The organism is Rhodanobacter sp. LX-99 (assembly GCF_018599185.1).
Lineage (GTDB): Bacteria > Pseudomonadota > Gammaproteobacteria > Xanthomonadales > Rhodanobacteraceae > Rhodanobacter.
Genome location: NZ_JAHFVL010000003.1, coordinates 109730 through 167400 on the forward strand (window position 1 = coordinate 109730; position 57671 = coordinate 167400).

At 63.1% G+C, this 57671-nt stretch carries 43 protein-coding genes (2 of these 43 running past the window's edge); 13 read left to right on the forward strand and 30 right to left on the reverse strand.

Annotation, left to right across the window (positions count from 1 at the left end):
- The 4 genes from KK131_RS14835 to KK131_RS14850 form a co-directional block, all read right to left on the reverse strand.
- Positions 1–70: the start of a hypothetical protein gene (locus KK131_RS14835; protein ID WP_214557506.1), read on the reverse strand. The gene continues 548 nt to the left of window position 1, outside the view; only the first 70 of its 618 coding nucleotides appear in the window; the start codon lies at positions 68–70; its stop codon lies off the left edge, out of view.
- Positions 67–1401: an integrase family protein gene (locus KK131_RS14840; RefSeq protein ID WP_214557507.1), complete on the reverse strand. Its 1335-nt coding sequence runs from the start codon at positions 1399–1401 to the stop codon at positions 67–69. The genes KK131_RS14835 and KK131_RS14840 overlap by 4 nt, the downstream gene beginning before the upstream one ends.
- Before the next feature lie 409 nt (positions 1402–1810).
- Positions 1811–2509, reverse strand: a complete 699-nt coding sequence (locus tag KK131_RS14845) for a PEP-CTERM sorting domain-containing protein (protein ID WP_214557508.1) — start codon at positions 2507–2509, stop codon at positions 1811–1813.
- Between the two features lie 689 nt (positions 2510–3198).
- Positions 3199–4020, reverse strand: coding sequence for a hypothetical protein (locus tag KK131_RS14850; protein ID WP_250887316.1), 822 nt, complete (start codon positions 4018–4020; stop codon positions 3199–3201).
- Between the two features lie 488 nt (positions 4021–4508).
- On the opposite strand from KK131_RS14850, the gene KK131_RS14855 reads away from it, so the two are divergent.
- From KK131_RS14855 to prsT, 7 genes are all read left to right on the forward strand, one after another.
- Entirely contained in the window at positions 4509–5573 is a 1065-nt protein-coding gene (locus KK131_RS14855) for a hypothetical protein (RefSeq protein ID WP_214557509.1), read from the forward strand.
- A 636-nt stretch (positions 5574–6209) separates the two neighbouring features.
- The gene (locus KK131_RS14860; RefSeq protein WP_214557510.1) at positions 6210–7019 is read left to right on the forward strand and encodes a PEP-CTERM sorting domain-containing protein; all 810 of its coding nucleotides are present in this window, start codon (positions 6210–6212) and stop codon (positions 7017–7019) included.
- Positions 7020–7332: 313 nt separating this feature from the next.
- A complete protein-coding gene (locus KK131_RS14865) occupies positions 7333–8217 on the forward strand; it encodes a ThiF family adenylyltransferase (RefSeq protein ID WP_214557511.1) in 885 nt (294 codons plus the stop codon).
- Positions 8218–8444: 227 nt separating this feature from the next.
- Positions 8445–9614: a UDP-N-acetylglucosamine 2-epimerase (non-hydrolyzing) gene (wecB, locus tag KK131_RS14870; protein WP_214557512.1), complete on the forward strand. Its 1170-nt coding sequence runs from the start codon at positions 8445–8447 to the stop codon at positions 9612–9614.
- 67 nt (positions 9615–9681) lie between these two features.
- Positions 9682–11763 carry an XrtA/PEP-CTERM system histidine kinase PrsK gene (gene prsK / locus KK131_RS14875; RefSeq protein ID WP_214557513.1) on the forward strand — a complete coding sequence of 694 codons (2082 nt, stop codon included), beginning with the start codon at positions 9682–9684 and terminating at the stop codon, positions 11761–11763.
- Entirely contained in the window at positions 11760–13121 is a 1362-nt protein-coding gene (prsR, locus tag KK131_RS14880; RefSeq protein ID WP_214557514.1) for a PEP-CTERM-box response regulator transcription factor, read from the forward strand. Before prsK ends, prsR begins: the two co-directional genes overlap by 4 nt.
- Positions 13122–13158: 37 nt before the next feature.
- Positions 13159–15966: an XrtA/PEP-CTERM system TPR-repeat protein PrsT gene (gene prsT / locus KK131_RS14885; protein ID WP_214557515.1), complete on the forward strand. Its 2808-nt coding sequence runs from the start codon at positions 13159–13161 to the stop codon at positions 15964–15966.
- Between the two features lie 227 nt (positions 15967–16193).
- On the opposite strand, the gene KK131_RS14890 is transcribed toward prsT, so the two are convergent.
- Positions 16194–16883 carry a phosphatidylserine decarboxylase gene (locus tag KK131_RS14890; protein ID WP_214557516.1) on the reverse strand — a complete coding sequence of 230 codons (690 nt, stop codon included), beginning with the start codon at positions 16881–16883 and terminating at the stop codon, positions 16194–16196.
- A gap of 293 nt (positions 16884–17176) precedes the next feature.
- On the opposite strand from KK131_RS14890, the gene KK131_RS14895 reads away from it, so the two are divergent.
- The 3 genes from KK131_RS14895 (at position 17177) to KK131_RS14905 (ending at position 22917) form a co-directional block, all read left to right on the forward strand.
- Complete coding sequence (locus KK131_RS14895) at positions 17177–17380, forward strand: hypothetical protein (protein ID WP_214557517.1); 204 nt, start codon at positions 17177–17179, stop codon at positions 17378–17380.
- A 195-nt stretch (positions 17381–17575) separates the two neighbouring features.
- Positions 17576–20443, forward strand: a complete 2868-nt coding sequence (locus KK131_RS14900; RefSeq protein WP_250887317.1) for a hypothetical protein — start codon at positions 17576–17578, stop codon at positions 20441–20443.
- 185 nt (positions 20444–20628) lie between these two features.
- Entirely contained in the window at positions 20629–22917 is a 2289-nt protein-coding gene (locus KK131_RS14905) for a hypothetical protein (protein ID WP_250887318.1), read from the forward strand.
- A gap of 111 nt (positions 22918–23028) precedes the next feature.
- Here the strand turns inward: KK131_RS14905 and KK131_RS14910 are convergent, their stop codons facing one another.
- A complete protein-coding gene (locus KK131_RS14910; RefSeq protein ID WP_214557518.1) occupies positions 23029–23727 on the reverse strand; it encodes an FkbM family methyltransferase in 699 nt (232 codons plus the stop codon).
- Between the two features lie 312 nt (positions 23728–24039).
- Between KK131_RS14910 and KK131_RS14915 the strand changes: the two genes are divergently transcribed.
- Positions 24040–26088, forward strand: coding sequence for an acyltransferase family protein (locus tag KK131_RS14915; protein WP_214557519.1), 2049 nt, complete (start codon positions 24040–24042; stop codon positions 26086–26088).
- Between the two features lie 141 nt (positions 26089–26229).
- Here the strand turns inward: KK131_RS14915 and KK131_RS14920 are convergent, their stop codons facing one another.
- From KK131_RS14920 to KK131_RS15030, 23 genes are all read right to left on the reverse strand, one after another.
- Entirely contained in the window at positions 26230–27957 is a 1728-nt protein-coding gene (locus KK131_RS14920; protein ID WP_214557520.1) for an asparagine synthase, read from the reverse strand.
- A gap of 355 nt (positions 27958–28312) precedes the next feature.
- Complete coding sequence (locus KK131_RS14925) at positions 28313–28882, reverse strand: hypothetical protein (protein WP_250887319.1); 570 nt, start codon at positions 28880–28882, stop codon at positions 28313–28315.
- On the reverse strand, positions 28875–29567 hold the full coding sequence (locus KK131_RS14930) for a class I SAM-dependent methyltransferase (protein ID WP_214557521.1): 693 nt from the start codon (positions 29565–29567) through the stop codon (positions 28875–28877). Before KK131_RS14930 ends, KK131_RS14925 begins: the two co-directional genes overlap by 8 nt.
- A gap of 303 nt (positions 29568–29870) precedes the next feature.
- Positions 29871–30839 carry a phosphotransferase gene (locus tag KK131_RS14935; RefSeq protein ID WP_345777263.1) on the reverse strand — a complete coding sequence of 323 codons (969 nt, stop codon included), beginning with the start codon at positions 30837–30839 and terminating at the stop codon, positions 29871–29873.
- A 3-nt stretch (positions 30840–30842) separates the two neighbouring features.
- Positions 30843–32477, reverse strand: a complete 1635-nt coding sequence (locus KK131_RS14940; RefSeq protein WP_345777264.1) for a lipopolysaccharide biosynthesis protein — start codon at positions 32475–32477, stop codon at positions 30843–30845.
- A complete protein-coding gene (locus tag KK131_RS14945; protein ID WP_214557522.1) occupies positions 32438–33679 on the reverse strand; it encodes a glycosyltransferase in 1242 nt (413 codons plus the stop codon). The genes KK131_RS14940 and KK131_RS14945 overlap by 40 nt, the downstream gene beginning before the upstream one ends.
- 4 nt (positions 33680–33683) lie before the next feature.
- Complete coding sequence (locus KK131_RS14950; RefSeq protein ID WP_214557523.1) at positions 33684–35000, reverse strand: putative O-glycosylation ligase, exosortase A system-associated; 1317 nt, start codon at positions 34998–35000, stop codon at positions 33684–33686.
- A 4-nt stretch (positions 35001–35004) separates the two neighbouring features.
- Positions 35005–36120 (reverse strand): pectate lyase, encoded by a 1116-nt coding sequence (locus tag KK131_RS14955; protein WP_214557524.1) that lies wholly within the window; start codon positions 36118–36120, stop codon positions 35005–35007.
- Positions 36117–37322: an FAD-dependent oxidoreductase gene (locus tag KK131_RS14960; protein ID WP_214557525.1), complete on the reverse strand. Its 1206-nt coding sequence runs from the start codon at positions 37320–37322 to the stop codon at positions 36117–36119. The genes KK131_RS14955 and KK131_RS14960 overlap by 4 nt, the downstream gene beginning before the upstream one ends.
- Complete coding sequence (locus KK131_RS14965; RefSeq protein WP_214557526.1) at positions 37312–38613, reverse strand: TIGR04063 family PEP-CTERM/XrtA system glycosyltransferase; 1302 nt, start codon at positions 38611–38613, stop codon at positions 37312–37314. Before KK131_RS14965 ends, KK131_RS14960 begins: the two co-directional genes overlap by 11 nt.
- Positions 38610–39929, reverse strand: coding sequence for a glycosyltransferase (locus KK131_RS14970; RefSeq protein WP_214557527.1), 1320 nt, complete (start codon positions 39927–39929; stop codon positions 38610–38612). The genes KK131_RS14965 and KK131_RS14970 overlap by 4 nt, the downstream gene beginning before the upstream one ends.
- Positions 39926–41875, reverse strand: a complete 1950-nt coding sequence (locus KK131_RS14975; RefSeq protein WP_214557528.1) for an XrtA/PEP-CTERM system amidotransferase — start codon at positions 41873–41875, stop codon at positions 39926–39928. Before KK131_RS14975 ends, KK131_RS14970 begins: the two co-directional genes overlap by 4 nt.
- 1 nt (position 41876) lies before the next feature.
- Positions 41877–43073, reverse strand: a complete 1197-nt coding sequence (locus KK131_RS14980) for a TIGR03088 family PEP-CTERM/XrtA system glycosyltransferase (protein ID WP_214557529.1) — start codon at positions 43071–43073, stop codon at positions 41877–41879.
- Positions 43070–44638: an exosortase A gene (gene xrtA / locus KK131_RS14985; RefSeq protein ID WP_214557848.1), complete on the reverse strand. Its 1569-nt coding sequence runs from the start codon at positions 44636–44638 to the stop codon at positions 43070–43072. Before xrtA ends, KK131_RS14980 begins: the two co-directional genes overlap by 4 nt.
- Positions 44635–45888, reverse strand: a complete 1254-nt coding sequence (locus KK131_RS14990) for a TIGR03087 family PEP-CTERM/XrtA system glycosyltransferase (RefSeq protein WP_214557530.1) — start codon at positions 45886–45888, stop codon at positions 44635–44637. The genes xrtA and KK131_RS14990 overlap by 4 nt, the downstream gene beginning before the upstream one ends.
- Positions 45889–45891: 3 nt before the next feature.
- Positions 45892–46953 carry a FemAB family XrtA/PEP-CTERM system-associated protein gene (locus KK131_RS14995; RefSeq protein ID WP_214557531.1) on the reverse strand — a complete coding sequence of 354 codons (1062 nt, stop codon included), beginning with the start codon at positions 46951–46953 and terminating at the stop codon, positions 45892–45894.
- A 12-nt stretch (positions 46954–46965) separates the two neighbouring features.
- Positions 46966–47877, reverse strand: coding sequence for an XrtA system polysaccharide deacetylase (locus KK131_RS15000; RefSeq protein ID WP_214557532.1), 912 nt, complete (start codon positions 47875–47877; stop codon positions 46966–46968).
- Positions 47874–48938 (reverse strand): XrtA/PEP-CTERM system-associated ATPase, encoded by a 1065-nt coding sequence (locus tag KK131_RS15005; RefSeq protein WP_214557533.1) that lies wholly within the window; start codon positions 48936–48938, stop codon positions 47874–47876. Before KK131_RS15005 ends, KK131_RS15000 begins: the two co-directional genes overlap by 4 nt.
- A gap of 7 nt (positions 48939–48945) precedes the next feature.
- Complete coding sequence (locus tag KK131_RS15010; RefSeq protein WP_214557534.1) at positions 48946–50487, reverse strand: TIGR03016 family PEP-CTERM system-associated outer membrane protein; 1542 nt, start codon at positions 50485–50487, stop codon at positions 48946–48948.
- A complete protein-coding gene (locus KK131_RS15015; RefSeq protein WP_214557535.1) occupies positions 50488–51399 on the reverse strand; it encodes an AAA family ATPase in 912 nt (303 codons plus the stop codon).
- Positions 51396–52985: an XrtA system polysaccharide chain length determinant gene (locus tag KK131_RS15020; RefSeq protein WP_214557536.1), complete on the reverse strand. Its 1590-nt coding sequence runs from the start codon at positions 52983–52985 to the stop codon at positions 51396–51398. Before KK131_RS15020 ends, KK131_RS15015 begins: the two co-directional genes overlap by 4 nt.
- A 52-nt stretch (positions 52986–53037) precedes the next feature.
- Positions 53038–53619, reverse strand: a complete 582-nt coding sequence (locus tag KK131_RS15025) for an XrtA/PEP-CTERM system exopolysaccharide export protein (RefSeq protein ID WP_345777271.1) — start codon at positions 53617–53619, stop codon at positions 53038–53040.
- 60 nt (positions 53620–53679) lie between these two features.
- Complete coding sequence (locus KK131_RS15030) at positions 53680–55080, reverse strand: TIGR03013 family XrtA/PEP-CTERM system glycosyltransferase (protein ID WP_214557538.1); 1401 nt, start codon at positions 55078–55080, stop codon at positions 53680–53682.
- A 591-nt stretch (positions 55081–55671) separates the two neighbouring features.
- Here KK131_RS15030 and KK131_RS15035 point away from each other — a divergent pair.
- Together KK131_RS15035 and KK131_RS15040 are read left to right on the forward strand one after the other, a co-directional pair.
- Positions 55672–55950 carry a 2-hydroxyacyl-CoA dehydratase gene (locus tag KK131_RS15035; protein ID WP_214557849.1) on the forward strand — a complete coding sequence of 93 codons (279 nt, stop codon included), beginning with the start codon at positions 55672–55674 and terminating at the stop codon, positions 55948–55950.
- A gap of 113 nt (positions 55951–56063) precedes the next feature.
- Positions 56064–56984, forward strand: coding sequence for a LysM peptidoglycan-binding domain-containing protein (locus tag KK131_RS15040; RefSeq protein ID WP_214557539.1), 921 nt, complete (start codon positions 56064–56066; stop codon positions 56982–56984).
- Between the two features lies 1 nt (position 56985).
- On the opposite strand, the gene KK131_RS15045 is transcribed toward KK131_RS15040, so the two are convergent.
- Positions 56986–57671, reverse strand: the end of a protein-coding gene (locus KK131_RS15045; protein ID WP_214557540.1) for a protein kinase. Its footprint extends 1021 nt past the window's final position; the window shows 686 of its 1707 coding nt (coding positions 1022–1707); the start codon falls outside the window, past its right edge; its stop codon occupies positions 56986–56988.

Consider the following 57671-nt stretch of genomic DNA (forward strand, 5'->3'; position numbering starts at 1 on the left):
GGCCGACCCACTCCCTGTTACCGGGAGTGGCTTGAGACAATACCGCCGGGTTCATCGCTAGATGAGTCATGCCCGCTTCCTCCGCATCAGCACCACCTTCCCGGCGGGCTCCAGCAACTGGCGCAACGTCGCCAACGCCTCGCGCTTTTCGTCCATATACGAGTGTTTGTCGTAGTGCTTCCCCTGCACGCCGCCCAGTCCATGCGACTGCAGCTGCGCGCGAGTTTCACGGGATACGCCGGCAGCAGCCAGCCGCGTCTCGACGGTAATTCGCAGCTCGCCCGGTGTGAACGTCGCGGCCACTTCCCCGGCCTCGACCATATCGGCAGCGACCTGCCCCACGATCGTGCGCACAGTGTGATAACCCGCGCCGTGCTTGCCGGCGTCCAGCGTGAACAGGTACGCGCCCGCGTCGCCCGTCATCGCGTCCAGTGCTGTCACGGCATCGGGCAGCAGCGGCACGATGTGCTCGCGCATCTGCAGGCGCCTGCCCTTGCCGTCCAGTAGCGTCACGGTGCCAGCATCCCGGTCGAAGCGCCCCGCGGTGAGCCGGGCCAGCTGTTCGCATCGCTGCGCACCGGTCAGCAGGTGGAAGCGCAGCAGCGCGCCATGCGGGCCGGTCATGGCCTTGATGCGTTTCCAGTAGGCGACCAGCTCGGCCACCGACAGCGCGCGTTTTGCCATATCTGCAGGGGCGTCGTCGTCGTGCTTGGGCCGGGTGATCGTTCCAAGGTCGCGCCCGATGTTGGCGACGTGGGCAAACGATGCATATAGGTCAGCGGTCGCGGCGTTCCCGCGCGATGCGCTGGCGGCCGTGTAGGCGGCGCGGATATAACTGCGGGTCTTTTCCGCCTGCCGCCACTTCCCCGCCCGCGTCAGTTTGTTGAGCACGCGCACAAGGTCATCCAGCGTCACGCTATCGGCTGGCGCTTTCCACAGCGCGGCGAAGGGGTCGCGCACTGTGCGGTGAATCTCCCCCTCGACCTTATCGGCGCTCGGTTTCTTGGCGCGGCGTAGCTGGTCGACGTAGGCACCCAGCAACCCGCCCAACGTAGCCGCAGCCCGCGCGCGCCCCACGTCAGCTTTCGCGCGCGCTTGCTTGCTGGCCGCGAACGGATCCCCACCGCTGTCCACCTGCAGGCGCAATTTGCGGGCAGCGTCGCGCGCGGTGGTCACGGTATGCGGGCCGAAGTCGCCGATCTTCTGCCGGCGCTCGCGGCCGTCGGCGGTCACGTACACCAGCAGGAACGTCCGCGTACCGGCGGCGGTGGTTCGCACCGCGAAGCCGCGCACAAAGTCGCGGTCTCGCTCACCCTTCGGCACGTCGTAGTCAATGCGGTTTCCCTTCGCTGGCACGCCCAGGTTGCGCACCGTCTTGTCGTCGATCTTGAGCTTGGCCATTTTGTCCCCGTATCCGTTGTGTCCGGCATGTGTCCGGCGGATTGCGCATTATCTGCGATGGACGATGATGGCCTTTAATCCCCTGTGATTGCAAGCAATACCGCGCCACTACAGGGCTTTGATGGCCGGACACAGGGTAAACGACGGGATGCGATGGCAGGGCTGCAGAGGATTGAAAATCCCCGTGTCGGCGGTTCGATTCCGTCCCCGGCCACCATGTGCAGCAACGAAAAAGCCCACTTTTTCAAGTGGGCTTTTTCGTGGGCCGCACCCAATCCGCACGTATTTCATTCGGCGCAGCAAGAACAAGTACGGCTACGGGCCATCTTCGACAGATCTGGTTGTCCAGGGCGACCCCCAAAAACAATCCCGCAAGGAGATTGTTTTTACCGAAAGCCTCCAAGAGCCCTCAGTGGTAACGCCGGCGCAAACCCAGGAACAGTCCGGCAAACAACAGACCGAGGCCGAACATGCCCAGCATGCCAGGCTCCGGCACCGTCGTGCGGGTGCAGGGCCCGCTGCCCTCGGCACCGGTTCCATCCCCCGACACGATCCAGCCGCTGCAGTCACCGGCAATGCCCTGAACGTGTGCCACCGATGACCAGCTGCTGCCGTTCTCCACAAACGGATTACCCGTCAGCAGGCTCAAGAACGTCAGATCATAGGTTGCTGAATCGCCGCCCATGAACCGGCCACTGGGCGACCAGCCGAAGGCAAGGTTGAACGTACCCGGCACCGGGCCCGTATTGAAACCGCTCGCGTTGTATAACGCGCCGTTGCCCGCGCAAGTACCTGCGGTGCATATGATCCCAGAGGGAGAGAGCGCCTGATTGAGATAAAAGGCCCAGCCGACGGTGGATTTTTCATTGCTCAATCCCTGTTCAAAATCCGGCCCGGTCATAAGGGAAGACAGCACCAGCGTTCCCGTATTCGAACCCACGGAGGAAGTGAACTGAGCTCTGAGCCAGGGCGCACTGCCATCCGGCGTATTGCCGGCAAAAACGATGTTGAGATCGATGGTGGTCGAGATGGGGGTCGCGGCGACCTGCGAGGGCAGCACGGTCAGTGCGGCCAGAGCAATACCCGTCAGAATCAGGATTCTTTTCACGGTGTTTGACCTCCATTGAGACTTGTTCGCCATCCGTCGCCAGGCAGTCCGGGACCTTTCGAACTCACTGGTATTCATCGTTATCAGCAAGCACACTCCGCTAGCAGTTTCCAAGCACATTTCGAGCCAGACTTACAAGCTATTGATTTAATTATAATTAAAATTATTTCCAATCAACGAATAGCTCAATTTTGTAAAATCTTCCGACAGCTCTATCGCCGAGCGATGCAGTCCCCGGGCGGCTAAACAGGAGGCACAGCAGGGGCACACCACCAGGGTTCGAGCCTGACCAAGACGTGGGTTGTTTTCACGTTGCCCCAGGGCTGACGGGCGGACCGTTCCAAGGGTTGATCCGCGCCGTCGCCAAAGATCGCGTCCGGTTGGACGGGCCAGGGGCGCGCGGCCGCTGCACGGCAGCAAGGTGTCGATATCACGAGGGGTCGTCGGCAGGCAGGGCGCACCCCGACGATCGCAGGCCCGACCTGCTGCGCACGCGCCGTGTGCCAACGGCGAGGATGCACTTCATGGGTCGAATCCGCCGCGTACTCTGCGGTTGGTTGAGCTCTTCGAGCAAGCCCATTCCAACCCGGTACGCTGCCCTCCTCAACTCACCCCGTAACCAGAGATCAGGCGATAGCTCGCCGGCACGCCGGAAGGACGTTTGACCTGATAGAGCCTGTCGGAAAAGCCTAGGCTGAGCAGGCGAGGCCGCGACCGGCCACGCCGGTGCCGGCTATCCGGCACGGATCGACACCATAGCGGGCTTTCAACAGGCCCGCGATCAGGGAGCCGCGCAGTTGCTCGGGCTCAAACGCGAAGCGATGCGAGAACTTACTGCTGGGTAGCGGGTTGTCGCGCGCATCGGCGAGCCCTCGTGGCAACTCGTCTTTCGCCAGTCCATCGAGCAGGCGAAGGCGCAAGGGTACCACCGGATTGTTTCGCACCATGGGGTAGCTTGTCGGCGGCGCGAATTGTTCGAAGCCGTAACAACGTATGTAGAACTGGGCATGCCGCGGATGCACACCGATGACGATATCGGTCAAACCGGTGTGCAATCCATAGTGTATGGCCCAGCGCATCATGCCGAACAGGGCCCTGATGCCACGTGACGCGCACTGGCGACGATCCGCCAGCATCCCCACCTCAAGCAGGCGGCGCCCCTTTCGTCGCAGTTCGTCCAGATAGCCCGCATATACGCTATCCAGCGCAAGCCCCATGGGATTGTCGCGGAACAGCGTCATCGTATAGCCGACTTCCGGTCCCTCCGGCCCCCATATCACGCATGCATGCTGCCCCACGGCTGAGGGAACGGCATGCATGCCAAACGGGTTTTCGTCAATCAGCCCCATTTGTGAGTAGCGCTCATACACCAGCCGCCAAGCCGATTCCACCTGTTCGAGGCTGGTCGCGCAGAAACAAGGCGGTTCGCTGTCACGTACCGCCGAACGATTGAGACGCGCCGTAATGTCGACAACTGTCTCAGGCACTTCTACCGATTTGATTAAATTCATGCTTCAACCGCCGATCAGGGACAAATTGCTTCAAGGCATGCTGTCCTCCTGACCACATGGGGTTGGTCCCGTCTTTGCCACGTCAGCCAAAACGGGGTTTGTCGGTGCTGCAATGCGATGTTTCGTCACCACGCGACGCGCAACACAACAACTAACACGCGCGTTCCGGCGCGAGTCTACAACGCTGCACGCGGTGATTGTGTGAGCGGCGTCGCCATACGCATGAAGCGTTCAGAAACCACGTGATCGTGCCCCGTCCCGGGTCGCACGCCGGCAAGCGGACATGAGTCCGCTTGCCGGCACCCATCATGGTCATCGTGGACAGCAGACAACCGCCACCAGCAGGCCTCGCACCCTGACTTCCGGTTCTTGAAAAGACGTGTTTCGGTGCAGGCCTTCATCCCCGCGTATAGTGCTTGCGTGGGCGAGTCGATTCCGGGCACACAGGTAAGCGTAACCGGCTGGAATCAGCTCCAATCCAGAGGCGGATGCGGACCGTGGACTGGGATACGAAAGCAGGCATTCTGTGCGCAGGCATCGCCGCACCCTCGGCGGATAATTCGCAGCCGTGGCGGTTTGCCTGGAGCGGCGACGACCTGGACCTTCGAATCGATGCGGACCGTAGCGGCCGCGTATCCGATACCCGGTATGTCCTCAGCGACCTGGCCGCCGGCGCGTGCCTGGAAAACATGATCATCCACGCCCGGTCGCTCGGTTACGTAGCGGACCTGCAACCCTTCCCGCGGCACGACGACGAGCTGTGGGTCGCCCGCATCCATTGGCGCCACGATCCCGAGCTCGCTCCCCCCGAGCCGCTGGCTGCCGCCATCGAGCAGCGTCACACCGATCGCCGCTTCCCCTGGGGGGGCTCGATCAGCACCGATGCGCAGGCACGCCTGAATGCCCAGGCCCGGTTGATTCCCGGGCAGCGGCTTCATTGGCCACGGACACCGCGTGAGAGAAAAGCCGCACTAAGCGTCATCAGGCAGGCCGAGACGCTGCGTTTCAGGAGCCCGACGCTGCACGCGGAACTGTTTTCGAGTATCCGCTTTGCCGCTGGCTGGCACGCCGCCTGCGAGGAAGGCCTGGCCCCGGTGACGCTCGCCGTGGAGCCACCGTTGCGCCCGGTCTTTCAGGCGCTGCGCCGTCCTGAGTTGATGACCATGCTCAATCGGCTTGGCGCGGCGTCGGTGCTGGGGTGGCGCTCGGCCTGGCTGCCCATTCGGCTGTCGCCGGGACTCTGTCTGCTCGTCATTCCGTCCACGGCACGATCCGATGTACTCGCCGGTGGCCGCGCTTTGCAGCGCGTGTGGCTTCAGGCCACCCTCGACGGGCTGTCGGTCCAGCCGTATGCGGCGGCGGGAGTTCTCAGCCTGGGGTTCGTACCTGTCGAGCCGGCCTTTCAGCAGCCGCTCTCGCGTCTGGGCTCGGCCCTGCATGATCTGTGCGCGCCGGGGTATGGGCTCGTATTTTTGCGGCTTGGCTATGCGCGGTCCGCATCGCGCAGCCGCAGTGGGCGACGAGCGCCCGCAAGTTTCGGCGCTTCCCCATAGGGGTCACGCGCGACATACGCATGCGCACGATGGCCTTCAGGCACTGCGCAACCTTGTTCTTGACCCATTCGCTGCGGCCTGCCACGGGCACCGGCGATGGGACGTCGAAACAGAAACACGTCGGCCGCGGCTACCGTTGCCCGCGGTTTCACGCCGCGAGACAGCGGACACGTGATTTCCACCCTGTGTCGGAATCCTTTACGAACGCGGATTGCGGTCGATTTCGCTGGATAAACTACATACAAAACAAATTGTTACATGCATCCTAGGCCGTGCGGACACTTGGCGGAATAACCGGGAAGCTGGCTCGGCTGTAGGCGGCCAAGGGGCGGATCGCCACTTAAACGTGTTTTCATTCAACAAGTTAAAGCCATGCTGGTGAGGCGGATGCCGGCGACGCGATAGCGGAGGCATCTGGTTGAAGCACAGGCCTTGCGCACGGCCGGCGCGGCTTAGCGCCGGAATGTCTTACAAATATCGAGTAAATCCGGCAGCTTTGAATAAAAAACTCAATGCGAAACAGCATGTTATATCTGTGGCATGCCTGTTGCTTCCTAGAAACCCGCAGGGCTAATGTCAATCGGGCGCCACTGTCGTTGCGATTGTCTGGGTTGGTTCTCGATGGAGGAAAAAATCATGTTGAAGAAGAAAAGCATCGGAGTCGCACTCGCATGCGCGCTGGCGCTGGGTGCGTGGAGCGGGACGACGCTGGCGACACCCATCAACGTGAACGGCGTCCACTGGGATACCAGCAGTCCGTTCGACCTGACCATTCAGTCGCTCAACCTTCGCGAAACCTCGGTTGCGGCCGTCGGCGACATACTTACGGGTTACGGCCAGATCGGTTCGATCAACGGCAGCAACAGCTTTTGCACGGGTTGCGATCTCACGTTCACCTTCACCTACACGGTGCACAGCATCATCGGCAACCAGGTCGCGTTCGACATGGGAAGTTTCCAGTTCTACACGCAAGCTGCCGGGAGCTTCGACTTCGGCAACCCTACCTCGGTCGGCGGTACGCCGTGGCTCACCTTGACGGGCCATACCGCTCCGCGTGCGGGCTTTGCGGATCCCTTCGGGCAACTTTACGCCACAGTCAACGGGACCATCAGCAATCCCACGCTTGGCTCAGCCGGATTCGGCTTGGTGGATGCCACGGGAGGCCCGGCGAACTTCTTTGTCAACACCAACACCATTTTTGACGGCATTGGCGGATTCGCGGATTTTTCGCTCGCTTCGTCGTTCCAAACCTTCCCGGCTAGCACCTGTACGTCAATTTCTCCCGACCCAACCAATATCTGCCACTATCCGATCGAGGGTAACGGTAATTTGATCGGCAGGTCGACAGTACCCGAGCCGAGTGAGATGGGCCTGCTGGGCCTTGGCTTGGCCTTCCTGGGCTTGCTTGTCGGGCGGCGCCGCAAAGAGACCGAGGGGCGCGCATAGAGCACGCACCTCATGCATGCGGTTTGACGATTGATGGCGCCGCTTCTCGCGAAGCGGTGCCATTGTCCGTACGCTTGCGTTGAACCGGTTGGCTGGCCGCATGGCGGTCTGTCCTTCAAGCGGCGATTGCCAGGGAACCGCAAACCAACGCCATGGCGTGGTCCGGGACCAACTGACTGACACCACTTCCCGGCTCGGCCATCTCCTCCAACCAACGCCGCGCCCCAGCGCCCGGGAATGCTTCCAAGCAAACCGGTGTTACCGCAACGGCTTGGTAACGGCTTTACGCAATCACGCCGAGGGCAGATGTCTCATGATGTCTGATGCACCGGACACGACTGAGCCGTTCGACTACGCAACGGCATTCAGCCGGACGATCGGCTGGATAACCGCGACCGAGCAGGCGAGGCTTCGTTCCAGGCGCGTGGCGATCGCCGGACTCGGCGGTGTCGGCGGCAGCCATCTGTTGACCCTGACCCGACTCGGTATCCAGTCGTTCAATCTGGCGGATCTCGATCGTTTCGGCACGGAAAATCTGAACCGGCAGGCCGGGGCGTTCCAGTCGACCATCGGCCAGCCCAAAGTCGACGTCGTGTCCCGCATGGCGCGGGATATCAACCCGGATCTGGACATCAACAAGTTCCCCGGCGGCGTCACCGTCGACAACATGGAGCAGTTCCTGTCCGGGGTGGATCTGTACGTCGACGGGCTGGACTTTTTCGTGCTCGATATCCGTGCCAAGCTGTTTGCCCTGTGCGCCGAGCACGGCATTCCGGCGGTTACCGCGGCGCCGTTGGGCATGGGTGCTGCGGTGCTGGCGTTCCTGCCGGGTCAGATGACATTCGAAGAGTATTTCCGGTTGGAAGGGAAAACGACCGACGAGCAGTTGCTGCGCTTCATGGTGGGTTTGGCGCCTGCGGTGCTGCATCAAGGCTATCTGGTCGACCCGTCCGCGGTGGACCTGGTCAACCACCGGGGACCATCGACGCCCATGGCATGTGAAATCTGCGCCGGGATAGCCGGCACCCAGGCGTTGAAGATCCTGCTTGGCAGGGGCAAGGTGCTCGCGGCACCCCGCGGCCTGCACTTCGATGCCTACCGCAACAAGCTTGCACGTACGTGGCGACCGGGGGGCAACAACAACCCGCTGCAGCGGCTGCTTCTGGCCGTGGCGCGTCGCCGTTTCATGCGCCACTAGCTGCATGCACAGACAAGTGGGCGAAGAAGAGAATCTGGCTTACCGGCCGCCGGACCTGGAGTTGCAGCGGTAGCTCCTCATGCCCGACTCGTGTGCTTCGCCGCACCCGTACCGTGAAGCCGGCAGAGTCCCGTAATGACAGCGCAAGACTCTCGCGGGACCAGCCGGAATGCAGGCAGCGTCTTGCTACACTCAGCCGACCTTGGAAACCGAGGGGGTGTCTCGTCATGCAGCGGCTCAGGATTGATTTGATCGCGGCCGCGCGACCCAACTTCATGAAGGTCGCGCCGCTGTTCCATGCGTTGCACGAGCAGCCGTGGTGCCGCTTGCGGCTGGTGCACACCGGCCAGCATTACGACCAGAACATGTCGGAAGCCTTTTTTCGTGACCTGAAGTTGCCGCCGCCGGATCTGCACCTGGGCGTGGGCAGCGGCAGCCACGCGAAGCAAACCGCCAACGTGATGCTTGCCTACGAAGAGGCCTGCACTGGGGACCGACCGGACCTGGTCGTGGTGGTCGGGGATGTCAATTCAACGGTGGCCTGCGCTCTGGTCGGCGCGAAACTGCACATCCCGGTCGCGCACCTGGAGGCCGGGTTGCGCAGCGGCGACCGCCGGATGCCCGAGGAAATCAACCGACTGGTGACCGACACGCTGGCGGACATCCTGTGGACGCCGTCGCCGGACGCGGACGAGCACCTCGCCGCCGAAGGCGTGCCGCCGGAAAAGATCACCCGCGTCGGCAACATCATGATCGATTCCTACGAACTCATGCGCGAGCACATCGATGCCGCTGGCGAGCGGCGCCGACTCGGGCTGGAGAATCGCGCGTACGCGGTGGTGACCCTGCATCGCCCATCCAACGTGGACGCACCCGGTCCGCTCACGGCGCTGGTCACTCAACTGATCCGCATGGCGGCCAGATTGCCGCTGGTGTTTCCGGTGCACCCGCGCACCCGCAAGAACCTGGAAGCCTTCGGCCTATGGTCGAAACTGGCAGACGCGCCCAACCTGCAAGTGATCGAACCGCTCGGTTACGTGGACTTCATGAACCTGGCGTGCGGTGCGCACCTGACCATCACGGATTCGGGCGGTATCCAGGAGGAAACCACCTATCTCGGCATACCCTGCCTGACATTGCGCACCACGACCGAGCGGCCGATCACGATCACGGAAGGCACCAACCGCTTGGTGACTGCCGCCGAGCTGGTGCCCGCGATGGACGAGATTCTCGCCGGTCGCTGGCCGCATGGTCGCAAGCCCCAACTTTGGGACGGACATGCCGCGGCACGCGTTGCGGCCGACATTCGCCGGCGCCTGCTGAGCGTACCGCCACGCGTTGCCGAAGCAACGACGGTTCCCGCCACCGTCAACCAGCGTACGCTGGGCAATGCCTGAACCCGGGAGCGGGCATATGCCCGGTTGAGCGCAGACAACCGCGTTGCACGTCAGGAATCGTCCAGATATGCACGTCATCATCATCGCCAGTTACTTGACCGCCGCCGCCGCGTTCCTCGCCGGCACGGCGCTGCTTGGCGTCAGTTGGCGCGGTCAGCGCACTGGTGCCCTGCTGATCCTGGCCACGCTGGTCTCGGTCCTGTGGGGCGTGTTTCTGGCTTACGCCGAATGGCAGCATACGGTGGCGGTCAACTGGGTGCTGCTGGCCGAGGTTCTGCGCTACGGCGCCTGGATCGTTTTCGTGGGCGCCCTGTTCAGCGCCTGGCCGATGTCCGGCCTGCTCCGCGGCTTGCACGTCGTTGCGCATGCGCTCTGGGTCGTGCTCGCCCTCTACTGCCTGGGGCCGGCGACGGGTTTCCCGCGCGCGACCGGGCTGCCGTTCAGCGTCAACGTACCGCTGATCGGCATGCTGCTGCTCGCCCTCACTGGCGTGGTGTTTCTCGAACAGATCTACCGCAACGTGCAACTGGAACAACGCTGGGCGCTCAAATTCCTGGTGATCGCGCTCGGCCTGCTGTTCGCCTACGACATCTTTCTGTATTCCTACGCGATGCTCTACCGGCAGTTCAACGCCAGCGCGTGGGCGGCGCGCGGCTTCATCGATGCCTTGCTGGTACCGCTGTTGCTGGTGGCGGCGGCGCGCAACCCGCAGTGGTCGCTGGATGTGGGGGTATCGCGGCGCGCGGTGTTCTATTCCACGAGCCTGCTGGTGGTCGCGCTTTACATCATCGCCACGGCGATCGGCGGTTATTACGTGCGCCTGTATGGCGGCGACTGGGGCCGGGTGGCGGAAATCACGCTCGTCTGCTTCGCGCTGCTGCTGGTGCTGTTGATCGCATTCTCCGGCCAGGCGCGATCGCGCCTGCGGGTATTTCTGCACAAGAACTTCTTCAGCTTCCGCCACGACTATCGCGAAGAATGGCTGCGGCTGACCGCTACGCTGTCTGCCAGCGACACGGAGTTGTCGCAGCGCGCGGTACGCGCGATCGCGCAGATCATGGACAGCCCGGCCGGCGCGCTGTTCATGCGCGGCGACGCCGATGAATTCGTACCGGAAGCGCGCTGGAACATGCCGACGCCAGCCGGCCTGAAGCTTCCGGCCGGCATGCCGGCGTTCGGGCTCATGCGCACGCGCCGGTGGATTTATGACTTGAGCGAACCGCCGCCGCTGGGTGACGAACAACTGCGGGCGCCGCCCGAATTGACTGACCTGCCGCGCGCATGGCTGCTGGTGCCACTGGTGCTGGAAGACCGGCTCGTCGGTTTCGTGGTACTGGCGCAAGCGCGCGCGCGCCGCGCGTTCGATTGGGAGGACATTGATTTGCTCCGGGCAGCCGGCAGTCAGGTGGCCGGCATCATGGCGCAGGCGGCCGATGCCCGGCGCCTGGCCGAGGCGCGCCAGTTTGAGGGCTTCAACCGGCTCACCGCGTTCCTGATGCACGACCTCAAGAACCTCGCAGCCCAGCAATCGTTGCTGCTGCAGAACGCCGAACGCCACAAGCACAATCCGGCGTTCGTGGACGACATGCTCGCGACCGTGGCAAATTCAGTGCAGCGCATCTCGCGCCTGCTCGAGCAGTTGCGCGGCGATGCGGCACCGGCCAAACACGGTCGCGTGCCACTGGCGGCGGTGCTCGACAAGGCGCTCGACGAGTGCCGCGCGCAGTCGCCGCGACCGGAGTACCTGCCGGTCACTGACGACCTGTGGGTGCAGACAGATACCGAACAGCTGGCCACGGTGCTCGGTCACGTAATCCGCAACGCCCAGGATGCAGCGCAGGCCCACGGTCATGTCATGCTGAGAGTCAAGCGCGAATCCGGACACGCCACCATTGAAATCGAGGATGACGGAGTAGGCATGGACGAGGAATTCATCCGCAATCGGCTGTTCAAGCCATTTTTCACCACCAAGGCAAGCAAGGGCATGGGCATCGGCGCCTATCAGGCTCGCGCGTACGTGCATTCGCTGGGCGGAACGATGCGTGTGAACAGCACCCCGGGCCAAGGCAGCGTGTTCACGATTCAATTGCCGCTGGCCGAGCCCGCCGGAGCCGCCATAGTGGCGGACAAGCCGCAGACCGCGCCATGAACCAGAAGCAGCGCTGCCTGTTGATCGTCGAGGACGATGCCGGCCTGCAGCGCCAGCTGCGCTGGAGCTTCGAGGATTACGACGTGGTCATGGCCGGTGATCGGCCGACCGCGCTCGCCCTGCTGCGCCGCCATGAGCCGGCGGTGGTGCTGCAGGATCTGGGCTTGCCCCCGGACGCCACCGGCACCTCCGAGGGCTTCGCCACGATCGCGGAAATCCTGCGGGACGCACCGCACACCAAGATCGTCGTGGTCACCGGCAACGGCGACCGTGACAACGCGGTCAAGTCCATCGGCTGCGGCGCCTACGATTTCTGCTCCAAGCCACTGGAGTTGGAAGTCCTGCGCCTGATCGTGGATCGCGCATTCCGCGTGCATGAACTGGAGGCCGAGAACCGCAAGCTCAGAAGCCAGCCGACCACGGTGCTCGAAGGCATCATCGGCAGCAGTGAAGCCATGCTCGATGCCTACCGGCTGATAGAGAAGGTCAGTCCTTCCAACGCCACCGTCCTGCTGCTCGGCGAAACCGGCACCGGCAAGGAGGTGTTCGCGCGTGCGGTGCACCGCCTGAGTACGCGGTGCGACGGGCCATTCGTGGCAATCAACTGCGCGGCCATTCCTGAAACCCTGCTGGAAGCCGAGCTGTTTGGCCACGAGAAAGGCGCCTACACCGGCGCGCACAAGCAGACCAAGGGCAAGATCGAACTGGCGGTCAACGGCACCCTGCTGCTCGACGAGATTGGCGACATGCCGTTTGCGCTACAGGCCAAGCTGCTGCGGTTTTTGGAGGAGCGGGTGGTCGAGCGCATCGGTGGACGGGAACTGATTCCGGTGGATGTGCGCATCATCTGCGCGACGCATCAGGACCTGCCGGCGCTGATCAGTGCAGGGCGCTTCCGCGAGGATTTGTTTTACCGCATCAGCGAAGTGACCATCCGGCTTCCGCCGCTGCGTGAACGTGCCGGTGACATAGCGCCCCTGGCACGGCATTTTCTCGAGCAGGCGGCCAGCCGCCATGGCCGCGCAGTCCATGGTTTTACCGCCAAGGCGCTCAAGGCCATCGAGGCGTGCCCGTGGCGCGGCAACGTGCGCGAGTTGGAAAACGCGGTCAACAGCGCAGTCATCATGGCGGACGGGAAGCAGATCGAGCTGGAGGAGTTGCACCTTGGTGCGGCCAGCAATGATATTCTGGACTTGCGCAAAGTACGAAACGACGCTGAAAAACGCGCGATCCAGCGGGCTCTGACCCAGGCCGGCGGCAACCTCTCGCATGTCGCCGGCTTGCTCGGGATCAGCCGCCCGACGCTCTATGATCTTCTGGACAAGCATGGCTTGAAAAAGCCTACCGATGCAGATTGACCCCGCGCATGGCGCGTGGCGAACTGAGGGTAAAGACATGCGCTTGATCGAGCTGAACACGCGGATCGTTCGTTACGGCTTGGCGTTGCTGTGCGCCACCTCGTTGCTGAGCAGTTGCGGCCTCACCAGTGGCCATGGCAGCGTCGACGCCGGCATCAAGTACCAGGCCAACGGAGAGTATCGCGCGGCCTACATCGAGGCCAAGAAGGTCCTGCAACGCGACAGCAAGAACGGCGAGGCCTGGCTGCTGCTCGGGCAAGCCTCGTTGATGCTCGGCAATCCAAAGGACGCCCTGAGCGAACTGCAAAACGCCGAGGCGAACGGGGTGCCGGCAGAACGTTGGGCGGTGCCCATGGGACGCGCGCTGCTGGCGACGCAGCAATACGACAAGCTGCTTGCAACCCTGACTCCCGACAAGCCCTACGAGCCCAAGGTCAAGGCGCGCGTAGCTGTGCTGCGGGGCGACGCCTATCGCGGGCTCAAGCAATTCGACCTGGCCCGGCAAGCGTACACGGCCGTGTTGCCAGCGGACCCGAAGAACCCGGGCGCGCTGGTGGGACTGGCCCAGCTGGCAGCCATCGCCAACGATCCGGGCTCCGCCGGCAAGTACGTGCGACAGGCATTGGCCGCAGCGCCGGACAATCCGCAGGCCTGGGTCGCGAAGGGCGACCTGGCGTTCGACAGCGCCGATTTCGCCGGCGCCGAAGCGGATTACCAGAAAGCGACAGGCTTCAAGAACCCTGACTGGTTGCCGCAAGAGCGCTTCTACGCATTGACCCGGCTGGCCAACGCACAGGCGCAGCAAAACCAGTTCGACAAGGCGCTGGCCACCATCCAGACGCTGGAAAAAATGTCGCCGAAGCAACCGTATCTGCACTATCTGCACGCCGTGGTGCTGTACAGGCAGGGACATCTGGACGCGGCGATTTCCGAGCTTCAGCAGGTACTCCAGGTGTCGCCGGATAACGCCCAGGCGCAACTGCTCATGGGCGCAGTCAACTACGCGCAAGGCAACTACGGCCAAGCGGAAATGTACCTCAGCAACGCCATGGGCATGGATCAGAAAAATGTCGATGTCCGCAAGTTGCTCGCGCTCACCCTCTATCGCGAAGGACGCTCGCGCCAGGCATTGGATACACTCCGGCCGGCCTTGCCGGGCACGCCGTCCGACACCGAGCTGCTGGCGCTGTTGGAGAGAGCCGCCACAGCGGGCGCCGGTTCACCAGGGGCGGTAGCCGCCTCAACCAGTGCAAGCAATCCGTCCGATACCCAGTTCGCACGCGCCGGCAACGCTCTCGCCAGCGGAAATGAAACGGAAGCGATCCGCCTGCTGCAGGAGATTCCCGCGGGCAATGCCTCTACCGAGGCGCGCCGCAACAGCCTTCTGGTCATGACCTACGTGCGCGAGCAGCGCCCGGCCGAGGCAGTCAAGGTGGCGGCCGCATACGCGTCCAGCAATCCGCGCGACAGCGCCGCGCACCTGCTGTACGGGACCGCGCTGGTCGCCGCCGGTCAGCGCCCCGAGGCACGCGCCCAGTACTCCGAGGCCTTGAAACTGGACCCGGAAAATCTTGCCGCGCTCCTGAGCCTGGGCAGCCTGGATTCACTGGAAGGCCATCACGAAGCTGCTGCCGGCAGCTACGCAACGGTGTTGAAAAAAGACCCGCACAACGCGGCGGCGATGACCGCGCTCGGTCAGCTCGCCGCGCTGCAGGGCGACAAGGCGGAAGCCGCCAAGCGATTCAAGCAGGCCATCGACGCGGCGCCGAAATCCACCACCGCGTATATCGCACTGGTGGTGCTGTACAGCGAAAGCGGCAAATTCGACGAAGCCGTGAGCACGGCTAAACAGCTGATGGCCGCCAGCCCCGACAACCCGGCGGCGCTCAATGCCCTCGGGGCGGCGGAACTCAATGCCGGCCGTCATGGCGAAGCGTTGAAACCGCTGCAGCAGGCCGTGAACTTCGCACCGCAGGTGCCCTTGTACCGCACCAATCTGGCGCGCGCGCAGATCCTCGGCAAAGATACGAAGGCTGCCGAAGGCAATCTCGACGCGGCGATCAAGGCCGATCCGGGTCAAGTGACGGCCGTGGTGATGCGGGCATTCCTGAAGTTGCAGGACCACGATCTGGCAGGCGCCACTGCCCTCGCGCAAATGCTGCAGAAACAACCCGCCACCAAGGCAGCGGGCTTCTCGCTGGAGGGCGACCTGTACATGGCGAACAAGTCTTATCGCGAAGCCGCCCAGGCCTACCAGCAGGGACTGAAGCTCCAGTACGACCGGCCGCTGGTGGTCAAGAGCTTCCTGGCGCTGAGCCAAAGCGGGGCCAACGCGCCGGAAGGCGTACTGCGCGACTGGTTGGCCAAGCATCCTGACGATGCCGCCACCCGCCTGCTGCTGGCCGACCACTACCTGAACCACACGCAGAACGCGCTGGCTGCCGGCCAGTACGAGCAGGTGTTGAAGACGTATCCGTCCAACATCGACGCACTCAACAACCTCGCCTGGATTTACACGGAACAAAACAATCCCAAGGCGCTGGCACTGGCGGAGCGGGCGTACAAACTGGCGTCTGAATCGCCGGGCATTGCGGACACCTACGCCTGGGCGCTGGTCGCGCACAACCAGCCCAGAACCGCACTGCCGATCCTGCTGCAAGCAGCCAAGGCGGCACCCAAGGCACCGGCGATCCAATATCACCTGGCCGTGGCCCAGGCGCGCACCGGCGACCAGGCCGGCGCGCGAAGCACGCTCGCGGTGCTGCAAAAATCAGGCGCCGATTTTCAGGACAGGCCCGCCGCGGAAAAACTGTATCGCGAGTTGACCGGCGTAGCCGCCAAGTAGGCGGAAGACATCGGCGGTTTCGCGCTCTTACCGACTTCCGACATAAAAACACAGAAGAATCAGCCCAACCCCGATGGCCCAACCGGTGGCCAGCGCAACCAAAAGCCGACCGGTCCGGGTGCTTTTCAGACGCCAACACAGATCGCTCAGCAACCACCACAGGCCGGTGAAAACGGCGAGCGCAAAAACGCCCCAACCCAGATGTCCGGATGACCACAAGAAGTCACTCATGGGGAGGTCACGCCTTCTGCAACGGCAGTTTCTCCGGCCCAGACGCGATCGCCCGTGCGCACCAGCAGGTTCACGGTGGCCGGCAACTCGAGCACCACGGTGCTCCCCAGCAAGATCCGGCCGATCCTCTGGCCGCGCTCGATCCCCTCTCCCTCCCGGACCCAAGTCTCGATCCGCCGCGCCGCCAGGCTGGTAATCAAGCGCACCGCGACTTGTCCGGCATCGGTCGCAATCACCAGGCGCTTTTGCACCGGACAGGATTTTTCCCGCAGGAAAGCAAACTCCCTTCCCTCTCCGTCCATGAAGCGGTCGCCGTGCGATTCCACGTTGAGCACCCTTCCGGACACCGGGCTGCGCTGCACATGCATGTCCCAGAAACTGAGCGCGATCACCAGATAGCGCACTCCCCCGTGTATCTCGGCACTGGTCACCAGCCCGTCTGCCGGGGCCAGCATGCTGTTGCCGGGAGGCGCGATACGCTCCGGATCGCTGTAAAAATGGCGCAGAAACGCACGCTGAAATCCCCCCTGCCGCAGCCACGTGCGGATTTGCGTTTCCGGCCAGCGTCTGCGCGGTGGAAGCCAGCGCCGTATCAGCGGCGATGGATACGGGAAATAAAGCGCCCAGAGCACGATGGCCACGGCCACCAGGCACAAGATCACGATTTGCAGAACAAGTATCGTCATTTCATTGTGGATTGGACATCACGTCTGACTTCATTGCTGGCGACAAGCCGTGTAACACAACAAATACTCAAGATCGATCCCCGTTCAGATGTGGATCGAATCCGTAAACTACATGTAAATCCGGTGGAAGGAAGCCATCGCTTCGCTTCGGCAAAGTGACATTGCGGGACCATCACGATCCGGTGAGACGGAGCGACAGCTGGGTGTGAGATTGGCGCAGGTTTCCAAACTCCCGGCCCACCTCGTTCTGGCGCAAAAGCCGGACAAAAAACTCAGATGCAACGGCACGTTGCGTGAACTGGTTCACGCTCCTGGGTTTCTTCACTCCATTTTCACTGATGATTCAGAAGCGGCCCGCTAACTGGTCAACGGTAAAACCGCATTTCCACTTTGACGCGTTTCGCGAACGGGAAGCGGCTCTGGCGGGTAGGTTGCGTGGCCCTCAAGGCGTAGCGCGAATTATGCGCCAGGCGTGGCAGGCCATGGAGAAGCTGTGAAATCCAAAAAAACCGCCATGCAGGCATACATGGCTGGTCCAACCACCAGCGGCGTCCGGGCTCGATCGGCAACATCGCGAAAGCAACTACATCGTCAGCAAAAGGCTGCATCTGTCGAGGCAGCCTGACTCAGGCGACCAGCCCGGGACATTCTGGCGCGGCATCACAAGACGGCAGGATCACGAACTAATGCGTATGAGCGAGCAAGCCGGACGGTTCGACCAAGGAAACTGGCTTGGTCAAGCCGCTGCAAAGATGTTGTGTGGGTGCGCAGGCTGCGTGTTGATGCTCGGTGCGGCAACGGCGCGAGCGGGAACAGTGGTGACGGACAACGTGATCAGCACGGTCGCGCAAGCGCAGACCAATGTTCCCGTCACCTTCGGCCAGATCTTCAAGGCTGGCGACATACCCCAGGGCGAGACGGTTACCGCCACCCTCAATGGCCAGCCGGTCGCCTTGCAGGTGGATAGCAAGGCGACCCATCCCGACGGCAGCTTGCGCCACGCGGTGCTGACAGCGATGGTTCCAACGTTGCCGGGTAATGCAACGTTACCGTTGACGCTTTCCACAGGGCCCTTGCCTACGGTGGCCGGGCTGGACCAGCCCATCGGCTTGTCGCAATTGCTTGCGACAAGCTACGACGCCAACGTATCGCTCAACATCGGCGGCCGCAAATACAGCGCAAATGCCCGCGCATTGCTGCAGACGGCCAACAACACGAATGCGTGCAAGCCGTGGGGCACCCAATGCAACCAGTGGCTTTCCGGCCCCCAGACCAGCGAGTGGATCGTCAACGGCCCCGTGACGGCGGCGGATGGCACGACCAACCCGAACCTGAGAATCTACTTCGCGGTGCGAGTCTACGCAGACGGCTCGCATGGCACCGTACGCCAGGTGCAAACCGACGTCATCGTGGAAAACACCTCGGCCTACACGCCACAGGCGCAACCGCAATACACCGCGACCCTGACTTCCGGGAACGAGGTTTACTCCAGCCCCGTACTTACGCAGTACGCCTACACGCGCTGGCACCGGGTGCTGTGGTGGAACCAGGCCCAGCCACAAGTCTATTTGCAGCAGAACACCGGGTACATCCAGGCGAGCAAGGCGGTGTCGCGCTACATGCCGTTGACGCCGGACGAGACATTTCTGGCCAGCTTGCGCCAGACCTGCGCGCCCCTGGATCACTGCGATCAAACCCAGAAGATGCACATGGCCGGGGCACAAGCAGCAATTGGTCCGCTGCCGCGCTGGACCAGCGTATACATCGTCGACCCGGATGTGCGGGCCTACAACTGGATGCTGGCCAACACCGATGCGCTGGGCGCATATGACATTCATTACCGGGATGCGGCGACCGGCTGGCCGGTCAGCATCCAGAAGCACCCTTACATCACGACCGCAGCCTGGGCCTACGCGCAAGGCGTTGCGCAGCAGCCGATGACGGGGTCCGCGGCCAACCAGGCGAAGATTGCTGCCTACCGGCGCGATCTGCTGCCGAACTGCGTGAACAACGCGGTGGCGACGGGGTGCGCCACGGGGTATTACGGGACGGGAAGCCCAACGTTGTGGGACAACGCGCACCAGCCCTCGCAAGCATACGTCCCGTACATGGTGACGGGTTCGTACTATTACATGTCCGAGCTGGCCTTCGCCGCCTCGCGCAACCAGCTTTCGCCGAATCCTGTCTATCGCGACTACGGAAAGGGCCTGATTGACGCAAGCTACAGCCAGGTACGCGGCAAGGCCTGGGTACTGCGCGAAATCGCTGACGCAGCGTGGCTGTTGCCCGATCACCACCCGCTGAAAGCCGAGTTCAATGCGAGTGTCAATAACTCGCTGGCGGACTGGAATCAGAAGTACACCAACAATCCAAGCGCCAACCCGCTGGGCCTGGTGGATAGCGGGCACAGTTACAGCATGAACGGCGGTACCAGGAACGCGATGGCGCCATGGATGCACAACTTCTTCACATGGTCGGCGGGGCACGCCGCGGAGCTGGGCTTTGCGGGTGCTGCGGAACTGCGTGATTGGCTGGCCAAATTCGAGATTGGCTTGATGACCGACTGGCAATCCAATTCCACGCAAGGATATTGCTGGCTGGAAGCCTCGGCCTACACGCTGGTAGTTACCGAGCCCACCGGGCGGACCTACCTGCCGTCGTACAGCGCCATATATGCGGCGACGTTTCCGAGTCTGGTTGGGCTGGCCTGCAATTCGCCGGCGATGGTAGCCGCGATGGGAACCCTGGAAGGCCAACCGTGGCAAGCGGGCAAGATGCATGGCTATGCGTATTCCTATACGGGCTATCCGGCCAACCTGCAGATTGGGTTGGCTGCCGCCGCCGATAGTGCCGTGGCCAACGCTCACGAGGCGTGGAGTCTGTTTGAATCGCGCAGCGTGAAACCCAACGGCACGACCGCCTACAACAACTACCCCAATTTCGCCGTCATCCCCCGGTCCGTCCAAACCGGTACAAGCACAGCGCCGCCAACCATGCCGCCACCGGTCACGACGCCGCCACCAGTGACGACGCCGCCACCAAGTACGCGACCGCCAACGCTGCCGCCGGCACCGACCGCGGCGCCACCAAAAACCGAACCGCCGGTCCCGCCGTCACAGTCCGCGGGCACCCGACCAAGGCCCGTCGGTCCCGTGTTCGGCCTGTTCGGCGGTGGCGCAACGATGGTGGCCAACGCGGACAAGCCTGGATTCGTGGAGCGTGCCGTGAATGAGGTCTGCAGCCGGGTTGCCCTGTTTTGCGCGCGACTTCTGCCAGCCGATTGGTTCAGCCCGCCGGCCAGGGGCCCGGGTTCGCCGACACCAGCCACCAGCAAGCCCCCCGTGCGGGCGTACCCATCATGGGCAACGGGTGGCGTGGCGCCAGAACTCGCCCCGCACACCACGATCGCCTCGGATGGCACGGTTCAGCGCGCCGTTCCCGCCGTGGCGAAAGTTGTGTTGCCACCGTGCCGGGATGGAGGCAGTACGGACGGGCGGCAGGTGAATTCGGGTTGCCGGGCGAAGCCCACAGGGATGATTTACCGGGCCGCGGTGAAGTAGCCGCCCGTCGCGAAGCAGGTGGTGCCCATAGCCAAGCCGGGACCATCCCCAGCTTGGCACACTCGGTGTAGCATCTGACGCGACCCGCGTGTGTCCGGCACCCACGGTGCGTCCAGGCTCCGATATGAACCCCGCACGCCACTGCGCCTGCATCCGGACGATTGGACGGTACGGAGGTTGGCACGATGGCAACGGATCTTCGCAGCCGGTCCAGCTCGGACGACGTCCTGCATGCGCTTTGCCACTTCGCCGCGAGCACGCTATGCGTGGTCGGGATACTGGTGTTCGGAACAGCGGCAGCGCGCGCGGGTATCGTCGTCACCGACAACGTCCACAGCCTGGCCAAGCAGCGGCAGACCGACGTTCCCGTCACCTTTGGCCAGGTCTTCAAGGGCGGCGACGTGCCAAGCGGAGCGTCACTGACGGCCACCCTGGGCGGCCAGCCAGTCAGGCTGCAGGTGGACCCGAAGGCGACCAACCCGGATGGCAGCTTGCGCCATGCAGTACTGACGTTGAACGTGCCTGCACTGGCGGCCGGGGCGAAGCTGCCACTGGTGCTTTCGACCGGGACGGCCGCATCGGCAGCGCCGGTCACCGCGGCGCAGTTGCTGGCGACCGGTTATGACGCCACGGCATCGATCCACATCAGCGGCAAGGTCTACACGGCCAGCGCGCGTGCGGCGTTGCAGGCGGCTGACACAGCGAAGCAATGCAAGCCGTGGAATCGCCACTGCAATGTGTGGTTGTCGGGTCCGCTGGCGAGCGAGTGGGTGGTGAACGGTCCGGTGACGGCTTCCGATGGCGCCACCAACCCCAGTCTGCGGATCTACTTTGCAGTCCGCGCGTATGCGGGAACGATGCCAGGCAGTATCGGGCGGGTGCGCACCGACATCATTGTCGAGAACTCCGATGCGTTTTCGCCACAGGCACAGCCGCAATACACGGCGACCCTGACGTCGGGAAGTGCGAGCTACACGAGCCCCGCACTGACGCAGTACGCCTACACGCGCTGGCACCGTGTGCTGTGGTGGAACCAGGCCCAGCCACAAGTCTATTTGCAGCAGAACACCGGGTACATCCAGGCGAGCAAGGCGGTGTCGCGCTACATGCCGTTGACGCCGGACGAGACATTTCTGGCCAGCTTGCGCCAGACCTGCGCGCCCCTGGATCACTGCGATCAAACCCAGAAGATGCACATGGCCGGGGCACAAGCAGCGATTGGTCCGCTGCCGCGCTGGACCAGCGTATACATCATCGACCCGGATGTGCGGGCCTACAACTGGATGCTGGCCAACACCGATGCGCTGGGTGCATATGACATTCATTACCGGGATGCGGCGACCGGCTGGCCGGTCAGTATTCGGGACCATCCCAATATCACCACGGCGGCCTGGGCCTCCGCGAACGGCATTGCGCACCAGGCAATGACCGGGCCTGCCGCCGACCAGGCGAGGATTGCTGCCTACCGGCGTGATCTACTGCCTAATTGCGTGAACAATGGCGTGATCAAGGGATGCAAGGCGGGCTGGTACGGAACCGGGAGCCCCACGCTATGGGACAACGCGCACCAGCCCTCGCAAGCATACGTCCCGTACATGGTGACCGGTTCGTACTATTACATGTCCGAGCTGGCCTTCGCTGCCTCGCGCAACCAACTTGCGCCGAATCCTGTCTATCGCGACTACGGAAAGGGCCTGATTGACGCAAGCTACAGCCAGGTACGCGGCAAGGCCTGGGTACTGCGCGAAATCGCTGACGCGGCGTGGCTGTTGCCCGATCACCACCCGCTGAAAGCCGAGTTCAACGCGAGCGTCAAGAACTCGCTGGAAGACTGGAATGCCAAGTACACCCACAAGGTCGGCACCAACCCACTGCAGATGATGGAAAGTGGCGCCACCTATCCCGTGAAGGATGCCGCTGGCAAGCCCACGGGCGAAAAAGGCATGGCGCCGTGGATGCACGACTTTTTCACCTGGTCAGCGGGACACGCGGCAGAACTGGGGTTTGCAGGGGCTGCGGAACTGCGGGACTGGTTATCCAGGATGAACATCGAAATCATGACCGGCTGGCAATCGGATCCGACGCACGGGTTCTGTTGGCTGGAGGCGTCCGGTTACACATTTGTGGTGAAAGACGCCCACGGAAACTGGTTACCGGACTACAAGGCAGTGTACGCAGCGACGTTTCCGAACCTTGTGGGGCTGGAGTGCAACTCGCCGGCCATGGTGGCGGCGATGGCGAAACAGGAAAAGCAGCCATGGAAGGTGGGGCAGATGTCGGGCTATGCGCATTCGCCAACGGGATTTCCGGCCAACCTGCAAGTTGGCTTGGCGGCAGCGGCCGACAGTGGCCTGCCCAACGCGCATGAGGCGTGGAAGATTTTCGAGTCGCGCAGCGTGCGGCCAAAACCGCCACGGTACGGCTACAACAACTATCCCAACTTCGCGATCCTCCCGCGCTCCACGCCGCCCTGACCCGACGATGCCCTTCCCTGCCATGCGTCCGCTTGCCTGGCCCGGATCAGACTTGATACACAGTCCGTCCTGGCGCGGTGGTGGGCGCGCGGCGTCAACCGCAGGCCTGGATCACAGTTGCCTGGCCCGCGCAAACGCGACATCTACATAAAGAAGTGGACCGCCTCTTGCCTGCTGGGTAAGTACGGGAAAATCAATCAAGCGAAAACCATTGTCTTTCATGAACGCCCCGATCTCGATCAAATCCGGCTCCCCTTCCTGCCGTTTCGCGATCGCGACCTCCATGAGAACGACATCGGTTTGTTCCAGTACCTTTACGGCACCACGCAACACCTCGAGTTCGAAGCCCTCCGTATCGATTTTCACGAAAAACGGACCCGGCCGCTCACGATAGTTATCCAGTGGGACGACCTGTAACTCGCCAGACTTTTCCGACGCTCCCCACCGTTGTTCAGTGTCTGCGTTCGGCGGCAAGAACGACGAACCGGTAGGACTGCTCAACAAGCGATAAATCGGCAGGCGTTGCTCCTTGCTGCCGACCCCTACCAAATGATATTCGGCGTCAATGCGCCCACAGATCTCGCGCAACGCTGACTCGAACTGCGTTTGCGGCTCGATCAACACGAAATGGGCTCGTGGAAACGCCGCATAAAGCCAGGGCGTACCGTTTCCCACGCCTATGTCAAACACGGTTTGCGGCCGCACCCCGGCTTCCACCATGCGACGGAGAAAGCTGGAGTATCCAGATGGGGGAGAGCCAACAATCTTCAGTTCATAGCCGAAGCGCGCGATGATGCGCTCCATGAGCATGCGTGATATCCGTCTGATGCCCATCGGTCCACCTTTGACGTCTGGCACGATTCTCTTGCTCGGCACGTCTGGCGCTTGTGCGCCATGCCTGATGCGCTGACACGATGATGCGCCAGCGCGACTCTACCAGAACCTGGAAGCCCGACGGTGGAATGCCGAATTGCCTGGTGCGCCGTGGTGCCGGGTCCACGATCGGATCCGCTTCGCACAACCCAGCTCTCACCCGCGATGTTGTGTAGCGCTGCCCACGCGCGACATTTCTGATTGAATGCACCAACTACAATCCGACACTCTCTCCGCAAAGGTCTGTCGATGGTCATCCAAGACATCTTCAACCGAGCGCGCCCCAAGGGGTCCTACCGCCCGGATATCGACGGCATACGTGCGCTGGCGGTATTGGCGGTAGTTGCCTACCACTATTCGCCAGCGAACTTTCCTGGTGGTTTCATCGGCGTCGACATCTTTTTCGTCATCAGTGGCTACCTGATTACAGGAATCCTGGTCAAGGCGATCGAGGAAAGCGAGTTCCCGACCTTTCGTGGCCTGCTGTCGGACTTCTACCAACGCCGCATACGCCGAATCTTTCCCTCGCTCATTCTTGTGTTGATTGCCTGCCTGGCCATTGGCTGGCTGGTGCTGTTTTCCCCGGAATACGAGCGCCTTGGGAAGTACGTTGCGGCAGGCGCCGGTTATGTGGAGAACTTTGTCTTATGGAATGAAGCCGGCTATTTCGATCACGCATCGATCGACAAGACTCTGTTGCACCTGTGGAGTTTGTCCGTAGAGGAGCAGTTCTACATTGCGTGGCCATTGCTTTTATGGGTAATCACCCGCCGGCATTGGCCGCTGCTGAGGTCCATAGGCCTGATCGCGGCAACGACCTTTGTATTGAATATTTCCCTTGTCCTCAGCGGCCACATCACCCATGCCTTCTATTCTCCCGTCTCCCGCACCTGGGAACTCATGGTGGGAGCGTGGCTCGCGGTAGGGCACCGGCACGGCCTGCCATGGCTGTCCAGATGGAGCTCAGCGCAATCCTGGGGAGGAATTGCCCTCATCGCCGCAGGGCTTGCGCTCATCCAACCCATTAGCGCGTTCCCGGGCTTCTGGGCACTACTCCCCGTGCTCGGGACCGCGCTGATCGTCAATGCGGGGCCGAACACGTTCTTGAACGGGCGCCTGCTGAGTTGGCGTCCGGCGGTATGGGTGGGGCTGATCAGTTATCCACTGTACCTGTGGCATTGGGCACTGCTCTCGTTGGCGGTCATCGTGTTCGGCGACAACAATCCAACGTTTCGGCACGCGTCGCGACTCGCGCTGGTAGTGGTGTCGATCCTGCTGGCGTGGCTGAGCTACCGCTATTTCGAGAACCCGATCCGCCGGAGTCGGCGAGGATTTACAGGGCTCAGCCTCACCATTGCCGTTGCGACATTGGGCCTGGCGGGCCTGGCCGTTTACGCGGCGTCCGGCATGCCAGATCGGCCAGCAAGCTTCGTTTCCGCCAAGGCCGAACAGTATGTCGAATCCATGCAACTGGGCACCCTTGCCAACTCCCGGGAGTGCTTCAACCCCCAGGCCAACATGACGTTTCTTCAGAAACAGGGCCGTGACACGTACCTGCCGGACCGATGGTACTGCGAGATTGGCGACATACACTCCAAAACGGTGGTGTTGGCTTACGGCGACAGCCACGCCAGAGCCATGATCCCGACCCTGGACAAGTACGGCAAGGCCACCCATGCGCGCATTGTTTTTTCATCTATAGGGAGTTGCCTGCCACTGACAGGCGTCATCGTGCGCACGGATTATCCGGATGCCTGTCGCGAATTGAGCGAGAAGGTCACCCAGTTCGCCAGCGAAATGCGGCCGAAAGCAATCGTGTTGATCGAAACCTGGACGAGCTATATCGCGGCGGGAAAGATTCACGTCCAACACTCCATCACGGGCGGGCAAGCGCTGCACGCCGCGCTGAGCGAGACGCTGGGCTTTTATCAGAAACTGGGAATTCCCGTCGTGCTCATGGAGGACAACCCGCATCAACGCACGTCGGTCCCCAAGGCGAGCATCCGATTTTCCAAAGATCCGTCTGACGAGCAATTGAACGCCATCGCGGTGACGCGACCTGGCTATGAACAGCAGCAGGCGAGCGCCAATTCGATACTCGAATCGGTCGCCTCGCAGTACCCGCTGGCGTCGGTACTGGAAGTCGGCGACGCGCTATGCCACGCAGACATATGTCCGTGGGCGACACAACATGAGTTTCTCTACTATGACTCGGGCCACCTGAGCAAAGCAGGAGCTCTGCAGGTCTATCCGGTGTTTGCCGCACACATGAATGCCGTGCTGGGGCACGAGCCATGACGGAGAAAGCCAGATCGGGACTTGCGAAGTGGACCGCATGTGAGGCCTCGCAAATCCGTCGTGGCCGGAACACGAACCGGGATGCAGCCTGCTGGCGCCCGCACAGGCCCGCGACATCGGCAAATAGCCACTTACAGCCAGCTAAAACAGCCTGCGCCACGCTACTTCGATGGACAGGGCGCGCCCTAAGGCTCGCTCGTCCGCCAATTGCGTGAGGTCGAGCAGCGAGTCCATGCACCACTCGCCCGGCAGAAGCGCGCGGTACCGTTGCCACACCGCGGGGGCGACCCGTACATTCTGCAGGCTCCGGCGTGCGGCATTAATCAGCGGGCGCAGCACCACTGGACGCGCGCAGGTCGCCCATTCGGCCAGTCGTGCCTTCCAACCCGGCCCAACATCGAAGCGAAAACCATAGGCCGACGGCTGCGCAGCGATAGCCGGGTGCAGTGCGGCGATCAGGCGGCTTTGCAAGGCACCCGCATTTTTCCAATGTAACGGCACCCGAAGAGCCATGCGTACGGACTCCAGATCCACCAGTGGCGTCGCATAGTACCCGTGGCGCACCGCGATACTGTTGTTGACGCCCATCCAGTAATGGCAGCGGAACAAGGGGTAGAGGAGCTCGACCTGCGTGCGCGTGAGGCGCTCGTCGCCTATCGCGGACATGCCTGCGATGTTCCTTATCGACGCGGCAAGACGTGTTTCGTAGTCCTCCAGGCCGCCAGGTTCGCGAAACAAGTCGCGGCTGAATCCGCGGTAGAAGGTTCTCACGATGTCATGAGCTGCAAATGCACGATCGGGCAGGTGGAAGAAGTTGCGAAAGATCTCGCCACCGCCGCCATTCAGCGCAATGCACCCGTCACCAGTCTGCTGCAGCCGGGTGCGGCGGTCGGCGCCCGGATCATAGATGCCGTCGTTGGGCAATCCGTCGAAGAACAACGCGCTCTGCTCCAACGATCCAATGTCCGGCACCGGCAAACTGCGGTTCAACACCCGTTTGTCGATTGCATCCAGTGCAAGGCTGGCCGCACCAGCCACCGTCTTGGCTATCGCGACATCGGCGGAATCGGCATCGCCATACACAAACAGCCGTGGCTCCACGCCGGTCGCAAGCAACCCCGCGACGATCAGCCGCGAATCGAACCCGCCCGACAGGGCGGCGTTGACCCGGGCCGGGAAGGCCGAAGCCACCTCGGCCGAAACCGTACGCAGATGTTCGGTGATGGTTTCTACAGCCTCATCCGACGAGGCGAACCCGGGCGCGCGCGAACCGAACCCGTCCGGGAAACGCTGCCACGTGGATCGACGCTTCAAGTCATGAGTCTGACCAAGGGGAATCATATCGACCCCACGCGCCACCGAATGACGGGAATGCGCCGCCCCCAACAGCACGTATTCAACCGCCGAAGCAGCGTCGACTTCGACCTGCTGCAGGTAGGCACAGGCAGCGAGCCAACTGGTACTGAAAAAACAGCCATCTGCACTGGCGTGAATGCGCACGAACCCCAACGCATCATTCAGCAGCCAAGTGTGCTCACCTGTCTTGAGAAACAGCGCGAAATTGCCGCGCAAGGCGCTTTCTTCCAGGCGCCCGGTCATGCGGACTTCGTCGAGAAGTATTGCCAATGCCCGTCGGCCAAAATGGCCCCGGAACCACAGCGGGCCGACGCAGCAGGCTGTCCCCAACGAAGTTTGAACGATGCAATCCTCGACCTGCCTCTGGCTGGGGCAGCCCCACCCGGCAACGCTGCCACCCTCCCACTCGATTCGCACGGCCTGGGAAAAACCCTGACGCTCCAACGAGCGCACGGCACGTGCCTCGCCGGAGGCGTCACCGTTGGCAAGGAAGACCGACAGCGCGTTCAGCACGGGGGCAGCGCATCCGTCCCGCGGCCGAATGGAAGTGCATTCAGGCCCATGGTGTCATCGACAACAAGTCGCGGTTGCCGCTCCTCATCACCAGATCAATCATGCAATTGCCCCTTCAGACTCCGCTGTGTGCATTTGCACACGCAGTTCACCGCCGGTCACCCCACTAAAACATGACTGGGCATGACTCCGAAGCGTCGGGAAGTACCCGAACATGACCGTGCCGCCTCCTCCACACGCAGTGCTGCAGCCAAGTCGTACACACCCCGTTTTGGCGGCAACGAGCGATCTGGCCGTCAACGGCAAAACCGGATCATCTCTTGCAACAGCAGCGCGCGACGAGCCCGTCGACCACTCACTCGGCAATGCCACTTAGCGCTGCGCCGAGCAAACGCGTATTCGATTGAAGTCTCATGCTTCGCAAACGCAGCGCAACCCGGTCATAGACCTTGCCCAGTGCCACAAATCGAATTTCGCAGGTGTCCGGGCGACGCAAGATTATCTCCGGAAGCGTAGCGACAAGGTAAAAGCAATAGTCAAACTTCGGATAAAGCGCGTGCACCACGCCCAGTACTGATCGCGACAACCACTCTGGACAATGACGTCTCACCGCCAGAACGGAGATATTATCGTAAATGCCACGATCGAATACCAACACCTTGCGACCGGCATAGCGGTTGTGTAACAGCAAAACCGGCGTCAGCGCGACACTCAAATACCACTGGTATACGTGCAGATGGCGTGCTCGGATACCCGAAGCTTCCAGTACTTCAACCAGGGTTCGCGCGAGGGTGGTCTTCCCACTTCCATCAATGCCCGACACGTAAATGGCAACCCCGCGCTTGCATAAGCGTGACCGCAAGACCTCGATTGCTCTCAGCACGAGCGCTGAATCGGGCATCTCATATAAAACGCCGTCAACCATTTCCCTCGCTCTTTTCCATCAGCAGCACGCGGTTGCCGTTGAATCCCGGCTGGCTGAACACGGACCGGACAATTTTCAATCCGGCATAGCGGAGCTCTTGGTCAACTTCAGACTGGGTGGACGTGTACCGCGTCGTATATCGCCCGAGCGCCAGCCGCAATTTTCTCACCGCCCCGTAATAAGCTGACGTGTACATCACGTTCACGAGCACGAATCGTCGTGAAACCCGCGCCATCTCGTGCAGGGCCTCGGCCCGCTGCTCACTGGTGAGATGCTGAAACAGCCTGAACGCGCTGACGCAATCAAAAGCTCCAGTCCCCTGGCCCGTCTGGTAGATATCCAGCTGCAAGAACGCCACCTGGGCGAATCCAGCTGACGCCAATCTCCTTTTTGCGACGCCAAGCATCTCTTCAGAAATGTCTCCACAAGTAAGCCGGTAGCCGCGGGACGCGAGAAACTCGGACATCCGCCCGGTACCGCAAGCCAGATCCAGCAGCGTATTGATGGGCGAGATTCTCTGCGCGGCGTCCAGGCACGAGGCGACAGCACGTTTCTCCATCCTGTCGTAGAGGCGGCCACCAAGGCTGCTAAACCTTCGCTCGTCATAATGCTCGGCGACGGTTTTGGATTTCCAGTCGGTGTTGTGGTCAAAAGGTTGCGACGAAGCACCAATATCCTTGCTCATGATTCATTCTCGATCCACGCAGGGGAACATCGGGACAAGTGATCGACGGGTTACCGTCCAGGCAAGCCACAGCCGCATTGCATGATACTTCCGGTTTTTCAGCGGATTTCCAGCACTCCTTGCGGCATTCGGCGTATTCATCCTGAAGAGCACGTAATCGTGCGGTCGCGGGGCGTCCCACAGCATACCCGGGTGGTGTTCCACACTGGCTCATGATCGTCTGGCCCGGTGCAACATGGTCACAGACTTTCCCGACAGCGTATCCCGGGCGTGGCTGCGCGCCATGTTCGCGGGTCATGCCGCTCACGCAAGTTGCCCGGTGAGTTTTCGCACCAGTGGCCACACCTTCCAGCGTGCGTAGCCCGCAGCCAGGCGGCCCCGCTTACGATAGCCACCCAGTTGGCACAGCGCGAAATACAACTGCACCCAGCGCAGGACGCGGATGTCATCCAACTGCCCGTATCCCGCAAGGAACCCCTCTTCGGCTTGCTGGTAATGGCGATTCGCAGGCGAACCAAGGCGGTGCCTGGCAAGCCAGAGATGGTTCAGGAAAGGCGCCAGGTCATATACGGCTGGGCCCGTAGTCCGCCACTGCACATCCAGCCCTACATATCGTCTCCCGTCGCAAAGCATGTTCTCAGGTTTGAAATCACCATGCAGCCGGACAGCGCGGAAGACAGGTGTGCCGATCCGCGCGCCCTCTTGCGCAAGGCACTGGTACGCGGCCCATATTTTTGAGTTTCCACGCAGGACGGGACCGTAACTGCTTGTCAGATAGCCGAGCTTGTCCGTCGTGTCGAGCCCTTTTCGCCGGACCTCGCGGGCACCGCTTTCATGCAACGTACGCAGCCAATTACCTGCTTCGCGACAGGCTTCTGCAACGCCGTTCGCGTCCAGTTCCCGCATGTGGTGGACGAGATCCTTGCCGTGGAATAGGCGCGTGATCACCGTACCGAACCCAACGGACTCAAGATAGCCCAGTGGCTCCAGTGTCGCGTAGCGTTGGTTCGCCGGGAACAAAAGCTGCAGCGCGCGCAAAGTCTCGTACTCGCGGCGCGAGTGCGCCCTGGCGTCGCCATCTCCGCCACCCAGCTCGTCCCCTAGGCTCACCTTGGCCACAATTTGATCGCCACACCGAGCGCACTGCAAACGATGAACGACGGAGTTTTGCCGCAGAGCAGGCCGTGCGATCTGCAACCAATCACTCGCAGAATGACAGTATGCGCAATGGAACTGATCACTCAGCGCCTGCGTGATGTCTGTCGTGCGCACGGTCTATGCCCGCAATGGACAATAACGGGCGCGCAGGCGGGACAGTACGCCCCGGAGTTCGCCGTGCAAGGGATGCCGGGTGGCCACGATAGCCGCTATCCAGCCAGCGCTTCCCCCCACGAAGGCCAACACGAATGAGGCAACCATGTGCTGCACCACGAGACCGGGCCAGAAGACGACCACAACAGGAACGACGCAAGTGGCAAGCGTGACCACGGCGCTGGGAGCGAGGGCCCTCGCACAGTTGCCGATCGCCAGCGCGCCATAGATACGCAACTGTCGGTAGTAGACCACCGTCGCGAAGACATAGACCAGAATTTGCGACGCCGCAACCGCTTCGAGACTGTAAAAAGCCGCAACGATCGTGATGCCGACCCGGGCGCACTGATACGCGACCTCCACGCGCGTGGCGGTTCCAACTCGACCAACTGCCACCAGGAAACGGTTGCATTGGTACATCAATGTTCCGATCAAAGCAGCGGCGCACAGCCAACGCATGAGCGGGACTGCTGCATCCCACTGATCGCCAAACAGGATGCGGATAACCGGGTATGCGAGGATGACCCCGCACGAAAAGAAGGGCCAACCGATACCAGTCGTGTAGACCAACGCCTTGAGAAGCAACTCGGGAGCCTTTGCATGCTCCCGGTGCTCCCTTGCGAAAGCTGGAAAAGCGACCGACTCGATGGCACCAACGACATTCTCCCGATACATGTTGACCACGCCGTAGCCACGCGAAAACAGTCCAGCGCTTGTCATTCCAAGCATCTTGCCGATCACGAGGCTGGCGGATTGATCCCCCAATTGGGATGCCACGTCAGAGACGGTTCGTCTGGAACCGAAATGCAGCACGCGTCGCCAGTGGACGAAACTTATGCCCCTTGCACGATAACGCCAGCCCCATAATGTAAAGCCGGCAATCGTGAAAATCATGCCGGCCACGGCACCCCACGCCAGACTCATGTAGCTGAAACCGGCATAGGCCAAGGCAACCTTGGTACAACATCGTGTGATCGACCCCACCGTATGGATCTTGGCGAGTTTTCCGAACTCCAGCTCGCGCGACAACAGCGCCTGGGTCGTGGTGCCGAATGGCAACAGGAAAAACATGATGCTCATGACCCTGAGCACCTGGCCGACGCCCGGGTCCGCATAAAAGTTTGCAATGACGCTGCTGCCGCCAAGCAGCATACCGCCCAGACACCACGCAATAATGAGGTTCATCGTAAACACGGTATGAACCAGCGTTTTGTCCAGGTGGGGCTCTTGAACCAGGAACTCGCTTACCCCGAAGTCCCGCAGCATGTTGACCAGCGCGAGCAACCCGGCAGCCACCGAAAACACACCGATTTCGAGTGGCGTAAGCAGCCGGCTGATGGCTATCGTCGAGCCAAAGCTGAAAACGAGCGTCACGATCCGCTGGACGAACGACAGTGTCAGTGCGCGCCGCGTGCTGTTCTTCGGTTTCTTGTCGTTACTCGCCCCCATCGCGCGTGTCCTCGTTTGTCGCAACACCTGCTGGAAACTTCTCCCCGGGTTACCACCACGCTGTTTTTCGCGGGGCCGGGAACCACTGGCCACCCCTTCGAACTGGTGTATCAGCCATGCGCTTTCTCCAGCAAACGGGCCAGCGAACACGCCCCTTCTTTCCGTGAGTACCCCGACACGACAGCCGATCCGGCGACGGGAGCACGACCGTCATGCAACGCATTTACAAACTCGACCAGGCGGGCCTCGATCGTATCGGTGCTCTCCGGTGGCGCAACCACCGCGCCGCCGGTATCCCGCAACACAGATGCCGTGTCTCCCTCAGGCCCGACCAGCGCGAAAATCGGCCGCCCGATGCGCAGGTACTCGTATACCTTGGCGGGTATCTGCCGATCGAATTTGCTGCCCTGGAACAGCAGCAATCCGTCCGCGGCTGCCTGCTCGACCAGCGCTTCACGATTGCCGACGGGCGCCCCCAGGGTCACGAGGTCGGCAATTCCGAGACGGTCGATTTCCTGCTGATAGCGCGCCTCCCAGCCACTCGCGCGCAATACCACCCGGAGCTGCGCCGATCCCACGAACCCGGAAGCCTTGAGCCTGGCGAGTGCGTTGAAAAAGGGCACGGGATCACGGCCTTCGGGATACAGCAAGCCACTGTGCACCAGCATCAACGGCCGCCCATTCTGTGGTGGCGGTGCACTCGGAAGATCAACGAACGCCGCCTCGTCATAGCCATTGCCGATGACTGACAAACGCCTGCTGCGACCGGCCCCGGGATAACGCTCGGCATAATCCTGCAGCGCGCTTGGGGTAGTAAATACGGCCTGCGCAGCGCTGTGCAGCACCCTGCGCTCCCAGCGGCGCTGCGAAGCAACCGAAAAACGGTTTTCCGCTTCGACCGAACTGCCTACCGGATCCCTGAAATCCGCGATCCACGGCAACTTGGTGATACCGCTCAAGGTCCGGGCGATGCAATGCGCGGACATGATGGGATAAGTCGACCAGATCGCACACACCTGATAACGACGGATCAGGCGCAGGCCCTGCACGACTGCCGCCGGCCACCAGGAAACCCAGCGATCAGGCTGCGCCAGAAAACCGGGGTATTTCCCTTTGATGCCGAAATGACGCCTGGCGTCGAACGCCAGCGCGCGGTGTGTCACGCACCCTTGCGGAATGGCATCAGGAGCGATCGGTGCGGTACGCGGATAGGCCAGCGCCCGTGCCGACAACACAACGGGATCCCAGCCAAACTCTGGAAGGTGGCGCGCGAAACCGAGCGTGCGCAGGTGTCCGCTACCCATCGCAGCGGGCGGAAAATGGAAAGCTATCATCAAGACTTTCCTGTTCACGTCCTCACTCCGCAAGCGCACTGTGCGCCGGCGGCGATCGCACGGCCACATCGAGACCGTGGCCCCGTTCGCCCGCCCGCTGTGCCCCGCCCTCCTGCACATGCAGCCCCAGCAGTGCGCACACGGCCATCAACTGGTAGCTCAGGTCGAAATAAGCCATCGGCAGGAAGGCCCCGGCCGCCATGAACGCTATCAAGGCCACCTGCAACATGGATGCAAGATCGTACGCCCATTTTTGATCCGGCAGGTCCCGCGCATTCTTCCGAACGCGGCTGCAACTTCGCCAGCCAGCGAACATCAGCGCGAGGAAAAGAACCAGCCCGGGGAAACCCTGCTCGCCCAATACGCGAAAATAGATGCTGTGTATGGCACGTTGCTCGGCGCCGTCAGGCGCAAAAGCATCCCACAAGGGCGCACTTAGATAATCATCGAACCCTCCGCCCACCAACGGATGGTGAATGGCGACGTTCGCGGCGAATTTCCAAGATTGAATCCGTGACTCGCCTGAAGAAGTCTCCTTGGCCTGATGCAGTGTGTCCATGCGCGCCGCCCACTCGGGCGGCATGAAGTGATAGGCGACTAAACCCACCGCAACCGCAACCAGGACTACGGCAAGACGACGGCGGCTCTTCAAGAACAAGGCGCCGGCGACGATGGCCAGACCTATCAGGCCACCCCGCGAATACGTGCCCAATACCGCTATGCCGGTAAACAACATGGCGATGCCCATCCCGATGCGAACGACTCGCAGAGACGAATGCAGCTGCAGATAGCGCATGAGCGGAAGCGTCATGCATAGCGCAAGTGCCAAGGCATTATTGTCGGCGATGAAACTGTTGGGAGGCCCGAGCACATTGCTGCTGCCGCCATGCGTAACCGTGAACAGGCCGCCCTTGAGGCCATAAAATCCCAGTGAAACGACAATGACCCATATAAGCCAGTGAATACGCTCCCGGTTGCCTGCCATCATCAAGGTGACAAATACCATTGCCAGAACCTTGGCAAACTCCTGCCACTTGCTCCAGGCCGAATCCGGTACTGCCGCATAGAAAGTGGTGATTCCGGTCCACACCAGAAACAGGAACAGAAAAACGCTGATCGCGGACTTGGGAATCTTTTTGCTTTCCTTGCTGAACGCCAAACCGACCAGCGTGACGATGGCAATCAGCTGCACCCAGGGAAAACTGACGGCGAAACCGAAGCACAGCCGGTTGGGGTTCATGTAGCCGAGCCAGGACCACGCCAGCAGGCCCCAGTACGGCCGCTTCAGGATGAAGGGAAGCATCCCGAAGATAAGCAGCGCAAGGGCGATATCGCGCATGGCGTCAGCCTGCTTCCAATTGCAGCATGAGCGCGTCCATGAAGAACTTGGCGGCCCAGTTTGGGTAACGGTTTTTCATGTAGCCGCCCGACCGCGGATACGAGCCCGGCACTCCACCGCGCACCGCCCCGTCGGTCGCAGTCACATCCTGGATGGACAGGTTGAAGCGATTGGCGCGTTCCACCGGCGGTTTCCAAGCATGCTCGCCGGTTTCCGCCGCCAGACGCTGCCAGATGATCGCCATTTGCGCGTTGCCGGTCACGCAGGTCCAGCGGCTCGCCGCCCGCCAGGCAGAATCCAACCGGCCGGGCAAGGCGCCATCGCGGCGCTGGGCTTGCGCGACGGATCGCGCCACGCGCGCCGCAGCATCCACAAAGGCGCTGTTGGCAGCGATCAAGCCGACTTCCAGAATACCGCGGGTCGCATACGCGATGGTATGCGTAAGCGGGCGATCGTTGTCTTCCAGATCGTTGTTCTCCAGCCATCCGTTGGGATGCATCCGGGTAAGTGCCCACTGCACATTGCGCACGGCCGCATCCAGATAACGCGGCTCCTGCAACGCGCGACTGGCCTTGGCCAGCGCGAACGCCACGCGTGTGTTGTAGGTATTCACGGCGTGGGCGGCAAACGGCGAGGCAAAACGCTGCCACGCGCCATCCGGGTCCTGGGCGGCCACCAGCCAATCCGCCGCGCGCAGCGCCGAGTCACGAAACCGCGCATCCCGCGTCTGTTGCCAGGCGGACAGCCAGCCAAACAACACTTGTCCGGTGTTGAAGATGGTCGGCACCACCTGTGTCGTATCCAAGGTACCGGCACGCACGCCCCCTTCAGGGAGCTGGATGGCCGATTCCCACTCGGCCATGCGGATGGCGCGTTCCCGGTATGCGCTTCGACCGGAAAACTCCGCATAGCGCAAGAAGGTCGGAATGATGTACCCGGTGGTTTCCGGATAGGCGCCAGCCCACCGCCGTTTCGCCGCATCGTAATAGGCGCTGACGCCGCCGCAGCCGGTGGCGTCCTGGGCGCGCGCCAGCCATTCGGCGGCGGCCTGCAGTCCATGGCGCGCATCCACGGCTGGACGTGCCCAGCGTCCGGACAGGAAGTTGGTGACCGCGCTCATGACTTGCTCCTGGCCGCAGGCGATCCCGGCATCAGCTTCAAGGTTCGACGGTGCAGCGCGCGCCAGGCGTATTGCAGGCTCCGCACCAGACACGGCATCGGATCACGCCACCGGCACAAGGCATCGGCCACACGACCACCGCGCGGATGGCCCTGCGTGAGCCGCTGGCCCTGGGCGGCCGCGGACTGCACGTCCTCGGACCGCACCCGCCACACGACTGGCCGTTTTGTTGCGACGGCCGCCGGGAACGGCAGATCAAGCTCGGAACACCAGGCGGCATACGGCAGATTGACGCCGTTCAAGGTCGCCACTTCCTCCTGGTAATCGGTACGCCCGACCGTCGGCTCCACCATGCGGAACTCGCCGCTGCGCGCGTCGCGCTTGTACTCCATGCTGGCCATGCCAATCACGCCCGCGGCCTGGAAAAATCGGGTGGTCATGGCGGAAAGGTCCGCATGGACTTCCGGAGCCGCGGTGCAACTGGCCGTACCGCCAACCTGTGGCGGCCACGATCGGATTTTGCGGCCGGTGAATGACCCGACAACCCGCTTCTGCCGGTCGAGGTATTGCAGACAAAAATAAATATTGGAGTCCGGGCCCTCGATCCACTCCTGCACCACCACGTCCGCCATCACCGGCAGGATGCGGCGAACCAACTCGACACCTTCCGCGGCGCCCTCCACGCGGTACGCCTTCTTGAACCGCCGCCCATAATCGTCATCCCGTTCGCCGGGTTTGATCACCACCGGATAGTGCAGGTCTTCGAGCGCGGACAAATCCGCGAGCGTGCGAACGTGCACCAGCGGCGGAATGGGGCTGCCGAGTTGTTCGGCATGGCGCTGGAACCCTTGTTTGTGCAACAAGGTATCCACGACGCCTCTGGGCGGCAGGCTGAATCGATAAAGGGCGGCCAGCCGGTCGCGATGATGTGAAACGGTCTTGACGCTTTCTTCCCGGGTCAGGAGCAGCACCGGGCGCACACCGGAAAACTGCGTCGTACCCAGGCGCACAAGGTCCTCGACCAGCGTTTCGCCGTGCGCCGCGCGTATCTTCAAGGGCTTCGCCGCCCGGGTGTACATTTCCGGGCGCTGCACATCGGAATCCAGCAACCAGACCGGGACCTGCGCGTGCGCCAGGCTGCGCGCCACGCCCAGGCCATTGGCTCCGGCGCCCAGTACCAGCGCAGGCGTATCAACGGTCATGCGCCCCTCCCGCGCTGCGCCGGTGGCGGTCGAGTACGTCGGCATAGACGGCGCGGTAGCGTGCCACGCTCGCCGACCAGGTGCGTTCGCGTTCGACGAACTCCCGCCCATTGGCTATCACCTTGTCCCAGCTCGCGGGGGCCTTCAGCAGCTCGATCAAACACTGCGCGACGGCCTCGGCCGATCCCGCGGGAAAGAGATGGCCATTGTGGCCGTCGCGAATCAGCTCGCGGTGGCCGCCGACATCCGAAGCGGCCACCAGCTTGCCCATGGCCATCGCCTCGAGCGGCTTCAACGGCGTCACCAATTCCGTCAACCGTCGCGAGATACGCGGATAGACCATGACGTCCATGGCGCTGTAGTACCGGGTGACTTCGCTGTGCGGCACGCGACCGACGAAATGCACCACGCGCTCGAGGCCGAGGCGGGTGACCAGCGCCCGCAGATCGGCGTCCTGCGGTCCACCGCCCAGCAACAGCAGGCGTGCCTGCGGCACCGCGCGCAGCACCAGCGGCATGGCCCGGAGCAACACATCCAGCCCCTCGTAGGCGTAGAACGAACCGGCGAACCCCAGCGTGTTCCCGCGCGTGAGTCCATATTTCTCCAGCAACTCCGCGTCGGCGCTGGCCATGAATCGAAACTGGGAGATATCCACGGCGTTGGGAATGACGGTGATCTTGTCTGCGGGAATGCCGCGCTTCAGCATGTCGCCGCGCAAGCCGTCGCAGATCGTGGTCACGGCGTCTGCCCGCTGCAGGGCCCGGGTTTCCAGCGCGCGCGTCAGCCGATATCGCGCCCCACCCTCTCGCGCCGTACCGAGGTCGACGGCAGCGTCTTCCCAGAACGCACGGACTTCGTACACCACCGGGATGCCGACGGCCCGGCCCACCGCGAGCGCGGGGAACGCGTCCAGCACCGGAGAGTGCGCATGAAGAATGTCGGGATGCACGCTGTCCACCACTTCGGCAAGCCGGGCCTGCAATGCGCGCATCAGGTAGCGATACTGGAACAGCGGCAACCTCGCCAGGAAGCCGGACGCCGGCGGGGTGCGGTAAAACATCCAGTCGCCGATATGTTCCTCGCGCTGCCGGTCGCTGCCCTGCTTGGGACCGGTCAGTTGCATCGTTTCCCACCCCAACGCACGCTGCGCCCCGAGGATGGCGAGCGTGCGGAAGGTATAACCGCTGTGCAAGGGCAGCGAGTGGTCGAGCACGTGCAAGATGCGCAACGGCCGGTCAGCCGACGTCCCCGGCCGAGCCTGACGCTGCGCAACGCTCAAGACGTCGTTCATGGCTCCGCTCCGGGTGTCGCGCCGCCTGCAGCGGCCGACAGTACCCGCGCATAGAGTGCGTGCTGCGCTTCCACGACCGGCTGCCACCCCAGCCGCTCCGCAACGCCGCGGGTGGCGGCACGCGTCGGTGCCCGATCCCGCAACCGCAGCCAGGCCGCGGCAATGGCTTCGGCACTCCGCTGTGCGGCGACCTCCCCCGCTTCAGGCGCATCCAGCAATTCGCTGACCCCGGCAAACGGCGCGGCCACCACCGGCGTACCACAAGCCAGGGATTCCAGCACGGCGTTGGGCATGCCTTCACGGCTCGATGCCTGCACCAGCACGTCCGCCGCGTTGTAGTAGTCGCACAGCTCCGCGTGGGGGATGGCGCCAAGCAACCGCACGCGCGCATGGAGACCAAGCTGTTCCACCAGGCCGCGCAGCTTGCGCTGTTCCGGCCCCTCGCCGACGATCAACAGCGTCGCATCCGGTACACGCGCCAGCGCCGCGATGGCAATGTGCACACCCTTGAGTGCGACCAGATGGCCCACGGTCAACCACACCGGACCCGTGAGCCCCCATTTGGCACGGATCACCGTGCGGTCCCGTGGCTCGAAACGATCAAGGTCAACGCCATTGCGCAAAACCGCAATCTTCCCGGGGTCCACGCCCAAGGCGGTGACCTTGTCCTTCAGCGCCTGCGATACGGCCACGATGGCAGCGGCGCGCTCTGCTGCCCACTGGATTTGCGCTCTGGGTCGACGATAGTACGGGATGTACGTCACGTCGGTACCGCGCGCGGTGATCACCACCGGTTTGCCCAGGGCCGCACCAAGCCGCGCTGCAGCCACGCCATCCGGATAAAAGTAGTGGGCATCGATCAGATCGAAGTCGGCCCCGTTGGCTTGCAGTTTCCGGAGGACCGGCAGAAGGGCGCGATACATCAGCCATGGCGCGATGCTCATGCCCAGTTTCGGAATGGCCGGATAGCGGGGATGGCTGATCTGGATGCCATGGCGCTGCTCCTGCGCAGGCACCCTGGCAAATGCCGAGTAGGCTCCGAAGCGCTGATGCCGAAACGGAAACCATGGCACCGGCGCTACCACGGTCGCGGTAATCCGGCCGGAATCCACGAGGTGGCGCAACCGCTCCTCGACAAACACACCGTGGCGCGGTTGGACGGCATTCGGGTACAGACTGGTGAATACCAGCAGGCGAATCTTGCGTTCGCCACCCGCTTCAGCTCTGGCTCCGGCACTCCGCCGCGCCGCGTCGAAGGTTGCTTCAGCTGACGGCGGGACACCACTGGCAACGCCGTTGACCGATGTTGTCTTCATGGTTGTGCCCCGGCGGCCACGACCCTGCGCGCCGGCCCGATGGGGGCCGCGGCAGCGGGCTGCTGCATGCGGCGCAGAAAGGCATCCAGCATCAGCAGGCTCCACAGCGTCGCGCTGTGATCGCGCCGGCCAGCCGCATGTTGCCGCACCAGCCGATCGAGCATGGCCGGCTCGAAATACCCGCATCCAGCAATCGCACCGGTAAGCAAGGCGTCCCGCGCGCGCTGTGCGAGTGGGCCGCGCAGCCATGCCGCCAAGGGCACGTTGAAACCCATCTTGGTCCGGTACAGCACGTCGTGCGGCAAATCCGCTTCGAGAGTTTTCTTGAGGATGTATTTGCCGGTACTTCCTCTCAGCTTCAACCCGGGCGGCAACGAGGACGCCCACTCGACCAGACGGTGATCGAGCAGCGGTACGCGGACCTCCAGGCTGTGCGCCATGCTGGCACGGTCCACCTTGGTCAGGATGTCGCCGGGAAGCCAGGTCTTGAGGTCCAGGTACTGGGCCAGCAGCAGCGGATGATCGGTGGGCGCGCGTTTTGCGTGGGCGCGGAACACGGCAAGCGCGCTGTAACCCTGCAGTTCGCGCTTGAAGGTCGCGCTGTACAGCTGCTGGCGCAGCGCCGCCGAGGTGGTGCTGACGGTGTGGAAATAGGCTTCCACATCGTCGCGGGCGAGGGCTTGCAGCGTGGTCTTGGCGCGCAGCGGGCGCGGCGCCCAGTCCGCCTTGGGATAGATGCTGCCCAATAAACCAAACAGCGGCTTTCTCAACGCCAGCGGCAAGCACGCGCGCAGCCCGCTTTCCCACGCATGCAGGCGATAGCGCCGGTAGCCGGCGAAATTCTCGTCACCGCCGTCGCCGGACAGCGCCACGGTCACCTGGGTGCGCGCCAACTCGCACACGCGGTACGTCGGCAGCGCCGAGCTGTCGGAAAACGGTTCGTCGTAAACCGCCGCCAGCGTGTCGAGCAGATCGTAATCATCGGCATTGACCCGCCGCTCGAAATGCTGCGTATGCAGATGCTCGGCCACGCGCCGCGCATAGGCGGTCTCGTCGAAACCGCCGCGGTCGAAACCGATCGAGCAGGTACGCACCGGTTGCTGCGACACCCGGCTCATGCTGGCCACCACGGCGCTGGAATCCACGCCGCCGGAAAGAAACGCGCCGAGCGGCACGTCCGCAATCATCTGGCCTGCCACGGCTCGGTCCAGCAAGCCGTGGAGCTGCGCTGCAGCCTCATCCGCCGTCATGCCGGCGGCAAGATTGAACGGCACATCCCAGTATTGCCGGGGAACCGGTCCTGGTTCGCCGGCGTGCCAGCTCAACCAATGACCGGGCGACAGTTTGAAAATCCCGCGATAGATGCTTTTCGGATCCGGCACGTAGCCGAGTGCGAGATAATCTTCCAGCGCCTGCGGATCGAGCCTGCGTTCCACGCCGGGATGCGCCAGCAGTCCCTTGAGTTCGGAAGCGAACACCAGATCGCCGGAACTGGTGAGGCCGTAATACAGCGGCTTGATGCCAAGGTGATCGCGGGCCAGGTAGATGCGCTGCGTACGCATGTCCCACACCGCGAACGCAAACATGCCAACCAGGCGCGTCAGGCAGGCTTCGCCCCATTGCTGCCAGGCACGCAGCAGCACTTCCGTGTCGCAGCGGCTGCGAAACACCACGCCCTGCGCCTCCAGTTCGGCTTTGAGCGACGGAAAGTTGTACAGCTCGCCGTTGTAGACCAGCGCCAGACCGGCCACTTCATCCACCATCGGCTGCCGCCCATTGTCCAGGTCGATGATGGACAGGCGACGGTGCCCCAGGCCCACGCCCTGGCCGAGATACAGCTCGGCCGCATCCGGTCCGCGGTGCCGCTGCGCATCCCGCATGGCAAGCAGAACCCTTTCATCCACACCGGCATGCCGTGACGAGACGATTCCGGTCAGGCCGCACACGTCAATTCTCCCTGTGCCCGCTCAAGCCGGACATCACGCGTGGCCGTACGATGCCCGCCTGCCGACCCAGCAGTTCGTCGTACAGCGCGACATACGCGGACACCATGGTGCGCAAACTGAATTGCGCAGCGACGCGCGCGCGCCCGGCGTCGCCATGCCGAGACCGCAGTTTTTCATCTGCGGCATAGGCGCGCAGAGCCGCCGCAAGGGCGTGCGGATCGCCGGCCGGCACCAGCGTACCGGTCACCCCGGCCTCGACCATCGAGGCTACGCCCCCGACGTCGGTTGCGACCACGGGCAGCCCGGCGGCCATGGCTTCCAGCAAGGTGATCGGCATGCCTTCGGCAACAGAAGACAAGGCAAATACGTCACACTCCGCCAGCAGTTGCGCCACATCACCGCGGTTGCCGAGCAGCCGCACCGTTTCCGTCAGGCCAAGCTGGACAATCTGCTGCTCCAATTCCCCGCGTTGCGGCCCGTCACCGGCGACGATCAAGCGGCACGCGGCATTTTTGCGCCCGTCTTCTTCACACAAAAGCTTGAACGCGAGGAGCAAACCCGCGTGATTCTTGACCTTGTCGAGGCGCGCCACATTGCCAACCAGCACGGTGCCCGGCGGCGCAAAATCGCCCAGCTGTCTGCGCGGCCCGGAGCGGGGGCGCGGCACATCGAACGGCGCCGCGTCAATTCCGTTGGCGATATACGTTACCTTGGACGACCGAATGCGCACACGTTCCGTGAGCCAGATCCGCAAGTCCGGCGACACCACGACATATCGCCCGACCAGCGGCGCCATCCAACGCCGCAACCGGTGGTATTTGCGATTGTCTCCGCCCGGATCGGCAGCGTCGCGTCCGTGTTCGGCGTGGACCAGTCGGTGTGCGCCGGCCAATTTCACGACCGGTGCCAGGTCCAGCGTCCCGATGTTGTAAGTCTGTACCAGGTCCGGCTTCAGCGCGCGCAGCGCGCGCCAGAATCGAAAGTAGCAGGGCCAGTCCTTGCCTGGCTTCTTTTCAAGCGACACGCATGCGGCGGCCGCGTTCTCGATTTCATGCCGCAATGCCCCGAAGCCGGCCAGCGCAATCACCGCGTGGCGGTAACGATCGTGCGTCGCGTTGATCAGCGACACCACGACGCGCTCCATGCCACCGGTGTCCAGCCGGTAGAGCACATGCACGATCAGCGGCCGCTCGTTCATGGCTGGCTCCCCGCAAGATCGGGTGGCCGCCGCGCCTGCACATCCGACGCGCCGGGCGCGGGCAGCGCCTGCGCAAAGGCGCGCAACCTCGTCCGCACCCGATCGGCATCGTCGCTGACGACCGGCGACGACAATGCCCACACCGAAGATCGCGGTACCTGCCCGCGCAGCACACCCCACGCCTGCAGCAACTTGGTCAACACTGGCGAACGGGTGCAGCGGCGATCCACGCAATACCAGTACCACACCAACCGCGAGCCGGTCGTACCGACCAGCCGCAGCTCTCCGGCAGTCGTGCTCCACCCATGGGCGAGTTCAATCTGCCGGCTGGCACGACTCAGGATTTGCGCATGCGCCGAATCGTAGAGATCGTTGCCATAGGTGATCAGGGTATGTCCGCGGCGTGGCTTGCCGGTATAGATGGCGTGAAACAACTCGACCACGTCACCACTGGCGGCCGATTGATAGGACGCGCGCACCTGCCCCGCCGTCCCCTTGAAGATCGGCCGCCAGCCGTCCGCGGCAGCTTGCGGCCCGCTCCAGCCGACGATCGCCGGTGCGGTCAAGTGCATGGTTTCCGGTGGTGCCGGTGCCGCGAGTCCGGCGGCCAAGGCCGGACCCGCGATCAACAGCGCCACTGCCGCCGGCCAGACCATGGTGCGTGCGCCGGCAGGCCTGCCGCCACGTGCGAAGGGATGTTCCGGCGCCACGAGTGGGTCGCGGAAAAACCAGCCGGCCAGCAACAGCAGCACCAGCACCGTGCCGAAGAACTGCCAGCCAAAAATCATGTGGTCCGTGCCGGTCGCGTGTTCCAGCCCCCAGGTCTCGCCGATCAGCACGGTGAAATACACCCGCAAGCCGTTCGCGACGACCGGAGCCACCGCCGCCAGCGCCACGAAAACCACCCGCTTCCACCAGCGCTGGTACATCAGGTAGGCATACAGGCAGCCGAGTGCGGTGCAGGCGTTGAAGAATTTCACGCCGCTGCATGCATCGGCCACCATCCATACCGCCGAAGGCGTGATGATCTCCCGGCCGTTGAGCAGGACCGGCGTGCCGGTCAGCTCCAGCGCACGCACCGCAAAATGCGCCGTGATGTCTTGCAGCGGACCCACCAGCGCATCGCCCCAGGGAACCGCGAACACCACCAGATAGCCGAGCGGAAACGCCAACACCCATAGCGCGCGCCATCCCCAGCAGGCCAGCACCAGCGCGGGAAACAGCGCCACGAACGCGAAATGCTGCGCCAGATTGATGTCGAGCAGGCGGCCGGCATACCAGACAAACACCAACGCAGCCACCGCTGCCAGGCCCCAGGCACTCGGCACCGGCGGGTTCGCCTGGAGTTGATGGCGCAGGTTGAATACCGTCCACAGGCTCAACGGAAAGATCAGAAAGCCGTACTGATAAGTTCCATCGTGATCCCAGGTCCACACCAGCGATTGCACGGTCCGCCAGTAGCACACCAGCAGCACGGCGACGGCGACGGCGAATGCGGCCGCGGCCAGTGCCCAGCCGGAAGTGCGCACGGAAAAGCCGGCCACGGCGGCAAGCGGCCTGTTCATGGGCACGCCTCCAACCCGGCAGTGCCAACGGCACTCACGGAAGCTGCACCGGACTGCGCATTGCACAGCACGTTTTCATACGTGTCGAGACTGCGCGCCCAGTCATAGCGGGACAGCACCTCGGCGCGGGCCGCCGGCACCCGCACGGCTTGCGGCGCATCCAGCCAGCGCAGGGCTTCCGTCGCCATGGCCTCGGGCGATTCATCGATGCAACCCTGGCGACCCGCGAAATCCGCGACGCCCGCGTAGGCCGCAGGCGTCGCCAGCAGTACCTTCTCCATGGCCAGCGCCTCCAGCACCTTGTTCTGAATGCCGCGCGCAATCCGCAGCGGTGCCGCCACGGCATGTGCATGCGCCAGGTACGGCCGCACATCCTCCACCCGCCCGGTAACCGTAATGCCCGCGAGCTGGCCCAGCGCGCGGACCGCTGCTGTCGGCCTGCTTCCCACGACGTAAAAGCGGGCGTCCTGCCGCCGGGCGGCAATCCGCGGCCAGACTTCGTGCGCGAACCAGTGCACCGCATCCACGTTGGCGCGGTAATCCATGGCACCGACAAACACCACCGCCCGTTCTCCCGGCCGGTAGGGACTGGAACAGGCTCGTTGCGGATCCCAATACCCGGCATCCACCCCGTTGGGGATGCCGTGCACCCGGCCTGCCGATTCCGGCACCAGGCGCCGGAAAAACGCCGCTTCGGCTTCCGAGACAAACACGCTGGCGTCGAATTGCGCGGCGATCGTGCGCTCGAACTCCGCCAATCGCCGCGCTTCCCGCTGGTACAGCATGCGCTTCACGCCACCACGGGCCTGCTGCGCATACTGGTGCCACTTGTCGGAGTCCACGTCCACGAAATCCATGACCCGGCGCAGCGGGGCGTGCCGCATGACGAACGGCGCCACGCCGGACGAGTAGCACAAGGCCAGCTCCACCTTGTGGTCGGCCAACAACCGTTCGACCCAGTGCCGCATCACGCGGTCGCGGTAAACCCCGACGGTAAGCGCTTCGCCTCGCGTCAGCGCGGCAAGCGCGCGCCAGCCCGCGCGCCAAGGCGGCAAAGGCCGGACACACGCCTCGGCGCACAAGGCCTCGACCGGCGCAAGGTGTCGCCAGTCAGCCGGATCGTCCACGAACGTGCCGAGATACACGCGGTAGCGTTCGGCGAGCCGCTGCAACACGTGGTACGAGCGGATCTTGTCACCCTTGCTGGGTGGCCAGGGCAGCCGGTGGCAGAGGAACAATACCGATTGCATGCGCTAACCCAGATCCCGCGCAAGCCATGGGCCCAGCGCACAGCTCACCGGCAGCGGCAGCCGCTTCCAAGCCTCGATGAACAGACTGTACTTGCTGTTCGTGGGACTGATATTGGGAACCGTCCTGGCACGCACCAGGTAATAGGCATAGGGCAGCGGTTGCGGCTCGAAACCCCAGTGCTTCTTGAAGTGATAGGAACCGCTGTCCTGCTTGCTGCGGCCGTAGTCGAACAGCCGGGCGCCGCGCTCGACCGCGCGCTGCATCACCGCCCAGTACATGAAATCGTTGGCCGCGAGGTCACGGCCACGCGCCACACTGCCGCCGTAATACGGATGCACTTCATCGCGAAAGTAGAAGCTCATGACCGCGGCCACCGGCTGCCCCTGGTGGGCGACTACGGTAACCTCGCAATCCGCGCCAAACGCCTGCTGCAGTCTCGCGTAATAGTTGCGCGACAACACCGGCGTACCCAGATTGCGCACGCTCTCGGCGTACACCCGGTAAAACTCGGTAATGCTGCCGCCATGGCGCGCTTGCAAGCCGGCGCCGACGCCCTTGCGCACCATGGCGCGCTGCTTGCGCGGGATCGCCTTGAGATTTTTGTCATGGTCCGGACAGATCGCCTTGCGGAAGCTGACGTACAGATCCTTGACCGGCCAGGCGGGGTGGCGCAACTCGCGCTCGCGCAGTTCGAGATAATCGACGCGCAGCTCGTCGGCGAGCGCGGTCGCGGCCTGGATGAGCTGCGCCTCGCTGTCCGGATCGCTTGCCACCGCTCCGCCATACACGCAAAACGGCGTTGAAATCAGCGCGTGGCCAAACAGCCGGCTGCGCATCTCGGTGAGTGGCAGAACGCCCGTGATGACCCCATGCCGTTCCGCGTACAAATAGTGGCAGCGGTGACCAAGCACCTGCTCGAGGATCCCGCGCCAGGCCACCCGGTGGAAAAACGTGGCCCGCGGCGCACTCTCGACAAAAGCGTCCCAACGCCGCTCGTCGCCACGTCCCAGGCGCTTGACGGTGCAAGGGTTGGCGGAATGGCTGTCGTCCGCACGGTCGAGCATGTCGCATCCCTCTCAATGCGCACAGAGTTCGGCGGCCTGCAGCGCCACCACCGGATAGTCGGCGTGGGTGCGGGCGAGAAATACCCGATCCATGCGGTCGAAACGGAAGTCGCGCACGAGCCGCTCAAGCCGCGGCGCCGTGCGGGTCAGGTTCAAATAGTGGCGCACCCGGTTCTTGAGCGTCGCGCCGGGCACCCGCGGCTGCTGCGGATCCACTTCCCATGGGTGGAAATAGAACACGCCGGAGCGCCGCTCACGCCGGTTGACGCGCCGCAGGCCGCGCTTGAACAGCACATACGGCAGCAAGCGAAAATAACCACCGCCGCCGCACGGCCAGTTGCGCCCGCATAGCCGCACCGTCGTCACCGGGATTTCGAGCAAGCCGGAGCGCTTCGCAAAAAACGGAAATCTCGGTGCCGCCGGCATGCCGTACAAATCATGATGGATCGGCACGATGCTGGAACTGTAGCGGTACCCCGCTTCGCGCAATTCCTCGTGAGCCCACAACGTGGTGGGCCCAATGGAATAACTGGGCGCCCGGTAGCCATGCACTGCGGTACCGGTGACGTCCTCGAGCAGAAGTTTTGTGCGCGTAATGCTGTCGCGAAACTCCGCTCGGCTCAGATCCGTCAGACGCTCGTGGCCGAAACCGTGGCTTGCGACCTCATGGCCGGCGGCGCTGATGTCGCGCACCAGCACCGGGAAGCGTTCGGCCACCCAGCCAAGCACGAAGAAAGTGGCATGCACACCGTGACGCTCGAAAAGCTCCAGCACGCGCCGGGTATTGCCTTCGACGCGGACGGGCCAGTGCGGCCAATCCTCGCGCCGGATGCACTTTTCGAAGGCGGCCACCTGGAAATAGTCCTCCACGTCCACCGTCATGGCGTTGGTGACGGGCTCGAGCCGTGGTGGCGCCGTGCTCATTTGCCTTCCTGGCCGGAACGCGGGTACCGCGCGTCGGCAATCATCGCCTCGTCCACGACCGGTGCCAGCGACGACGCGGCCAGCAGTGCTTCCCTGCGTCGGACCTCGTCGCGCATCAACTGCAACATGAATTTGTTGCGTTCGAGGTCCGGCGCGGCAAGTCCGCATTCCCGTTTCGATGGCACGGCAGCATGCGTCAGATCCAGGTCCTGGGGCACGGCTGGCGCTTCCAGTGTCGGCGGCACACCGGCCATCTCCTCTTGGATTTCGTCGAGCACGACGGTGAGCGCCGCTTGGTCCAGGCCGTGCAGCTCTTCCAGATAACCGTGCAACAGCAGCCGGTCCATGACGAGGTTGATCTTGCGCGGGATCCCGTGACTGGCCCGGTAAACCCCGCTGAAAATTTCCGGCGCCAGTTCCGGGTCGTTGTTCCAGCCGACGGTACGCAGGCGGTGCAGGATGTACGCTTGGCTTTCCTCCTCGCTCATCGGTTCGAGCCGGTGGGAGGCAATGATGCGCTGGCGCAATTGCTCCATGTGGTTGCTGACGATGATGCGCCGCAGTTCGGTCTGGCCGACGAGAAATACCTGCAGGAGCGCACGACCCTTGAACTCGAAATTCGACAGGATGCGCAGCATCTCGAGTGCCGCCGGGGTAAGCGTTTGCGCCTCGTCCACCACCAGCAGGGCGTGCGTCAGACGGGCATGCAGCGATATCAGGTGCCGTTTCACATCCTGCAGCAGAGCCTCCTTGCTGCGCCCCTCATAAGGCAGGTCAAGCGCCGAAGCCACCGCCGGCAATATATCGTCGCCATCGAGATTGGCCGAGGCGATACTGGCTACGGCAATATTGCGATGCGCGAGTGCCTCGAACAGCTTCTGGATGAGCAGCGTCTTGCCGGTTCCGACGGCGCCGGTGATCACCACGAAGCCTTCGCCCTGCTCGAAACCGTAGAGCAGATACGCCATGGCGCGCTTGTGACCCTTGCTGGGGAACAGCATTCCCGGATCCGGGGTCAACTGGAAAGGCTTGCCGCGCAGCTTGTAAAACGCCTGATACATGTCGTCCTCAGAACAGGTGGGTGAACTGCAGGAAAATCACGTTCGCGCGGTATCCCCGCGCGCCTGCCGATCCGGTAGACACATTGCGGGAATCGCGGCGCAGCCGCAGGCTGGCGAAATTTTTCGGGTCGAGTTGATGCACGACCGCCAGTTGCGCGTACTGGTTGTAGTTGGTCTGCCCATCCTGGTGCCGGTAACGCTGCCAGCCATAGGTCGGGGTCAACGTGGTGAACGGCCCGATATTGAACAGCCAGGCGACATCCGCATTCGCCACTCTTTCCTGGCCGCTGTTCAACAGAAAATAAGTGCGCCGCTCGTCGTATAGCGTCACCTGCAATCTGCCTTTGGGCATCTCGTAGGCCGCCGACGCGGTGGCACGCTTCATGAGGTAAACCTGCTGCTCCCTGAGCGAGGGAGTCACAGGGAATCCGGGTGGCGGGGTAACGTCCACGCCCTGCCCCAGCAACTGCTGGTTGAGGTCGGTGGGTTGTTCCACGTAACTTGCGGCCGTCGTCAGCAAGGCGGCTGTGCGCGTCCAGGACAACTGGTAGCTGCGGCCATAAAACCGATGCCCGACCAGTACCTTGAAATTATTCAGCGTGTTCGACCACTCGATACCGGCATCCCAGAAGCTCGCACCCAGCCTGTCCACCGTGCCATCCGCCAGGAACTTGTTTTCCTTGCCGACATCGGCAAGCAAGCTGGTATTTTCACGGACCTGCATGGCGGCTCCCAGCTTGGCAATCGCAAAACGCGAGTTGCGGCCGGAATCAAACTCGATACGCTGATCGGAATAGCCAAGGTTCCAACTCCACGTTTCGTACTGCGGGCTCACAAGGTTGAACTGCAGCGCGTTGCTGGTGATGTCGGATATGCCGATCAACAAATCGTTGTTTTGCGCGGGGATGCCCTTGGTGTTGTACAGCACGCGCCCATAGCTGTAACGCAGCGTCGCGGTGCCGACGTTGCCAAGGTCCTGGATCCAGTACGGGCTGAGCGTGGCCCGCGCGACATTGGCGCGGTTATTGTCCAGCAAAAACGTGCCGGACCCGGCCGGCAATTCGTTGTTGATGACTTCGCGTCCGTACAACGCACTGCCGTCGAGGAAGAAGTGCTGCGGAAGAAGGGTGAGCGTGCCGTGAGTGTCGAGGTTTTGCGCCAACTGGTTATGGCGCGATTGTCCCTTGTACAGATATCCAGTGAGCGTGTAGTCAAATACTCCGGAAAATCGCGGTCCGCTGTAGGCCGATTTGATAAATGGCTGAATCTCGGTGATCCAGCTCGTTTGTTTCGGTTTGCCGCTGGCCGCAAGCATGAGGTTATCGGTGTACAGCTCACCGAGCGTGATGCCCGTGACCACCCCCGGAGAGTCGACGCTCGGCTGCGGGATGACGCCCGGTGGCGGATTCTCGGAGTTCCCGGCGGGTCCGCCGAAGGCCGAGTTCAGCGCTGACAGCGTCCCAACGTCCGCGTTCTGGGCTGCAGCCCCGGCCAGCCAGCCGCCCAGGGTGATCGACGACAAAACCACCGACGCCGACAGGGCACGCATCTAGGCTTCCCCGGCAAAGCGGCCCCGGGAATACAGACCGTAGTAGTTGTCGTAGTGGTTCTCGCTTGCCGGCAGGCAGCTCATATTGAGAATCAGACCGACATATTGCGAGTCATTCAAACTTTGCAGAGCCGAATTGACGGCATGCTGGCCTGTGCGACCTGCGGCTACCACCACAACAACCTGGCCCATGTGGGAAGCCAGCACCTGCGACTCCGAAGTCGCCAGCAAGGGCGAAGAGTCAAATACCACCAGACGGTGCAGGTTCCGGCCGCCAAGTTCCTCAAGTACATATTCCATGCGGAGGCTGCCGAACAGCTCGGCGGTCAGTGGATGACGCTCCCCTACCGGCACCACCAGCAGATTCGGTACATCGGTTTGCACGATGACTTCGGCAGGATGGCGCCGTTCGTCCACCAGCACGTCCATCAGGCCAGGCTGCCCGCCGAGCCCGAAAACGCGGGTGATATGGGATTTCGGTATATCGCCGTCCACCAGCAATACCTCGAAATCCAGCTCGCGCGCCAGACTCAGGGCAAGATTCAACGCGGTAAAGGTCTTGCCTTCGCCCGGCACCGCGCTGGTCACCATGATGCGCCCTGCGTGCGGCAATACTTTGGGGCCATTTCCGATGGCATTGTCCATCAACGGCCGTTTGACGCGGCGCAGCTCGTCCGCGAGCCGATCGTTCGCCTCGTCACCAGCGGGGAGCAGACCCGCGCGCTCGAGCGCCATCTGATCCACGTGCCAGAGCGGCGCGGTTTCCGTGGTTTGGCCCACCGCCCGCGCCCTGCCCGACAAACGCTCGATCGTCGACGCCGAATGCGGTGTTACCGCCTCGACAGGTGGCGATACCAGCAGTTCAGGTTGCAAGGTCTTGAGCTTCTCGACTGCCTTCTCAACGATGCTCATGCGGCCCCCACCACAAAGAAATGCTGCACCAGCTGGGTAAGCTGTCCGTCAAAGGCGAACCCCAGCACCAGCACCACGGCCAGCAGACCAGCCCCGGTGCAAAACCCGACCACCTCGCGGCGCCGATCCTGGCGCCGCGATGGCGACACGATCAAGCTGAGCGCACCGAGCACGGGGTAATCGCCGGACTCGCGCAAACTCTTGAGGCTCACGAACACCGGATTTATTTTATGCAGGAAATACGCAAACCCGCCGCCGATGGCCAGCGCCAACGCGAGCACCAGCAATAACAACCGCCCGCGTTTCGGACTCACCGGCAGCGGCGGAACGACCGGTGGATCGATAACGCGGAATTTCAGGTTGTTGCCGCTCTGCGTTGCGTCCTGAGACAGCTCGGCCGTGTTCAAGCGCTCCACCAACTGGTCGTACTGTTTCTTGGTGACGTCGTAATTGCGCATCAGCCGTTGCAAGGTGGCTTGCACGTCGGAGATCTTGTCCACGTTGCCCTTGAGGTCGGCAACCTGCCGTTTCTGCAGGGCGACTTGCGTGGCCAGCGTCTGAATGCTGACCTGGGTGGAATACATGGATTTCTGCATCTCCTGGTATACCGGGTTGTCCGAGACCACGCCCATCATCGAGGTCCCGGGTGCATTCTTCTGCAGAGCTTCGCGCCGCGCCTGAAGTTGCGCGATCATGCGCCGGGTGGAAATCACGTCCGGGTATTCATCCGTATAACTCAGCAACAGCTGGTTGAGCTGCTGCTGGTAAGACGCAATCTGCTTGTCGACCTCCTGGGTGCGCGGATCGATTCCCGATGAGGTCGGGCCGCTGCTCGCCATGGCGCGCATCTGCTGCTGGATGGTCGCGCGACTGGCGACGGCCGTATCGTACTGGCCCTGCAGGTTCTGCAATTGGGTCTCGGCCTCCTGCAGGCGCGTGAAATAATTGCTGCCGCCCTGGCTTGGAATGTAGCCGACGTTGGCCTTCTGAAAATCCGCGAGTTTCTGCTCCGCCTCGTTCAGCCGGCTGCCGTAAGCCTGGACCTGTTGCTGCAGGAAATTCTGCGCCGCCTCGGTGGACGCGGCATTCGTGCCCAGCGTGTCGTTCATGAGAATCTGCAGGAACGCCTGTACCACTTTCTGCGCCATCTGCCGGTCGGGATCGACGTAGCTCAGGTCGTAGAGGTCTTTTGGGCCGGCCCCCTTCACCGTGACGGCAGCGCCAAGGCTCACCAGCAACTCATCCTTGTCCGCCGGGGTCGTGGCGCGCAGAGACAGCCCGGTCTTGTCTGCCACGGCCTCGAGATTGGGACGCGAAAGCAACGTTTGGGTAATGATCTGGAGGCGCCCACGCACGTCTGGCTGCACCGCGACACCACGCAGCAGCGGATTCGTCAACGCCTCGGTGTCGGCATACACCTGGGCATTGGCCGCATACTTGTTCGGCAGGCTGAACACCAGCAGCGCGCCGACGATCGTCACGCACCACGCGACGATCAGCGCATGCCAGCGGTAGCGCCAAGCGGTGCGTGCCTCCAGCAGTACATGCTGAAACAGCTCACGCAAATCGATCGATTGTTTCTGCATCACTTCCCTTCCCGATGTCATTGACGGTTGCCATGCACTCGCGCCCGCCGCGTCAAAGCAATGACTGCGGAATGATCAGAATGTCGCCGGGGTACATGACCATGTTGTACTTGATCGCGCCGTTCATCAGGTCGTCGAGCCGCACCGGGATGGTCTGCTCATTGCCGTCGGGCAGCCGGCGCGCGACCTTCGCTCCGTTGCCAGCGGCAAATTTGGTGAGGCCGCCGACTTCGATCATCACGTCGAGCAGGGTCATGCCGCTGCGGTACGGCACCGCCTTGGGCATCGCTGCCTGCCCGACGACGCGCACCTGCTGGCTATAGGCGCCGACGAAACTCTTGACGATCACGGTCACCAGCGGGGAACGGATGTAGCGGCTCAACGCGCTCTCCAGGTCGCCAGCCAATTTGTCCGGGGTTTCGCCGGCCGCCACGATGGATTGCACCAACGGGATCGAGATACGCCCGTCGGGACGCACTGGCACGGTGGTGCTCAGGCTGGGATTGTCGCGCACGAAGATTTCCAGCGAATCGCCCGGACCGATGATGTAGCGGTCCACCGGCGGCGTCGCCGCGGCCGAACCATCGATAGTCGGTGCACTGCTGCAACCGCCAAGCAGCAGCAAGCCAGCCACCATCACCAGCCAGAAGACGTAGTTTCCCGGTAGCGGTTTCATTGCTTGTTCTCCCCGATTTCAGCGCGCGCCACGCCTGAACAGCACCACTTCCACGGTCTGGACCAGGATGCTCAGATCAAACACGAGGTTGTGGTTTTTCACGTAGAACAGGTCGAAATTCAGCTTTTGCTCGGCGTCCTCCAGCGACGCGCCGTACGGGTAGCGCAGCTGAGCCCAGCCGGTCAGCCCCGGCTTCACGCAATGACGCAAGCGGTAGTAGCGGATGCGGGTGTTGAAGTCGTCCACGAACTGCGGCCGTTCCGGGCGCGGGCCAATGATGCTCATGTCGCCGCACAGCACGTTCCAGAGCTGCGGCAACTCGTCCAGCCGGGCGTTGCGGATGAAATGCCCGACCCGGGTCACCCGGCCGTCGTTCTTGCTGGCCCAACGGGCCACCCCGTCGCGCTCGGCGTCGGTGCCCATGCTGCGGAACTTGATCAACGAAAACAGCTCGCCGTTTTCACCAACCCGTTCCTGGCGGTACAGAATCGGCGCGCCACGACCCGACTCCAGCCGGATGGCCAGGGCCGTCAACAGCATGAACGGCCATGCCACCAGCAACACCAGCGCGGCGACGGCCACGTCGAAGGCTCGCTTGATCGTGCGCCGCACCGGGGAGCTGTTGAAGCCATCCGAAAATACCAGCCACGAGGGGTTGGTGAGATCCATCTTGATCCTGCCGGCCTCGCGCTCGAAAAACTCGGTGAGCTCGGTCACTGCCATGCCGCGCTGCTTGCATTCCAACAACGCATCCACCGGCAAGGTGCCGCGACGATCGTCCGGCCCCACCACGATTTCGTCCACGCCAAGCCGGGTCGCCCATTCGTACAGGTTCCCGTCGGGCTGCAGCAGCAAAGGCGCGGAGATGAATACCGGATCGGCACCAACCGGCACGTAACCCAGGACCTTGAACCCGCGTTGATCGGTCCTGCGGCGCATCTTGTGGCTCACCTCGGCGGCGCGCTCGCCGGCGCCGAACATCACCACGCGGCGCTTGAACAGGTCGGCGTCCACGAAACCCAGGAACGCCACCCGCCACAACGCCACGACGAAGTAACCGACTATCAGCGCGATGCCCAGAACGCCGCGGCCCAGATACGCCGGAGGAACCGCGTAATACAACACGGTAAGCGCGATGCCACCCAGCACGAAGGCAATGCCTTGCCGACTGAGCCGCCCGAGCCAGCCCGCCCGCAGATGGACTTCGTACAGCCCCAGCGCCGCCATCGAGACAATCAGCACCATCGCCACCAGCAACCCACGCCAATGCAGCGCTGCGCTGAACGCAGCCTGGGTGTCGACGTCACCCAGGTAACGCAGCACCACCGCGGCATAGACACTCGCCACCAGCAGCACAAACTCGGCCGACACCAGCAACAACTGCCAGTGCAGCGCACGGAATCGGAATAATCCGTACATGTTTGCGCCTCCCCGCAGCAACGAATCCTTCCGCCGGCATGACTGATCGCGACAGAGGGACAACCTTTATACTCTAAATGCGGAACATGTCACGTTTTGCGTAGATTTTATGTGTTAAAATCGCGAGCACGAGACGACTCGGATCCGGTTGTTGGACCGGGGGCTGCGGTCACTCGGATTCAAACCGCCGCGTCTTTCCACCTTTAGCCTTGAACAGGTGACCTTCCCGTGAAAAACGCCGGGAGGAACGGTGATCGCGCACCGCAAGCCCGACACCGGCACGGCGAATGGCGAGGATTTCTGCATCTGATTGACCGGCGCACGCCGAAAGAGAAATTTCTGCAGCTGGCTTGCGGCCATCAGCGAACAATCACAATTACGCGCATTGGCACGGATACTGCTTCACCATGCATCCGAACCACTTCAGGTTCTCTTTCGAAAAGCCGCCATGGATTCCTGGCGGGCTGACACCTGCTTCAAACGAAGCGACCGCTGCCGACGTGCAGGCATGACGGCAGCGGACACGCCATGCCTGCGCCGCAGCGCGCCGACGTGCGAAAATCGGGCACCCACCGATGGCGCCCCTACTTCATGTCCACCCAGAAATACGACTTCCGCCAGTTCCAGGAAGAGCTCGCCAAGCTCGAACGCAAGGCTGAAAAACAGCAGCCGGCCAAGCCTCTCGGCAAGAAGGCCGCGGCGGTGCAGCGGCTGGCGATGGCACGGGAGGAGTTCCTGGTGTTGCGCAAACGGCATGAGCTGAGCGTGGCGGACGTGGTGGCGTTCTTCCCGGAAGAGGAAGGTATTGCCTATCTGCAGCAGCTGATCGCGGCGGCGCAGGCAAAGCCCCGGCGGACGCGCAAGGCGTAGCTGTTCCGGGCCCCACCCGGCGGCAGTTCTTGTGGACACCGGAGTTATAATGCCCGGCCGACGGTGCGGCCCGCCCTTCCTGGGCGGATGCTGCGACGGGGGACTGCCGGACGATGAGCATGCAAATCGACATCCACGCACTGCTGCCTGGCGCTGGCCGGCCGTGGCGAACATGGACGCCATGGGTCGTCGTGGCCGCGGTCGCGCTGGGCGCGAACGGCTGTGCTACGTTGCGCGGCGGGCATTCCACGGTGGTAGTCACTCCGTCGCAATCGCCGACGGCATCGCCCGCGTCGGCAGGAACGCCCCCGCAGCCTTCGCTGGCTGCGATCATCCGCAATCAGCTTCAGCTTGGCCACTACGCCGAGGGCGAGACAGCGTTGCGGCGCTACCTGAAACAGCATCCCGGCGACCGCGCGGCGCAGGCCATGCTGCACCAGCTCACCGTGGATCCCCGCCAGGCGCTGGGCGAGCGCTGGCGCGCGCACGTCGTGCAGCCGGGCGATTCCTACAGCACCCTGGCCAGCCGTTATCTCGGCGACCCGAACCGGTTCCTGATCCTGGCCCGCTACAACGGCTCGACCAATCCTTCCCTGCTACGCGCGGGCGAGACGTTGCACATGCCGCTGTCCGCCGGCACCGATGCCGCGATTGCGGCCGAATCGTCGACCGCCACGACATTGCCGACGGCGATCGTGCGCGGCACCGAATCGCCGGCGGCAGAGGCGCGCCGGTTGCAGAGCGAGAGCGTGTCCCTGCTCGGCCAGGGACACAAGGACCAGGCGCTCGCCCGCCTCGACCAGGCGCTGGCCATCGACCCGCGACTGAAACCGGCCGGAGCCGGGGCGACCGCGCTGCGAACGCAGCTGCTGGACTCGTACCACGAGCGCGCGATCGTGCTGTACCGCGACCAGCAACTGGACCAGGCCATCGCGCTGTGGGACCGGGTGCTGGCGATCGCGCCGGACTACGAGCCGGCGATCGTCTACCGCACCCGCGCGCGCGAGCTCAAGCAGCGGCTCAAGCAGTACTGACTCAGGCCTCGCTGGCGCCGCCTTCGTCGGCTATCGCCGATATGATCTGCGTCGGCCGCGTCACGTCCGCAGCGGCGCTTGCCGGCGCGGACTCGGACCGGTGCTGCCGGGCCTGCAGCGCGCCGTTCATCAGGTTGAAGGCAGCGAACAGCCGGCCCAGCTCATCGCGGCGAGCCAGCCGGATACGATGGCGATAATCCCCGCGCGCCACCCTCAGCAGCGCATCGCCAAGCAGGTCCAGCGTGTTGAGCGGCCGGCGGAACAGCCAGTAGGCCGCGCCGACGACGGCCGCCAGGGTCAGCACCAGCACGATGGCGATCACCCCCAGCGTAGTCCTTTGCGCCGCGCGCAGGGCCGCATTGCTGACCCCGAGGCGCAGGTCGCCCACCGTCTTCGCCTGGTAATGGATGGGCACGTCGAACAGCAGCATCCCGCCCTGCCCGCGGTCGCCCGCGGTCCGGCTGAGGTAGCTCTGGATATCGTCCGGTCGCGGCAGGTATTGCATCCCCTGTGGAGCAGGCAGCTTGTGGCCGACCTCCTCCTGCCGCGTGCTGGCAATGACGTCGCCGGCTCGATCGGCGATCGCCAGGTAGTGGATCTGCTGGTTGCGCGAGACATCCGTGACCAGGGCGCGGGTGGCGGCGTGATCGTCGAGCAGCAGGTTCTCGGCCGATTCGCTGGCGATCA

Bases quoted from the DNA above. Each gene is read 5' to 3' on its own strand.
- wecB (WP_214557512.1), top strand. From the start codon at position 8,445: ATGCAGCGGCTCAGGATTGATTTGATCGCGGCCGCGCGACCCAACTTC.
- KK131_RS14905 (WP_250887318.1), top strand. From the start codon at position 20,629: ATGGCAACGGATCTTCGCAGCCGGTCCAGCTCGGACGACGTCCTGCAT.
- KK131_RS14990 (WP_214557530.1), bottom strand. From the start codon at position 45,888: ATGCAATCGGTATTGTTCCTCTGCCACCGGCTGCCCTGGCCACCCAGC.
- KK131_RS14950 (WP_214557523.1), bottom strand. From the start codon at position 35,000: ATGCGCGATATCGCCCTTGCGCTGCTTATCTTCGGGATGCTTCCCTTC.
- KK131_RS14865 (WP_214557511.1), top strand. From the start codon at position 7,333: ATGATGTCTGATGCACCGGACACGACTGAGCCGTTCGACTACGCAACG.
- KK131_RS15040 (WP_214557539.1), top strand. From the start codon at position 56,064: ATGAGCATGCAAATCGACATCCACGCACTGCTGCCTGGCGCTGGCCGG.
- KK131_RS15035 (WP_214557849.1), top strand. From the start codon at position 55,672: ATGTCCACCCAGAAATACGACTTCCGCCAGTTCCAGGAAGAGCTCGCC.
- KK131_RS14960 (WP_214557525.1), bottom strand. From the start codon at position 37,322: ATGACCGTTGATACGCCTGCGCTGGTACTGGGCGCCGGAGCCAATGGC.
- KK131_RS15020 (WP_214557536.1), bottom strand. From the start codon at position 52,985: ATGCAGAAACAATCGATCGATTTGCGTGAGCTGTTTCAGCATGTACTG.
- KK131_RS15000 (WP_214557532.1), bottom strand. From the start codon at position 47,877: ATGAGCACGGCGCCACCACGGCTCGAGCCCGTCACCAACGCCATGACG.
- KK131_RS14925 (WP_250887319.1), bottom strand. From the start codon at position 28,882: ATGGTTGACGGCGTTTTATATGAGATGCCCGATTCAGCGCTCGTGCTG.
- KK131_RS14965 (WP_214557526.1), bottom strand. From the start codon at position 38,613: ATGAACGACGTCTTGAGCGTTGCGCAGCGTCAGGCTCGGCCGGGGACG.
- KK131_RS14995 (WP_214557531.1), bottom strand. From the start codon at position 46,953: ATGCTCGACCGTGCGGACGACAGCCATTCCGCCAACCCTTGCACCGTC.
- prsK (WP_214557513.1), top strand. From the start codon at position 9,682: ATGCACGTCATCATCATCGCCAGTTACTTGACCGCCGCCGCCGCGTTC.
- prsR (WP_214557514.1), top strand. From the start codon at position 11,760: ATGAACCAGAAGCAGCGCTGCCTGTTGATCGTCGAGGACGATGCCGGC.
- KK131_RS14930 (WP_214557521.1), bottom strand. From the start codon at position 29,567: ATGAGCAAGGATATTGGTGCTTCGTCGCAACCTTTTGACCACAACACC.
- KK131_RS15005 (WP_214557533.1), bottom strand. From the start codon at position 48,938: ATGTATCAGGCGTTTTACAAGCTGCGCGGCAAGCCTTTCCAGTTGACC.
- KK131_RS14970 (WP_214557527.1), bottom strand. From the start codon at position 39,929: ATGAAGACAACATCGGTCAACGGCGTTGCCAGTGGTGTCCCGCCGTCA.
- xrtA (WP_214557848.1), bottom strand. From the start codon at position 44,638: ATGAACAGGCCGCTTGCCGCCGTGGCCGGCTTTTCCGTGCGCACTTCC.
- KK131_RS14900 (WP_250887317.1), top strand. From the start codon at position 17,576: ATGAGCGAGCAAGCCGGACGGTTCGACCAAGGAAACTGGCTTGGTCAA.
- KK131_RS15015 (WP_214557535.1), bottom strand. From the start codon at position 51,399: ATGAGCATCGTTGAGAAGGCAGTCGAGAAGCTCAAGACCTTGCAACCT.
- KK131_RS15010 (WP_214557534.1), bottom strand. From the start codon at position 50,487: ATGCGTGCCCTGTCGGCGTCGGTGGTTTTGTCGTCGATCACCCTGGGC.
- KK131_RS15030 (WP_214557538.1), bottom strand. From the start codon at position 55,080: ATGTACGGATTATTCCGATTCCGTGCGCTGCACTGGCAGTTGTTGCTG.
- KK131_RS14840 (WP_214557507.1), bottom strand. From the start codon at position 1,401: ATGGCCAAGCTCAAGATCGACGACAAGACGGTGCGCAACCTGGGCGTG.
- KK131_RS14860 (WP_214557510.1), top strand. From the start codon at position 6,210: ATGTTGAAGAAGAAAAGCATCGGAGTCGCACTCGCATGCGCGCTGGCG.
- KK131_RS14980 (WP_214557529.1), bottom strand. From the start codon at position 43,073: ATGAACGAGCGGCCGCTGATCGTGCATGTGCTCTACCGGCTGGACACC.
- KK131_RS14855 (WP_214557509.1), top strand. From the start codon at position 4,509: ATGCGGACCGTGGACTGGGATACGAAAGCAGGCATTCTGTGCGCAGGC.
- prsT (WP_214557515.1), top strand. From the start codon at position 13,159: ATGCGCTTGATCGAGCTGAACACGCGGATCGTTCGTTACGGCTTGGCG.
- KK131_RS14890 (WP_214557516.1), bottom strand. From the start codon at position 16,883: ATGACGATACTTGTTCTGCAAATCGTGATCTTGTGCCTGGTGGCCGTG.
- KK131_RS14915 (WP_214557519.1), top strand. From the start codon at position 24,040: ATGGTCATCCAAGACATCTTCAACCGAGCGCGCCCCAAGGGGTCCTAC.
- KK131_RS14850 (WP_250887316.1), bottom strand. From the start codon at position 4,020: ATGAATTTAATCAAATCGGTAGAAGTGCCTGAGACAGTTGTCGACATT.
- KK131_RS14910 (WP_214557518.1), bottom strand. From the start codon at position 23,727: ATGCTCATGGAGCGCATCATCGCGCGCTTCGGCTATGAACTGAAGATT.
- KK131_RS14955 (WP_214557524.1), bottom strand. From the start codon at position 36,120: ATGAGCGCGGTCACCAACTTCCTGTCCGGACGCTGGGCACGTCCAGCC.